This window comes from Streptococcus fryi (assembly GCF_053206505.1).
The window spans coordinates 1-43,122 of record NZ_JBRUGW010000017.1 but is presented as its reverse complement, the minus strand read 5'-3'; the positions used below and the strand labels follow the sequence as shown (position 1 = coordinate 43,122).

At 38.2% G+C, this 43,122-nt stretch carries 53 protein-coding genes; 21 read left to right on the top strand and 32 right to left on the bottom strand.

Annotation, left to right across the window (positions count from 1 at the left end; translation table 11 throughout):
* The 7 genes from ACVRZH_RS05945 to ACVRZH_RS05915 all read right to left on the bottom strand — a co-directional run.
* Window positions 1–588: UPF0236 family transposase-like protein (locus tag ACVRZH_RS05945; RefSeq protein WP_447454389.1), on the bottom strand; the 588-nt coding region annotated here is incomplete at its 3' end.
* A gap of 170 nt (window positions 589–758) precedes the next feature.
* Window positions 759–1,211, bottom strand: coding sequence for an ASCH domain-containing protein (locus ACVRZH_RS05940; RefSeq protein WP_447454388.1), 453 nt, complete (start codon window positions 1,209–1,211; stop codon window positions 759–761).
* Window positions 1,208–2,176: a Gfo/Idh/MocA family protein gene (locus tag ACVRZH_RS05935; RefSeq protein WP_447454387.1), complete on the bottom strand. Its 969-nt coding sequence runs from the start codon at window positions 2,174–2,176 to the stop codon at window positions 1,208–1,210. The genes ACVRZH_RS05940 and ACVRZH_RS05935 overlap by 4 nt, the downstream gene beginning before the upstream one ends.
* Before the next feature lie 2 nt (window positions 2,177–2,178).
* Window positions 2,179–2,424, bottom strand: coding sequence for a DUF3977 family protein (locus ACVRZH_RS05930; RefSeq protein ID WP_447454386.1), 246 nt, complete (start codon window positions 2,422–2,424; stop codon window positions 2,179–2,181).
* Complete coding sequence (locus ACVRZH_RS05925) at window positions 2,421–3,119, bottom strand: 3-oxoacyl-ACP reductase (protein WP_447454385.1); 699 nt, start codon at window positions 3,117–3,119, stop codon at window positions 2,421–2,423. Before ACVRZH_RS05925 ends, ACVRZH_RS05930 begins: the two co-directional genes overlap by 4 nt.
* Entirely contained in the window at window positions 3,112–3,348 is a 237-nt protein-coding gene (locus tag ACVRZH_RS05920) for a DUF2829 domain-containing protein (protein WP_447454384.1), read from the bottom strand. Before ACVRZH_RS05920 ends, ACVRZH_RS05925 begins: the two co-directional genes overlap by 8 nt.
* Window positions 3,345–3,563, bottom strand: a complete 219-nt coding sequence (locus tag ACVRZH_RS05915) for a hypothetical protein (RefSeq protein WP_447454383.1) — start codon at window positions 3,561–3,563, stop codon at window positions 3,345–3,347. The genes ACVRZH_RS05920 and ACVRZH_RS05915 overlap by 4 nt, the downstream gene beginning before the upstream one ends.
* Window positions 3,564–3,796: 233 nt before the next feature.
* Here ACVRZH_RS05915 and ACVRZH_RS05910 point away from each other — a divergent pair, with 233 nt between their 5' ends.
* The gene (locus ACVRZH_RS05910) at window positions 3,797–5,494 is read left to right on the top strand and encodes a M3 family oligoendopeptidase (RefSeq protein ID WP_447454382.1); all 1,698 of its coding nucleotides are present in this window, start codon (window positions 3,797–3,799) and stop codon (window positions 5,492–5,494) included.
* Window positions 5,495–5,608: 114 nt separating this feature from the next.
* Here the strand turns inward: ACVRZH_RS05910 and metG are convergent, their stop codons facing one another.
* The 4 genes from metG to ACVRZH_RS05890 all read right to left on the bottom strand — a co-directional run bounded on the left by metG (window position 5,609) and on the right by ACVRZH_RS05890 (window position 10,483).
* On the bottom strand, window positions 5,609–7,612 hold the full coding sequence (metG, locus tag ACVRZH_RS05905) for a methionine--tRNA ligase (protein ID WP_447454381.1): 2,004 nt from the start codon (window positions 7,610–7,612) through the stop codon (window positions 5,609–5,611).
* Between the two features lie 149 nt (window positions 7,613–7,761).
* Window positions 7,762–8,394, bottom strand: coding sequence for an SdpI family protein (locus tag ACVRZH_RS05900; protein WP_447454380.1), 633 nt, complete (start codon window positions 8,392–8,394; stop codon window positions 7,762–7,764).
* Window positions 8,384–8,662: an autorepressor SdpR family transcription factor gene (locus tag ACVRZH_RS05895; protein WP_447454379.1), complete on the bottom strand. Its 279-nt coding sequence runs from the start codon at window positions 8,660–8,662 to the stop codon at window positions 8,384–8,386. Before ACVRZH_RS05895 ends, ACVRZH_RS05900 begins: the two co-directional genes overlap by 11 nt.
* Before the next feature lie 171 nt (window positions 8,663–8,833).
* Window positions 8,834–10,483 (bottom strand): hypothetical protein, encoded by a 1,650-nt coding sequence (locus ACVRZH_RS05890; RefSeq protein ID WP_447454378.1) that lies wholly within the window; start codon window positions 10,481–10,483, stop codon window positions 8,834–8,836.
* A 165-nt stretch (window positions 10,484–10,648) separates the two neighbouring features.
* Here ACVRZH_RS05890 and ACVRZH_RS05885 point away from each other — a divergent pair, with 165 nt between their 5' ends.
* From ACVRZH_RS05885 to ACVRZH_RS05865, 5 genes are all read left to right on the top strand, one after another.
* Window positions 10,649–11,476 carry an exodeoxyribonuclease III gene (locus tag ACVRZH_RS05885; protein WP_447454377.1) on the top strand — a complete coding sequence of 276 codons (828 nt, stop codon included), beginning with the start codon at window positions 10,649–10,651 and terminating at the stop codon, window positions 11,474–11,476.
* A gap of 81 nt (window positions 11,477–11,557) precedes the next feature.
* Window positions 11,558–11,989, top strand: coding sequence for a GNAT family N-acetyltransferase (locus tag ACVRZH_RS05880; RefSeq protein ID WP_447454376.1), 432 nt, complete (start codon window positions 11,558–11,560; stop codon window positions 11,987–11,989).
* 7 nt (window positions 11,990–11,996) lie between these two features.
* Window positions 11,997–12,932, top strand: coding sequence for a DHH family phosphoesterase (locus tag ACVRZH_RS05875; protein ID WP_447454375.1), 936 nt, complete (start codon window positions 11,997–11,999; stop codon window positions 12,930–12,932).
* Window positions 12,929–13,891: an FAD:protein FMN transferase gene (locus tag ACVRZH_RS05870; protein WP_447454374.1), complete on the top strand. Its 963-nt coding sequence runs from the start codon at window positions 12,929–12,931 to the stop codon at window positions 13,889–13,891. Before ACVRZH_RS05875 ends, ACVRZH_RS05870 begins: the two co-directional genes overlap by 4 nt.
* A gap of 115 nt (window positions 13,892–14,006) precedes the next feature.
* Window positions 14,007–14,249, top strand: coding sequence for a type B 50S ribosomal protein L31 (locus ACVRZH_RS05865; RefSeq protein WP_447454373.1), 243 nt, complete (start codon window positions 14,007–14,009; stop codon window positions 14,247–14,249).
* A 101-nt stretch (window positions 14,250–14,350) separates the two neighbouring features.
* On the opposite strand, the gene ACVRZH_RS05860 is transcribed toward ACVRZH_RS05865, so the two are convergent.
* Together ACVRZH_RS05860 and ACVRZH_RS05855 are read right to left on the bottom strand one after the other, a co-directional pair.
* Window positions 14,351–15,493 (bottom strand): site-specific integrase, encoded by a 1,143-nt coding sequence (locus ACVRZH_RS05860; RefSeq protein WP_447454372.1) that lies wholly within the window; start codon window positions 15,491–15,493, stop codon window positions 14,351–14,353.
* A gap of 60 nt (window positions 15,494–15,553) precedes the next feature.
* Window positions 15,554–16,084, bottom strand: coding sequence for a helix-turn-helix domain-containing protein (locus tag ACVRZH_RS05855; protein ID WP_447454371.1), 531 nt, complete (start codon window positions 16,082–16,084; stop codon window positions 15,554–15,556).
* Window positions 16,085–16,255: 171 nt separating this feature from the next.
* Here ACVRZH_RS05855 and ACVRZH_RS05850 point away from each other — a divergent pair, with 171 nt between their 5' ends.
* The 13 genes from ACVRZH_RS05850 to ACVRZH_RS05790 all read left to right on the top strand — a co-directional run bounded on the left by ACVRZH_RS05850 (window position 16,256) and on the right by ACVRZH_RS05790 (window position 23,901).
* Entirely contained in the window at window positions 16,256–16,444 is a 189-nt protein-coding gene (locus ACVRZH_RS05850) for a transcriptional regulator (protein ID WP_447454370.1), read from the top strand.
* A gap of 14 nt (window positions 16,445–16,458) precedes the next feature.
* On the top strand, window positions 16,459–16,617 hold the full coding sequence (locus ACVRZH_RS05845) for a hypothetical protein (protein ID WP_447454369.1): 159 nt from the start codon (window positions 16,459–16,461) through the stop codon (window positions 16,615–16,617).
* 166 nt (window positions 16,618–16,783) lie between these two features.
* Entirely contained in the window at window positions 16,784–17,068 is a 285-nt protein-coding gene (locus ACVRZH_RS05840; protein ID WP_447454368.1) for a hypothetical protein, read from the top strand.
* Between the two features lie 24 nt (window positions 17,069–17,092).
* Complete coding sequence (locus ACVRZH_RS05835; RefSeq protein ID WP_447454367.1) at window positions 17,093–17,581, top strand: hypothetical protein; 489 nt, start codon at window positions 17,093–17,095, stop codon at window positions 17,579–17,581.
* Entirely contained in the window at window positions 17,574–17,981 is a 408-nt protein-coding gene (locus ACVRZH_RS05830) for a hypothetical protein (RefSeq protein ID WP_447454366.1), read from the top strand. The genes ACVRZH_RS05835 and ACVRZH_RS05830 overlap by 8 nt, the downstream gene beginning before the upstream one ends.
* 126 nt (window positions 17,982–18,107) lie before the next feature.
* Window positions 18,108–18,377 carry a hypothetical protein gene (locus ACVRZH_RS05825; protein WP_447454365.1) on the top strand — a complete coding sequence of 90 codons (270 nt, stop codon included), beginning with the start codon at window positions 18,108–18,110 and terminating at the stop codon, window positions 18,375–18,377.
* 340 nt (window positions 18,378–18,717) lie between these two features.
* Complete coding sequence (locus tag ACVRZH_RS05820) at window positions 18,718–18,921, top strand: hypothetical protein (RefSeq protein ID WP_447454364.1); 204 nt, start codon at window positions 18,718–18,720, stop codon at window positions 18,919–18,921.
* Window positions 18,914–19,108 (top strand): hypothetical protein, encoded by a 195-nt coding sequence (locus ACVRZH_RS05815; RefSeq protein WP_447454363.1) that lies wholly within the window; start codon window positions 18,914–18,916, stop codon window positions 19,106–19,108. The genes ACVRZH_RS05820 and ACVRZH_RS05815 overlap by 8 nt, the downstream gene beginning before the upstream one ends.
* Before the next feature lie 115 nt (window positions 19,109–19,223).
* Window positions 19,224–20,078: a primase alpha helix C-terminal domain-containing protein gene (locus ACVRZH_RS05810; protein ID WP_447454362.1), complete on the top strand. Its 855-nt coding sequence runs from the start codon at window positions 19,224–19,226 to the stop codon at window positions 20,076–20,078.
* Window positions 20,065–21,606 (top strand): DNA primase family protein, encoded by a 1,542-nt coding sequence (locus tag ACVRZH_RS05805; protein ID WP_447454361.1) that lies wholly within the window; start codon window positions 20,065–20,067, stop codon window positions 21,604–21,606. Before ACVRZH_RS05810 ends, ACVRZH_RS05805 begins: the two co-directional genes overlap by 14 nt.
* Before the next feature lie 306 nt (window positions 21,607–21,912).
* On the top strand, window positions 21,913–22,080 hold the full coding sequence (locus ACVRZH_RS05800) for a hypothetical protein (RefSeq protein ID WP_447454360.1): 168 nt from the start codon (window positions 21,913–21,915) through the stop codon (window positions 22,078–22,080).
* Window positions 22,077–22,619, top strand: a complete 543-nt coding sequence (locus ACVRZH_RS05795; RefSeq protein WP_447454359.1) for a site-specific integrase — start codon at window positions 22,077–22,079, stop codon at window positions 22,617–22,619. The genes ACVRZH_RS05800 and ACVRZH_RS05795 overlap by 4 nt, the downstream gene beginning before the upstream one ends.
* A gap of 613 nt (window positions 22,620–23,232) precedes the next feature.
* Window positions 23,233–23,901, top strand: a complete 669-nt coding sequence (locus ACVRZH_RS05790) for a Fic family protein (protein WP_447454358.1) — start codon at window positions 23,233–23,235, stop codon at window positions 23,899–23,901.
* 371 nt (window positions 23,902–24,272) lie between these two features.
* Here the strand turns inward: ACVRZH_RS05790 and lacD are convergent, their stop codons facing one another.
* Together lacD and ACVRZH_RS05780 are read right to left on the bottom strand one after the other, a co-directional pair.
* A complete protein-coding gene (lacD, locus tag ACVRZH_RS05785; RefSeq protein ID WP_447454357.1) occupies window positions 24,273–25,253 on the bottom strand; it encodes a tagatose-bisphosphate aldolase in 981 nt (326 codons plus the stop codon).
* Window positions 25,254–25,256: 3 nt separating this feature from the next.
* Complete coding sequence (locus tag ACVRZH_RS05780) at window positions 25,257–26,189, bottom strand: tagatose-6-phosphate kinase (RefSeq protein WP_447454356.1); 933 nt, start codon at window positions 26,187–26,189, stop codon at window positions 25,257–25,259.
* Window positions 26,190–26,451: 262 nt separating this feature from the next.
* Between ACVRZH_RS05780 and ACVRZH_RS05775 the strand changes: the two genes are divergently transcribed.
* Window positions 26,452–27,216, top strand: a complete 765-nt coding sequence (locus ACVRZH_RS05775; RefSeq protein ID WP_447454355.1) for a DeoR/GlpR family DNA-binding transcription regulator — start codon at window positions 26,452–26,454, stop codon at window positions 27,214–27,216.
* 462 nt (window positions 27,217–27,678) lie between these two features.
* Here the strand turns inward: ACVRZH_RS05775 and whiA are convergent, their stop codons facing one another.
* The 17 genes from whiA to ACVRZH_RS05690 form a co-directional block, all read right to left on the bottom strand.
* A complete protein-coding gene (gene whiA / locus ACVRZH_RS05770) occupies window positions 27,679–28,590 on the bottom strand; it encodes a DNA-binding protein WhiA (protein ID WP_447454354.1) in 912 nt (303 codons plus the stop codon).
* Window positions 28,587–29,564 (bottom strand): YvcK family protein, encoded by a 978-nt coding sequence (locus ACVRZH_RS05765; protein WP_447454353.1) that lies wholly within the window; start codon window positions 29,562–29,564, stop codon window positions 28,587–28,589. Before ACVRZH_RS05765 ends, whiA begins: the two co-directional genes overlap by 4 nt.
* Window positions 29,561–30,451 (bottom strand): RNase adapter RapZ, encoded by an 891-nt coding sequence (gene rapZ, locus ACVRZH_RS05760; RefSeq protein WP_447454352.1) that lies wholly within the window; start codon window positions 30,449–30,451, stop codon window positions 29,561–29,563. Before rapZ ends, ACVRZH_RS05765 begins: the two co-directional genes overlap by 4 nt.
* 154 nt (window positions 30,452–30,605) lie before the next feature.
* Entirely contained in the window at window positions 30,606–31,073 is a 468-nt protein-coding gene (gene smpB, locus ACVRZH_RS05755; RefSeq protein WP_447454351.1) for an SsrA-binding protein SmpB, read from the bottom strand.
* The gene (rnr, locus tag ACVRZH_RS05750; protein WP_447454350.1) at window positions 31,036–33,369 is read right to left on the bottom strand and encodes a ribonuclease R; all 2,334 of its coding nucleotides are present in this window, start codon (window positions 33,367–33,369) and stop codon (window positions 31,036–31,038) included. Before rnr ends, smpB begins: the two co-directional genes overlap by 38 nt.
* Window positions 33,370–33,628: 259 nt before the next feature.
* Window positions 33,629–33,865, bottom strand: coding sequence for a preprotein translocase subunit SecG (gene secG, locus ACVRZH_RS05745; protein ID WP_447454349.1), 237 nt, complete (start codon window positions 33,863–33,865; stop codon window positions 33,629–33,631).
* A 45-nt stretch (window positions 33,866–33,910) separates the two neighbouring features.
* Window positions 33,911–34,057 carry a 50S ribosomal protein L33 gene (gene rpmG, locus ACVRZH_RS05740; protein ID WP_447454348.1) on the bottom strand — a complete coding sequence of 49 codons (147 nt, stop codon included), beginning with the start codon at window positions 34,055–34,057 and terminating at the stop codon, window positions 33,911–33,913.
* A gap of 164 nt (window positions 34,058–34,221) precedes the next feature.
* A complete protein-coding gene (gene coaE, locus ACVRZH_RS05735; RefSeq protein WP_447454347.1) occupies window positions 34,222–34,809 on the bottom strand; it encodes a dephospho-CoA kinase in 588 nt (195 codons plus the stop codon).
* Window positions 34,806–35,630 (bottom strand): DNA-formamidopyrimidine glycosylase, encoded by an 825-nt coding sequence (gene mutM, locus ACVRZH_RS05730; RefSeq protein WP_447454346.1) that lies wholly within the window; start codon window positions 35,628–35,630, stop codon window positions 34,806–34,808. Before mutM ends, coaE begins: the two co-directional genes overlap by 4 nt.
* Window positions 35,631–35,753: 123 nt before the next feature.
* Complete coding sequence (locus tag ACVRZH_RS05725; RefSeq protein ID WP_447454345.1) at window positions 35,754–36,056, bottom strand: DUF4298 domain-containing protein; 303 nt, start codon at window positions 36,054–36,056, stop codon at window positions 35,754–35,756.
* 9 nt (window positions 36,057–36,065) lie between these two features.
* The gene (locus tag ACVRZH_RS05720) at window positions 36,066–36,521 is read right to left on the bottom strand and encodes an 8-oxo-dGTP diphosphatase (protein WP_447454344.1); all 456 of its coding nucleotides are present in this window, start codon (window positions 36,519–36,521) and stop codon (window positions 36,066–36,068) included.
* A gap of 350 nt (window positions 36,522–36,871) precedes the next feature.
* Complete coding sequence (locus ACVRZH_RS05715; protein WP_447454343.1) at window positions 36,872–37,582, bottom strand: ABC transporter ATP-binding protein; 711 nt, start codon at window positions 37,580–37,582, stop codon at window positions 36,872–36,874.
* Window positions 37,582–38,346 (bottom strand): ABC transporter ATP-binding protein, encoded by a 765-nt coding sequence (locus ACVRZH_RS05710; RefSeq protein WP_447454342.1) that lies wholly within the window; start codon window positions 38,344–38,346, stop codon window positions 37,582–37,584. Before ACVRZH_RS05710 ends, ACVRZH_RS05715 begins: the two co-directional genes overlap by 1 nt.
* Window positions 38,333–39,295: a branched-chain amino acid ABC transporter permease gene (locus ACVRZH_RS05705; protein ID WP_447454341.1), complete on the bottom strand. Its 963-nt coding sequence runs from the start codon at window positions 39,293–39,295 to the stop codon at window positions 38,333–38,335. Before ACVRZH_RS05705 ends, ACVRZH_RS05710 begins: the two co-directional genes overlap by 14 nt.
* A 2-nt stretch (window positions 39,296–39,297) precedes the next feature.
* Window positions 39,298–40,167 (bottom strand): branched-chain amino acid ABC transporter permease, encoded by an 870-nt coding sequence (locus tag ACVRZH_RS05700; protein ID WP_447454340.1) that lies wholly within the window; start codon window positions 40,165–40,167, stop codon window positions 39,298–39,300.
* Window positions 40,168–40,297: 130 nt separating this feature from the next.
* Window positions 40,298–41,485, bottom strand: a complete 1,188-nt coding sequence (locus ACVRZH_RS05695; protein ID WP_447454339.1) for an ABC transporter substrate-binding protein — start codon at window positions 41,483–41,485, stop codon at window positions 40,298–40,300.
* A 119-nt stretch (window positions 41,486–41,604) separates the two neighbouring features.
* A complete protein-coding gene (locus ACVRZH_RS05690; protein WP_447454338.1) occupies window positions 41,605–41,853 on the bottom strand; it encodes a DUF2129 domain-containing protein in 249 nt (82 codons plus the stop codon).
* Between the two features lie 167 nt (window positions 41,854–42,020).
* On the opposite strand from ACVRZH_RS05690, the gene ACVRZH_RS05685 reads away from it, so the two are divergent.
* Window positions 42,021–42,854 carry an alpha/beta hydrolase gene (locus tag ACVRZH_RS05685; RefSeq protein ID WP_447454337.1) on the top strand — a complete coding sequence of 278 codons (834 nt, stop codon included), beginning with the start codon at window positions 42,021–42,023 and terminating at the stop codon, window positions 42,852–42,854.
* The last annotated feature ends 268 nt before the right edge of the window (window positions 42,855–43,122 follow it).

Below are 43,122 nucleotides of genomic sequence, written 5' to 3'. Positions count from 1 at the left end.
ACCTTCGTGAATAAAGCCACGTTTGAACTCAAGGTGTTTATGCTTTTCTTGACAACCCACCCAGACACCATCTCCCTCTATGTAGAGGACTTTGGGTTTCTTCAAGGTCTGTAAACCTGATAACCTGCTCTGAGCTATCTGTTCAGCCACATCTTGCGTCATACGATGAACTGTCTGGTGGCTCACAGAAATAGCAGTCAAGAGTTCTAGGGTTTTACTTGCCTGACGAAAAGTCATACCCGTTGCCAACTCACTAATCTTCTCTTTGAAACCTGAACTAAAGTGCTCCCTAGGCGCCAAACCCAGAGCATTGTCTAAGGGCAAGAAACTCTTCTCACCTGACTTTCTTAGTCTACGGCGCTTGAAGACAACCGTCCCAAAGGTAAATGTCAGCTGACGTTCTTCCCGACGGTCTATTGCCCAACCTTCTGAAAGATAAGGTTGAATCAACTCTTTGTCTAAGGCTTCTAATCTATCACTTAGAATAGCACTTGTCATATCTCTCATAACAGCAGTTATGGCTTCTTCCATCTCGGATAAGTGTGTGCTAGACTTTAAAATCTCGGAAATCTTTGTTACAATAGTCATAGGTTCTATATCCTTCTAGGTAAATGTGGTGTTTGTCTTAGGATATAGGACTTTTTGCATTTGGTAAAGCATTTCCGAGATTTATTTTACACTAACAACAGATTTAAAATGACTTCAAAAAACAGTAAGCATTTCCTATCACGCTTACTGCTTTTTATATCAAATCTAATTTATACTGGCACATTAGTAGGATACACACATTCAAATTCTTCACAAACGACTAACATCTTTTCATTGAAAATTAAACCGATGTCCGACAAACACTTCTTAAAAAAGGCTTCATGAACCGTACGCCAATAGTCTAAGCTACGATCTCCCTCTCCTTCTTTGTAGGCATGTTCAGAAGTAATTTGATCAAAGGGTGTAGTGTAAACCTTGTTTGTTTTTATAATACAAACGGCATTTCCTTGACTATCTAAAACAACATCATAGCACCCTACGTCATACCAGTCTTCGCCAAAATGTTCATACAGGGGATAGGCACTTGACGTGGCTGTCTTTATCCCTTTTAACACCAAATCAGCCAATATATCTGTTTCTGCACCAAACTGGAAAGCACTGACTGTATCACCAATATCTGGATTAAGCTGTTTGTAAGCTTCCCACATGTCCTCTGCTGTCATCTCATCATCCCTTCTACTGCCAAATCCAGCACTGCCATTACATTACGACTATGCTTTAACAGTTCATCAGCCTGCTCAAGATCGTTTGTACGAATAATCACCTCAAAAGTGACAAATTCATCATACATACGATGCTGATTGCCATTGTTATTAAAGCGTTCAGATTGCTGACCGTTTTCTTGGAAATTAATCTCAGGAAGACTGTTAGTCGGTCCTAAAATAGAGATATTTCCCTTATTTCCTTGAATAACAGATGTGATGGGAGCACTAGAATCTTTGGAACCGATACAAACCGCCTTAAACGTCCCATAATCCAAGACCAATATCCCTGATGTATCAATCTGATTGTCCATATTTGGCAAATAGATAACCTCTAGAGGTTGACCAAACAAACCAACTATCAAGTGAATATTATAAATATTCAAATCACGCAAGGCGCCTCCACCCTTTTCAGGATCAAAAGCTGGTGCAATGTCGCCTCTTTTGAAGGCATCATAACGAGAAGAATATTGCGAATAATTACAATTCACAATCTTAATATCGCCCAACTTTGGAAGGAACTCCTTTATCAGATAATAGTTGGGTAAATGCTGGTTGGTGATCGCTTCTAAAAGAATAAGTCCCTTCTCGTGAGCAATCGCCATCAAGTCATCCAATTCGTGACCATTCATCGTAAAAGGTTTCTCACAAATAACGTGCTTACCTGCCAACAAGGCTTGCTTAGCGTAAGTATAGTGCAAATGGTTGGGGACGGCAACATAAACCGTATCAATGGCAGAACTATTCAAGACCTCATCATAAAGACTTGTCGCTGTTTTTATCCCATATCTATCAGCTAAAACCCTAGCTGTTTCCAAACTTCTGGGCGTTGATACAATAGCCTCTAGACTAATCCCATCAATCGTTTCCAAGACAGGCAATACTTCCTTGACAATCATACCTGTACCAATAAGTGCTAATTTCATGTTTACTCCTCTGAAGATACTATTCCAAAAATCAGTTTAAAACACCGTCTATCTTTATACTGACACTTAAGACCCGTCCGACTATCCATGATATAAACCTGATGTCCTAACCACATGCGCCAGTAAACAGATTGCAACCTAATCGGACCAACGACACCTTTTGTCTCCCACTCATGACCCGAATCATCTTCAAACTCCGTTCGGATAAACCAACGATTCCCAAAACCAATTTCAATATACTTCGTCATTTCAACGACCATCCTCCATCTATGGTGACGATTTGACCTTGCATGGCAGACATGCGACCTGAAGCTAGAAATAGGGTTGCTTCAGCTACCTCATCAGCTTCTAACCAACGTCCGATTGGAGTTTCACTTGCCACCCACTCCGCCATTCCGCCAGGCTCAAAATCAGCTTTTGTCATCCCCGTTTTAACAGCACCAGGGGCAATGCCAAAGACTTGCACACCATCTTTAGCATAATCAAGTGCCAGTTGCTTAGTAAACCCTGCAAGAGCATGTTTACTAGCCGTATAAGCAGAACCGCCACCACCAGCTAATTGAGAGGCAATGGAACACATGGTGATAATGATACCTGACTGTTTCTGAACCATTTTAGCTAAATAAGGACGAACCAGTCTCGTCACCGATAAAAAATTAGTGTCAAACACTTGCATAAACAGAGACTCATCCGTATCCAGATGAGACTGAAAATCATCTAATACTCCTGCTGTCAAACACAAGATATCAACGTCTGAACACCAATTCAACACTGTTGTCAAATCATCAGTCACATCCGCCTGCAAAAAATGAAAGTCCCCATCCAGCAATGGATTTTGGGACTTATCAATACCAAAAACACGATAACCTGATTGCAAAAACGCACGAGCTTGCGCCAATCCAATACCTGATGACACCCCCGTAATCAAAACCGACTTAGTCATCCACTTCAATCCAATCTGTCGCTAATACATCGCACGGTGTCGGACTCCACATCGAAAAACCTTCCCCATCACCTGTAACGTTAATCAAAAAGTATGGTGTAGCCTCCAGTTTTTGACCTCCAACCTCAATCGTATCAAAGAGTTGCACATAATTCTCAGCACCTCCCCAACCCGTACGAACATAACGTTTCTGAGCCTTTAAGCCAGGTAAAATTTCTTCAAATGTCATTTTTTCTCCCTCCATTTTTTAAAATATAGACGTAAAGTGATAACAAGATACAAGCCAATGGTGTAGCAAAGCATCATTATAAAAATGAAGAAACAAAGTCCACTAATCACTGATAATAGCTTATGAACAAGCGGAAATCGTCCCTCTGTGAAGTACAATCCTGCAAACATCCAAACACCAAACAAGAAGCTCAAATTGGCATATTTACGACGCATACCCCACCTCCATATTTTTTATATCATCATTATAACAAATAACAGTCAAAAAAGCGATTTCCCTAATGTCAAATATACCAAGGAAAGATTATCAGACAACCTTCTTACTTGAAAGAAGAGATAGCTCAACTTTTGACATGTGTCACAACAAAACTTCCTTTGCAATTCATCGCTAAAAATGCTATCATAATCATAAAATTGGCGATTGACGCTGAATGTTAGAAAGGGATGTTATGATTTTTTCAGAATACACATATACTCGTCCAAATTATGAAGCTATTAAAGATGAGCTCAAGCAATTAACACAGACACTTCAAGAAGCAACTTCGGCACAGGATACCATTGAAACAGTAAGACGTTTTAACGCGATTCAATCAACTATTGATACTCAATTAACTTTATGGAGTATTCGACATTCTATCGATATGACCGATGAGTTTTATAACGCTGAAACGGATTTTTGGAACCAACATAGTCCTCTATTCGAAGAATTAAAAACTGATTTTTGCCGTGTTCTACTCGATAGCCCTTATCGCAAAGAGCTTGGTGATATCCTACCTAATACTTTCTTTATGATGGCAGAAAACAAACTCAAAACATTTTCACCTGAAATTATCCCACTGCTCCAAAAAGAAAATGAGCTGGTTGATGCCTACAATAATCTGATTGCTTCTGCTAAAATTAACTTCCGCGATCAAGTCTATAACCTTTCTCAAATCGGTGTCTTTGGAGAAGATTTAGACGCCACTGTTCGTCAAACAGCTGCTGAAGCTCGTGACAAATTCTTCCTTGATAATGAGGAACAATTTGACCATATCTACGATCAACTGGTTAAGGTTAGACATGATATCGCTCAAACACTCGGTTTTGATAACTATGTTACGTTTGCTTATTATCATATGAACCGTTTTGATTACAACGCCGACATGGTAAAAACCTACCGCAAGGAAATCCACAAACATGTTGTCCCTGTTGTTCAAAAATTACGTGAGCGTCAAGCCAAACGAATCCAAGTAGATAAACTCAACTACTACGATTTACCTCTTGAATTCTTAGACGGCAATGCCAAACCTCAAGGAGATCCTGAATTCATCGTACAAACTGCTAAAACAATGTACCAAGACCTTTCACCAGAAACCGATGAATTTTTCAGCTTTATGTTAGAACACGACTTATTGGACCTTGTTGCTAAACCAGGTAAAGATTCCGGTGGCTATTGTACTTATATTGCTGATTTTAAGAGTCCATTTATTTTTTCTAACTTCAACGGAACTAGCGCTGACATTGATGTCTTGACCCATGAAGCTGGTCACGCTTTTCAAGTTTACAGATCACGTTGGATTGAAGCCCTTGATGTACTATGGCCGACCTATGAATCTTGTGAAATTCATTCAATGTCAATGGAATTCTTGACTTGGCCTTACATGGAAAGATTCTTCAAAGAACAGACAGATAAATATAAGTTTAGTCACTTAGCTGGAACATTACTCTTTTTACCGTACGGTGTTCTTGTTGACCACTTCCAACATGAAGTATACGAAAACCCATCAATGACACCAGATGAACGAAAAAAACTTTGGAAAAAATTAGAGGAACATTACTTACCAGACCGTGATTTCTCAAATTCCAAAGCACTTGATAAAGGGATTTTCTGGTTCCGTCAAGGGCATATTTTTGCTAGTCCTTTCTACTACATTGATTATACACTTGCTCAAGTTTGTGCCCTTCAGTTCTGGAAACGTAGTCAGGTTGACCATGATGATAATACTTGGGAAGACTACTTACGTATCTGTGATTTAGGTGGTACAAAATCCTTCCTTCAAATCGTGGAAGCTGCTAACTTACAGTCTCCATTTAAAGAGGGAGCTTTAGAAAGCACTATCAAGGCCGCCACTGATTACCTTGATAGTATTGATGATATGGCATTATAATCACTAAACAAGCTATTAACAAGCTATTCAAAAACCAAAGAGGATAAACATGACCTCTTTGGTTTTTTCTGTTATTAAGACATCACTATAATACGCATCATTTTACTGACACTATTAGCCAATTTGACTACCATTTGGTACTGATGCGTCAACTGTCAGCAAGGTTAGTTGACCATTATGCTCCGCAGATAAAATCATCCCTTGGCTTAATAAGCCCATCATTTTACGTGGTTTCAAATTGGCTACAATTTGTAATTTAAGTCCCACTAATTCTTCTGGATTTGGATAGTATTGTGCAATCCCTGAGAGAATTTGTCTGTCTTCACCATCCCCAGCATCCAAGCGGAATTGGAGTAATTTATCAGAACCGTCAACTTTTTTAGCTTCTTTGACTTCTGCTACACGAATTTCAACCTTGTCAAAATCGTCAAATTTGATAGCCGATTTCTCATTGGTTAAGGTTACAGCCGCAGGATCCCATTCTTTTTCCTCTTCAGCCACTGAAGCTCCACCCATTTGGGTCTTGATAAAAGTAATCTCTTCGTCCATCTCTAAACGTGGGAAAATCGGCGTCCCTTTTGATACAACCTTAATACCCATTGGGAATGAACCATACGCTAAGCTCTCTAAATCACTCACAAGATCTAAACCAAGCTGAGTCATGATAGCCGCTGACGTCTCCATCATAAATGGTTGAATCATGTGGGCAACAACACGGAGACTTTCTGCTAAATGACGCATAACAGAAGCCAACTCAGCAGTTTTCTCCTCAGTTTTAGCAAGCACCCAAGGCTCAGTCTCATCAATATACTTATTCGTACGAGCAATCACCTGCCAGATAGCTTCTAAGGCTCTAGGGTAATCCACCTTCTCCATATTGACATGATAATCACTGATTGCTTGTCTAGCCACTTCTTCAAGCTGACCATCAAAGGCTGTCACTTGCGTTTCTTCAGCAGATGGTACTTGCCCATCAAAGTATTTGTTAATCATCGCAACCGTACGGTTCAATAGATTGCCAAGGTCATTGGCCAATTCATAATTGATACGACCAACATAATCTTCTGGTGTGAAAACACCATCTGAGCCAACTGGCAAACTACGCATGAGGTAATAACGTAGCGAATCTAAGCCATAACGCTCAACTAACGGTTCTGGGTAAACCACATTTCCCTTAGACTTAGACATTTTGCCATCTTTCATGACAAACCAACCATGGGCAATCAAGCGCTCTGGTAGTTTCATATCAAGCATCATTAGCATGATTGGCCAGTAAATAGAGTGGAAACGCAAGATATCCTTACCAACCATATGGAAGACCGTGCCATTCCAGAAGGTATCAAAGTTGGCATGTTCCTCCTGAGCATAGCCCAAGGCAGTCGCATAGTTTAAGAGTGCATCAATCCAAACATAGACAACATGCTTAGGGTTAGAAGGTACTGGTACACCCCATGTAAAGGACGTACGACTAACCGCCAAATCTTCAAGACCTGGCTCGATAAAGTTTTTCAAAATCTCATTGAGACGACCTTCTGGTTGAATGAAATCTGGGTGAGCATCAAAAAAGGCAACTAATTGGTCTTGATACTTGCTAAGACGAAGGAAATAAGATTCTTCTGATACCCAAGCCACTTCATGACCTGATGGGGCAATCCCTCCGATAACCTTTCCTGCCTCATCTCTAAAGACTTCTGCTAATTGACTTTCTGTGAAAAATTCCTCGTCAGAAACAGAATACCAGCCAGAATACTCGCCCAAATAAATATCATCTTGAGACAATAATTTTTCAAATACTGCAGCTACCACTTCTTCATGATAATCATCTGTTGTACGGATAAATTTATCATATTGAATATCAAGAAGTTGCCATAACTCTTTAACCCCTTCTGCCATACCATCAACATAAGCTTGTGGTGTTAAACCAGCTTCAGCAGCCTTCTGTTCAATTTTTTGACCGTGTTCATCAAGACCAGTCAAATAAAATACCTCATGCCCCATCAAACGCTTATAGCGTGCTAGTACATCACATGCGATTGTCGTATAGGCAGATCCAATGTGTAATTTCCCAGAAGGGTAGTAAATCGGCGTTGTAATATAAAATGGTTTCTTTTCCGTCATTGTAATTCCTTTCAGCACAAATGAAATGCTATTAATAACAGTTTATTATACCATAAATAACACTCTTTTGGAACAGGATAGACCAAGCTCTTCGCTCTCTTTAGTCAAATCATCCATAACATTTCTTGACTTACATAGAAATAAACAGCTTACCGCTTTTTAGATAAGGCAAATGAATATAAAAAAGGCAATAAAATAGCTGGCACAATCATTAAAAAGACATAAAAATGTATTTCCTGAACTAATAGATTCATCAAGAACATAGCAAACCCAGTAAATACCCAAAGACGACCGGTAAAGCGATGGGTTTTTCGCCAATTTTCTTCATTATCAAGGGTCCAAGGCAATTTTATACCAACAGTATAATTTTGTTTGAGCTTTGGAAGATAATTGCCTATCGTTATAAAGATAATTGCTAACAAGCCCACAACAAGACGACTAGGGTTTGAAAGCCAGTTAAGAGCATAGCCATAAGTAATGACAGAAATAAGAATAGTCATTCCTGGAATAAGCAGATATAAAAGGGCTAGCATTTTGGGACTAATGTTTTCTTTTTTAGGGTCAAAACTCGTCATCAATAGGGTGAACCAATGCACCCCTAAAAAGATAAGTGGCATAACAAAAATGACAAACTGCTTACTTGAATAGCCATCAGGCTCTCCGTTTAGATTAAAATGAGTCGGAAGTTCTTCAGGCAGCTGCTTCCATAACAGTAAACCAATAAGCATTGGAAGAAAAATAACTACTGATGTGATAAGTCCTTTTTTACGATTAATAGTCATGGGATGTATCTCCTTTCAAGTCAGATAACCAAATCATCAATTCCTCTAAGACAGAGGTATTTAATTCATAATAAATAAAATTTTTTTCCTTTGTCTCACAAATCAAATCCGCCTTTTTCAAGATACTCAAATGATAAGAGACACTAGCCTGTGATATAACAAAGGATTTTGCAATATCGCCAGCTGATAGTCGGCCTTGCTTTAACATATTCAAAATCTCTCTCCTCACAGGATCTGATAAAGCCTTAAAGGTTTTCCCAAAAGTCATTGTTTCACCTACAATCTATTTAGATATATTTCTAAATAGATTGTAGTAAAGAAAATGCGTTTTGTCAATACCTATTTAGATTTTTTTCGAAATAGATAATTAAAAAATTGAGTCTCAAAAACCACTTTATCCCCCACTAGAGATAGAGTAGCTTGAAGACTCAACCTACTGTTAATTTTCTTTAACAATGATAAATTGTTTCAAATAGTTATGTTTAGACAGTTGTCCAGTGAATTGATCTCCAACAGATATAAACGGTAAATCATCTGTCGTATCTTCACTAGCTTTGACTTTATATATCTCACCATTTGATTGAATATAGTATACCGTCGAACCAGAAATCATCTGGCTAGCCAAAGCTTCAACTTTTCCTGAAACCATAGCCGATTTTTTATCAGCAGTACCAACATAATCCGATGACGGAATATAGTCGCCACCAGTTGCCTGCATAAGTAAGCTAGAGATATCATTAGCCACTAAAACCTGTTGATAATCTTCAGCATCTACTAGAGCATACGTCTTAACAAGACCTGCATCATCTTTCAGAGAGACAAGGTAGTAGGCCTTATCTTTTAATTTCACCAGTGTCGGAGCAGTTGCACGATAGCCTTTTTCTTGAACTTCTCCTTCTGCTGAGGCTTGGGCAGCTGTTTCGGTTGCAGAGGCCAATTTATAATTTGTAACCTCACGTGTTCTCATGTTAACCAATAAGAAACCAAGGTTAGAAGAATCAGCCGTTGCCGAAGTCAATCCGGTATACAGATAAATATCTGAACCAACAGCAAGGTAATTATAACTCTCTGTCGTTTCTTTCACGCCTGTTTGACTAAATAATGTGTTCCAAAAACCTTTCTGATAGGTATAATGATCATCTAATCGCGTTACCACATTATTCGCAGAATAAACACGATCCACCCATGTAGGTACTTCATCCAATTGATAATGTCTTGTTTTTCCTGTCACGGCATCAAGCACAACGACACCAACAGGGTCTTTCGACGATAAACCAAATTTCGGAAGGTACTCAGTAGCAATATAATAAGGATTTCCTTCATCATCAACCTCAAAAGATGGTTTCCCAAAAATAGTTGTTGGGTACTTTAAGCGGAGGTATCTCGCCGTATCATTTAAAAAATATTCTGAATCAGAGTAATGCATCGCCTTTTTAAGTTTGACCAATTCGGCTTTACCAGTTGTTTGGTTTACTTTAACATAATAGTCGATACCATCTCTGTGGTTTGTCAGCCATTTCCAGAAACTTTTATATTCTAGAGGTGAAACACGGAAAGGCTGTTTACCAATGGTTATCTGGCGGTAGTCATCGGATATGCCAAACTGAGATACCTTATCTATCGTACCTAGGTAAGTATCACCTATTTTTTCAGCCGAAGCACGATCCAAAAGTGCTAAACTCGAAATATCTGTTTCTTTAAAATCTTCTTTGAACGAGGCATCTGTAACGCTAATCACATTGGCATAATCTTTTGCCCTAAAAAGAGGTGAATTCATAAAACTCAATACAATCAGAAGAACAAAGCCAGATACAATAGCTAAGCCAGAAAGTTTATGGCGTTTGGTCAAACTTTTGACTTCGACCTTTTGTGTTTCAATAATCCGACGTCGTGCCGTATAAACCTGCTCAGTTCTAACACCGACACCATCTCCAATTAGCAATGAAATCAACCATGCCAAGAAAAGTGTCTGTAACACAAAAAACCAAAAACTATTGCTCCAAATAGAAAAAGGTGGCAATTTAAACCAGTAATAAACACCTACTTCAATAATCAATAATATCCAAAGTAACTTCTTAAGTCCTTTCATATTGATTTCCTCCTTTGTCACTCTTATTTTAACATATTATTAGCATTTTTAAAATGACTTTCCTTTGGGGTTTTCTTGCAATTTTGCTATAATAAATAAAGATGACGGTCGAGCTTAGCTATTACCGATTAACTCACATTCACATCTCTTAGTAAAGGAATTTTTATGAAACTTATCTCTTGGAATATTGACTCACTAAATGCAGCTCTAACGAGCGATTCGCCACGCGCAGCACTCTCGCGAGCTGTCATTGAAACACTCGTAGCTGAAGATGCTGATATTATTGCCATTCAAGAAACTAAACTCTCTGACAAAGGTCCTACTAAAAAACATCTCGACATCTTAGATACCTATTTCCCAAATCACCTAAATACCTGGCGATCTTCTGTCGAACCAGCTCGTAAAGGCTATGCTGGAACAATGTTTTTATACAAAAAAGATCTCAAACCAGTGATTACCTATCCAGAAATAGGAGCTCCAACAACAATGGACCAGGAAGGACGTATTATTACATTAGAGTTTGACAACTATTTTGTCACGCAAGTCTATACGCCAAACGCTGGAGATGGTTTAAAACGCCTAGCTGACCGTCAAATTTGGGATGCTAAGTACGCAGATTACCTCGCATCATTAGATGCTCAAAAACCTGTTTTGGCAACTGGTGATTATAATGTTGCCCACAAAGAAATCGACCTTGCCAACCCTGCAAGCAATCGTCAATCTCCTGGTTTTACAGACGAGGAAAGAGCAGGTTTCACACACCTCTTAGCACGTGGTTTCGTTGATACTTTCCGCTATCTTCACAATGATGTTACTGGTGCTTATACCTGGTGGGCACAACGTAGTCGTACTAGCAAAATTAATAATACCGGCTGGAGAATTGATTACTGGTTAACAAGCCAACGTATCATTGACAAGGTAGTCAAATCAGAAATGATTTCATCAGGAGAACGTCAGGATCACACACCAATTCTACTAGAAATCGAGCTTTAATTGATGAATTATAACAACCTTATCCCCGAATCCAATGCCAATAAATAGCCAGACTTTATAACGTAAAAATGGAGGAAGCTTATGTTTATAGTCAAATCTTTTCAAGATCTCAGCACATCAGAATTTTTTGAAATCGCTAAAAAGCGTGTTGCTGTCTTTGTTCTAGAACAAAATTGCCCTTACCAAGAAATTGATGACTTAGACCCTATCTCACTTCATATCTTCAAAACTGATGAATCTGGCAAAATATTAGCTTATTGCCGCTTAATCCCAACAGAAGAGACTATTAAGCTAGGTAGAGTGCTGGTTTCAAAAGAATATCGGCAAACAGGACTTGGAAGAGCATTAGTGTCACAGGCTTTGGCAACTTGCAAGAATAAATTTCCCGATAAGACTATTTTTGCACAAGCACAAACCTATCTTCAAGATTTTTACAGCTCATTTGGGTTTAAATCTATTTCAGAACCTTACCTTGAAGATAATATCCCTCACATTGATATGTTACTAGATTAGGAGCTCTATGACTGATTTTACAACTATTTTGAATACCATCAAGGAATACGACACCATTATTATCCACCGCCATATGAAGCCAGACCCTGACGCTCTCGGTAGCCAAGCGGGGTTACGTGCAGTACTAACCCACCATTTCCCCGAAAAATCAATCTATATCACAGGCTTCAACGAGCCAACTTTGACTTGGTTGGTTGAGATGGATACCGTATCTGATGACACCTTCAAAGAGGCCTTAGTCATCATTACAGATACAGCAAATACGGCACGGATTGATGACAAACGCTATCTTCATGCTGCCAAAGTCATCAAAATAGATCATCATCCCAACGATGAACCTTATGGTGATTTGGTTTACGTCGATACAACTGCCTCAAGCGCTAGTGAAATCATCACAGATTTCGCTTTCCAAAACAACCTGGAACTAACCAATGACGCCGCACGATTACTTTATGCAGGTATTGTCGGTGATACAGGGCGTTTTTTATACCCAGCAACAACCTCAAAAACCTTATATCTAGCCAGTAAACTCCGTGAGTATGCCTTTGATTTTTCTGCAATTACACGCCAAATGGAATCCTTCCCTTATAAAATCGCCAAGTTACAAAGCTATGTCTTTGAGCAGCTAGAGATTGATGAAACAGGTGCTGCACGTGTTGTCTTAGACCAAAAGCTATTAAAAGACTTAGACTTAACTGATGCTGAAACAAGCGCCATTATCTCTGCACCTGGTTTAATAGAAACTGTTGAAGCATGGGGAATTTTTGTCGAACAAACAGATGGGCACTATCGCGTGCGTTTAAGAAGTAAATCTGTAGTCATCAATGATATCGCTAAACGCCATAACGGAGGTGGTCATCCATTAGCTAGTGGTGCTAATTCTTATAGTGTCGAAGAAAATGATGATATCTTCCAAGAATTAAAGGATGCTCTAAACCGATGAGACTAACAACTAAACGTGTCCATTTAATGGGCACGTTTATTGAAATCAGCATCTATCACCACAGCCCGTCAACTGTATTTAACGATGTCGAAAAACAGCTTTTAAAAGATAATCATTGCTTTTCTGCTAACGATGATACTTCTGAACTTATGGCTATCAACAAAGCTGCTGGCATTCATGAAGTCAAAGTCTCTGACAATTTATTTAACCTTATTGCTATCGGCAAAGACTTATCACTCCAAGAGCATAGTCAATTAAATATTGCTATTGGTCCCTTGGTAAAATTGTGGAATATAGGGTTTCCAAACGCACATGTGCCGTCTAACGATGAGATTAGCAAGCTTTTAGCTTTAACAAGCCCTCATGATATTAAACTGGACAAAGACCAAAAAACGGTATTCCTAACCCAAAAAGGTATGTCGATAGATTTAGGAGCCTTAGCTAAAGGTTTCATCGCTGATCATCTTGTTTCCCTCTTAAAAGAAAACGAGGTTACATCAGGTGTCATTAATCTCGGAGGTAATGTAAGGACCTTTGGCCCTGCCCTGCATCATCCCGACCATCTTTGGCGGATCGGTATTCGCAATCCTAATGGGTTACCAAATGATAATGCCCTAATCTTAACCTTAAGAGATAAATCTGTGGTTACCTCAGGCATCTACGAACGCTATCTCAAGCATGACAATCAACACTATCATCATATCCTTGATAAAAAAACAGGCTATCCTATCAAAACCCCCATGCATAGCTTGTCAATAATCTCTGAAACATCATTGGTGGGCGACTGTTTGACTTCCATGTTATTTGGGCAAAACCATGACGTCTTGAAACAAAAAGTAACTGAAAATAAAAGCATTGATTTAGTCTCAATAGGGCATTCAAAACAAATAACTATGACAGACACCCTCTCTAAAAACGTGTATCAACTGCACCCATACTTCACAATTACAACTTTTTAACATAAGGCACCAAAAAACGAATAAAACGCTTGTCAAACATATTATTTTCTGATAAAATGTAATGGTTAATAACTATGACTCAAAAAGAGTTATGGCAGAAAGGATTTTTTTTAACATGAAAAAAGATATTCATCCAGAATACCGTCCAGTTGTCTTCCTTGACACAACTACAGGCTACCAATTCCTTAGTGGTTCAACAAAACCATCTAAAGAAACTGTAGAATTTGAAGGTGAAACTTACCCACTTATCCGTGTTGAAATTTCATCAGATTCACACCCATTCTATACAGGACGTCAAAAGTTCACTCAAGCAGATGGACGTGTGGACCGCTTCAACAAAAAATACGGTCTCAAATAAGAAACCATATTTATTACATAGAAATGTTGATATTAAAGCCTTTCCGAGTATCGTGAAGGCTTTTCTTTTTGAAATAGTAACGGAAAAAGTAACGGTTAGGACTAAATCCCCAAAAATTGGGCGAATTTTTCCGCCGTTTTTTCTTTTGTATTTTCGGTAACATGGGCGTAAATATTCATTGTGGTTTTTATATCTTCATGCCCTAATCTCTCTTGAACTTCCTTAATGCTTGCGCCTGCTTCAAATAATAATGAGCAATGCGTGTGACGGAAACCATGGGGAGTGATTTTAGGCAAGTCATACTTGGCTATAATACAACGCAGGTTATAATTGATAAAATCGAAACTATGCGCGTGACCTACTTCAGAAGGAAAAACCAAATCAGTTTCTTTTATTCTGATAGGGAAACTCAATTCTTTTCTAAACGTCCGCCACTCCTTCATGAGTTTTACAGTGAAGACATCTAGTGCTATTGTCCGCTTACTTCTCTTTGTTTTTGGTGTCTGGTAAACAATTTGGCTATTCTCCCCGTATGCTACTATCTGATTAACTGATAATTTAGCACTTTCAAGGTCTAAATCTTTCCACCTCAAGGCTAGGACTTCGCTCTTTCTCATACCAGTAAAGGCTAAAAGTCTAAATATAGCTTGTAGCTCCTTCTTGTCCTCCTTTGCGACACAATCAAGGAAGGTCAACAACTGGTCACGATTATAAAAATTCTCTTGTTTCGTTTCTTCTTCATCAACCGTAGCCGTTTTACGTGGTTTGATTATCTTTCTCATAGGGTTATCGTTGATATAACCCAAGCTGACGGCATAATCAAGTACCATTTTCACCATACTTATAAAGTTGGCATACTTTTTGTACTTCTTAAACCATACCAGGGCTTGTTTTTGACAAAATGGCAAGGTTATCTTATCGACATAACACGCGCCAAACACTGGTACTATATGTAAATCCGCTTGCGCCTTTTGTCTAGCGTAGGTACTTGGCTTAACAGTGTTTTTATAGTGAATTAACCATAAGTCATAGACTTCTTGAAAGGTTATCTTATCTGGCTTAGTAAAAAAGCCGTCATTTTCAACCTTTAATAATAATTGGCTTTCAGATATACGCGCTTCTTTTTGCGTTTTGAAGCCACTTTTTTTAACTCTTTTTTCTTTGCCCGTCATGGGGTCAACCCCAACATAAGCTATAAAATAATAACGGGTCTCACCATTCTTTAGGGTATAAGGTTTAATCATTGTTTTTACTCCTTCTCTTGGCTTGCCCCGCCTAATTGAAAGAATAAAGTAGTAAATAAATCAATCTCCTAATATTTTTTTGATTAACTTATATTGGCGCTCTATCACTTCATCTTGATAGATTTCTCGTGATAGCCTTAAATAATCTTTATCAGGCATGTAATACCGGTATAAAGAAAACAATGACTGATATTTTTTCTCATCTTCTTCCAGACGAGCATACTCATAATTCATATCTGATATAGAAGTTATTTGAGCAAATAAAGCTTCAATTTGTTTGTCAGTAAGTTTAAAATCTGACATCATTATATAATCTAAAAACCGTACAAAGTTAGTTTTTTCTATCATCTCCATAATATTATTATGGATAACCAATTCTTCATCAGATACTTCATCAACAGCAAACCCCAATAAATACCCAACAGAAACTCCAAAATAATTTGCTAAGAGTTTTGCTTTTTCTGGAGTTATAGCGTGTTTGCCCGTTTCCCAGTTAGATACCGTTAACTTTGTAACACCTATTCTTTTTGCTAATTCTTCTTGGGTTAGTTTTTCTTTGTACTCTTTTCTGAGAGTTTTCAATCTGTTCATGTAGGACTCCTCCTCCTATATTCTATCATAGGGTTTAAAAAAAATATAGTTGTAATATATTTTTTTTATTTTTCATTGAACTTACGTCTTGACTTATATAGTTTAACTATGTTATTATTGCAATGTAATCAACAATTATATAGTTGAACTATATAAAAAGGAGGTGAAGTAATGCTTATTACAGAGGATACTGCAAAGCAAGTCCGTATTAAGCGAGCAATTGAGCGCACAAACGCCAAAACACTTGCTAAAAAATTAGGGATATCGCACGTCACACTTGCCAAAGTTGAGCGAGGCGACTATGACGCTCCCAAGCGTATCTATGAAGCCGTGATAAATTGGCTCTTAGAAAGTGTCTGATAGAAAGGGAACTTATGACCGAGCATTCTAAACAAGCCTTGTCCCTCATAGAAAAAGAGTTACAAAAGCTGGAACGCGTTCAAAACTTCCTAGCAACTTATGAAAAAGGCTTAATCACCCCAGAAAGATTTGTCTATCTGGTGAATAATACAATGAAAGAGAGGACTACCTAATCACACTAATAACCACGATACTTAGCTTTCTAACTTGGGCATTTACAACCGACCAACCAAGATAGAAAAGTTACCAATAACCGACCAAATCCAATGATTAAAATGGCTTGCCCCGCCTAATTGAGAGAATAACACGCGCCATAGCGCGTGATAAAGGAGATTAAACATGATAAAAAACTATGTACGTAACACCTACATTATAGAGCGAAAAGCTGAGCTAATGGAAAACAGTAACATGAAAGACCTTGCTGAAAAGGTAGCCTCTTTAGAACTCGCCCTAATGGATATTGCTGATAGTGTATTGGATAAAGAATTCCCAGAAATGGCAGTCCTAACAGTTGGTGAAAGCCTACTAAATGTTGACCTGGTAGCCTTAGATTGTCTTGAAAGACTTGACCAAGGAAACCTTTTCGATAACCTATGGGCTTATCTTGACCAAAAAGAAAATTAACATCAAAAACAAGGAGAAATGAACATGACTACACAAACACACACAAGAAAACACGCCAAAGACTTCAAAAAATTCAAATCTTGGCTATCTGAACAAGTAAGCAATGCTGAAGCCATGACCTTAGAGAGCAACAAAGACCACTTACCCGAACTTCTGGAGAAAAATAGCCAAGCATGGGTTAAAATCCAAGCTATGTTAGATGATTTTACACTTCATTTTCAATCAAACGGCAAGCCCAGACACCTAAAAAAACACCACGGAAAAGTGGGGCAACGTCCCGACATGGTAGCCGTCATGGTTGACCTTTTCAATATTGATAAGCTCCTAAGCACATTTGAGGCACTACAAGACGAAGTTAAACCAAAATATCAACAAGCCTATTGTGAAACACGACTAGAGCTTGAAGAACTGACCTCAAGGCTCTTATCACACTGTATAGACTACATTACACCAAAAGAAAGCCATAAAATCGACCAAATCCAAGAACAGGAGGACATGACCAGCAATGACTAAGACACCATTCACGCAAGATATACTGTTACAGGTCTATGATGAAAACGGCTTGATTAGTTTTGACCTCTTACAAGAAAAACTAAGAGGTTGGCGGATTGACGACATCAAATCCCGACTTAATCAATGGCGGTTTAGACAAGTCATTGATTATACCATTACCAATGGTGAAATAGATGACTTCAAATTCCTAAAGAACAAACAGGAATTCTCACAGGAACTCACAGAAGGACGAAAATTAAAACTTGAAGAATATTTCAAGCAAGTAACCGCCACCGCTGAAATCATTAACAAAGCAACGGCAAGTGACACCAACCGCCTGAAGGCTATTCAGCTTCAGCAACAAGCCCTAAATGAAATACCTGACCATTATTTCAAAGAATTATACGAGGTTTACAGTTAAAAAGTCCCTCAAATTGGAAAAAACAAACACTATTAAACGACAATAAGAAAAACCATATAAAATACCACCCCTAATATAAACGCTCCCAGAAAGCGCGTGAGAGGGGTTAGAAAAGGAGAAAGAATTATGACTACTGCCACCGCTCTACTAGGTGAACAGGCAAGCGCTGAACTTGTAAAAGGTGTTATCGCACTAGCCCGAGAAATCGCCAAGGAAGAATTAGAAATACAAAATAAAAAGCCCTTGCGCCAACAAGAACTTATGGAGTTATATAGATTTGATTATAAATACATGAAATACCTGAAAGCCCACGGCTTGAAGTCAAGAAGACAAGGCAAATCCGTTTATTATGACGTCCGAGACGTTGAAGCAATCCTAGAAAGTCTGAAATCATGACATCAAAAAAGGCTTAGAAAACCGACCAAAGTTATAAGCCTTTCCAATGATTAAACATAACAAAACTTTTGTAGTTCTACAGGCTTTTTGTTATTGCTTTAATCATACCATAATCAACCTTTGTTGACAAGAGTTATATTAACGTTACGAAAAAAAAGAAATTTAGGACAGTACCGCCATTAACTATGATTAGTTAAACTGCCTAAATTGATCACACACTGGATAAAGCCAGATAAGTAAAAATAAAAATTGGTATAGTAAAAAACAGTCTCTTAACTTCACGGAAAAATGCTAGAAATCGCTACTACACAGAAAATATAACAATTATGGAGAAAACACAGTGGATGAAACTTATAACATTTTAATGGATTATAGCCAACTGATAAACAGTATAGACGACGTATTAAACGTCTTGAATGATGACACTAGCTATTCTACAAACGTTGTCAAATTAGCCATGGAAGCACTGATAAACGAACATTCAAAAATCAGTAACAACTACTATGAAAAGTATTTTAAATACAAGGAGGCTAACCATGATTGACGAAGGCTACATCACAGGAACACAATTTATTATTATAGCGATTTTATCAGCAGTTATAATCGCTATAATTTGGCACAGAATGGAAGATTGGGACATTCCAGAACCAAGACCGACACAAACACCTACGCCACCGTATATTGAGCGCTACGGGGCTTATATACAGGCTAGGGGAAAACGTTACAACTAGGAGGGTTTTTATGACAATAAAAGGCAATAATAAGCGTGTACTTAATCTAATTAGCGGGGATAGTGAGAACGCTCTTATCAATGCTGACTTATTCAAATACCAAAGGGGGTAAATCATGAGTATTTACGAGACAAGGGGCTTTAATAACGTTCTACACCTCTACACCGGAAAACTCTCACCATTTGACTATATCGCCAATTTCAAGCCCGTTTTAGTGCCATCTGGTGTTGATATTGAGCATTTCAAACGAACTACCGCCCCAAACTGTTTGAGCGGTCAAGTCATACCTTCATCTCACGGCACATACAAAAGAAATAATGATAGTTTGGTCTATCGTGATTTGATTTTCCTTGATTATGACAATCTGGAAACAAGCTCAGACCTTCCTAAAATCGTTTCTAAGGCACTTGACGGCTATTCCTATGTATTATACCCAACCATCAATCACACCCCTAAAAATCCACGTTTTAGGCTTGTTATTAAACCAAGTCAAATTATGGATATGACAACCTATAAAACCGTGGTCACTGAAATTGCTGAAAAAATTGGCTTGCCTTTTGATACATCAAGCCTTACCTGGTCACAACTTCAAGGACTACCTATCACGCGCCATGGAGAGAGAGACTATCAGAAGATTGTCAATTATGGGAAAGATTATCCCATCAGAACGGTTAAGCCTAATCAAAACAAGAGAGCATTTAAGCCAAACAATCAAAGAAAATCTATCACTATGAGGGTACTAGATACGCTCCTAAATGGCTATGGAAACGAAGGCGGTAGAAATGTTGCAGTTACTCAATTTGTAGGGCTACTCCTTAACAGATATGTAAATTGTGACGTTTCCACCGCTTACGAGTTGACCCAGATAGCAAACAATGTGACACCTAAACCGCTACCCCAAAAGGAATTAGATGCCATTTTTAGAAGTATTGTAAGGGCTGAAATAAGAAAAAGAGGTGAGAACTATTAATAAACAAGAACTTGAGACACTAAATGACAAGCTAACAATGGCGCGTGCTAATAATGAAAAACTAGAAACATTTATTGATTGGCAAAAATCAGTTAAATCCTACACCCAGAAAAGGGAGGAGGAACGCCTTAACAAATTAATGGCGGAAGGTTTAGACGACAAACAAGCCCAAGCAGAAATTAAAAAGCCTATTTCTCCCCTCATGGTCGCAACCTATATGGCTGATTTATTGACTGTTTGTAGGGTTGAAAGTGACGAAGGCACTAAGCCCGTTTACTTCTACCACCCAGACGAGGGAATTTATTTTAATGATAGAGAATTTTTGAAAGACTTTATAAGTGTCATAGAGCCACACCACAACGAAAAAAGGGCAAATGACTGTATCTATCACTTAACCCGACAAGCACCCACTAGAGGGACTGAAAATAGCCCAGATTTGATTATAGTTGGCAATGGTATCTATAACCGGAAAACCAAACAACTTGAACCATTTACTTCTAACAAAATCTTTACATCAAAAATTCAAACCAACTACAATGATAAAGCGACAAGCCCCAATATCAAGGGTTGGCAGTTTGAAACATGGTTAAAAGAATTATTTAATAATAACAATGATTTATATAATCTTTGTCTTCAACTAATCAATGCCGTTATCAGAGGTGAAAGCCTTGATAATATGTTTTGGTTTGTTGGAGAGGGAGGAACAGGAAAGGGAACATTACAAGAACTCCTAATCAATCTGATAGGGCGCAAGAATATAGCAAGTATCAAAATCACAGACCTAGACGGCAATAACCGCTTCACCCTTGCCCAAGCAATCGGAAAACAAGCCATTATTGGTGATGACGTACAAGCAGGGGCAGTTATCAAAGATACATCAAAGCTATTCAGTATATCAGGCGGTGATACTATCGCCGTGGAAAAGAAAGGGAAAGATGCCTATAGCACCTACTTAAAGACCGTTGTTATTCAATCTACCAATGCTTTACCGAAGATACGGGGAGATTATCACGCCATACGGCGTAGAATGGTCATATTGCCCTTTACCAAACACTTCAAAGGTAAACCTAACCGAGCCATTAAAAGTGATTATATCAAGCGTCCAGAGGTCTTAGAATACGTGTTAAAGTTAGTTATTGATTTAAAATACACAGAATTTATAAAACCTAAACAATCGATTGATATGTTGGACGATTACCAAGAAAGCATTGACCCAGTGCTTGCCTTTACCCAAGTGTTATTTAGTGACCTTCATTCAACCTTTATTCCTAATGATTGGGTCTGGTGGTATTTCAAGGGCTTCACTGAACATCATAACTTTAGGCATGAGTACAATAGCCAAAGTCTTCACAGTATCTTTTCAAATTACTTACCAGAAGATTGGGTCAAGCTACCTTATCCCGTGACATTACCAGTAGGCGCGTGCTTACCTAAAGGATTTAAGCCAAAAGATGACCAGCCGAGCTACTTGCCTATTTACATACCACCAAACAAACGGCAACAAAGAGGCTATAAAAAAAACAAATAATACTACACTACTACGCTTACTACCACACTTAAAGGGGATAAGTGTAGTAGATGAAAAATCAGTGGTGACAACACTTCACCTATAATTACTACACTTACTACACTTATATATATAAATAATAATAAAAAAGAATTATATTTCTTTAATCTTATTATTATATATAAAAAAAAAGACAAGTAGGAAATAGGCGTAGTAAGTGTAGTATTTTGGCGAAACCCCTTGGGGCGCAAGGGTTTTGGCTACTACTCTTTAACTTTACAAGAGTAGTACAAGTGTGGTAAGTGTAGGAGATTTGAGGTAAAAACTATGAAACAAACCAATGTAGATGAATTTACAAGGCGACAATCTGGCCCTTATAAAGGCGAAACAGAGTACCGAGCCAAATTTTATGAAGCGTTAGATGAAATGATTTTACTTAAAATTCTAACCAAACAACAAGCAGAATACAATCAAGAAAGGAGAGATATTACTTGAATATAGTTGAACCTATACGAGATAAAGATGACATACAAGCTATGAAAGATTATCTAAAAGAATGGAATGAGCGGAACTATATCCTATTCTTAGTTGGTATTAACACAGGATTTAGGATTGGTGATATATTGAAACTAAAAGTAAAAGACGTTCAAGGTTGGCATATTAAAGTTAGAGAACAAAAGACAGGTAAATATAAAAGTATCAAGATGACACGGACACTTAAGAACGAGTTAAGGGAGTACATCAAAGATAAACCACTACATCATTATCTCTTTCAGAGTAGAAACGGAACTAATAAACGACTTGACCGCCGTACAGTCTACTGGATTTTAAAGACCGCGGGGGAGGCTTTAGGGATTGAAAATATAGGCACTCACACCATGCGGAAAACATTTGGATACCATTACTACCAGAAATATAAGAACGTAGCAGACTTAATGACAATCTTTAATCATTCTAGCCCTGCTATCACTCTCATTTATATCGGGGTTAGACAAGATGATTTAGATAGTAAAATGAGTAGGTTTGATATTTAATTAGACATAACGAGGCAAACGCTAATAGTGAATAGACAAGAGGGGGCAACCCCTTTTGTTATAAGGTTTTTAGGTATGTAAGATAATTGGACAGAATATAAGATATGACTAATTAAAAATAAATGAAAAACTATACAAAAAACAACCTAAATAAGACCTAAACAATTCAAAAATACATACTAAAACATCAGTGTTTTAAAGGCTTTAACTCTCTTTTGGTTTTTTGTATAAATATAACGGCATTATAAAACGCTCTAATGACAGTCTTTCATGCCCCCCGGGGCTTTTAAAAAAGCCATTTTTTTTAAATCGGTGAACCGGTGGAGGGCTTTTCGACCAAAAAGATTGCTTTTTATATATAAGGGGGTGGGGGGATAAAGTAAAAAAACTTACCTAAACAATAAATTTTTTGTTTTAAAATATTATCAGTTACGGAGATGACAAAATGATTAGCACACATACCCCCACCAATATTGATTTATCAAATTTTAATAGGGTTTTTATTAAAAAGCGCTTTTATAGTGGTAACGATTATAAGTCAACCTTTAGAGAGGAGATACTTTAGTTTGTGGTTAACAAATTATGGTATAATGGCACTACGGAGGTTTTTCCAATGAATTACAAACAAGATTATTTAGATGATATCCTGGTAAGAATGGCTTATCATTCTAGCGGTATCGAAGGTAACACTATTTCACTTCCTGAAACAGTAAGCATTATCCTAGAAAGTAGCTTACCTTCTAGCCGTAAAAGTATCAGAGAATTCTACGAGATTGAAAACCATAAACAAGCATTCAGCTATCTACTTGACTTACTCACCAATGACAAAGAGTTAACACTAGGACAAGTCCAAGATATGCACGCGCTTTTAGTTGACCGCCTTCAGCATGACCGAGGACAATTTAAAAGCCAACAAAATGCTATTATAGGAGCAGAATTTAAGACCGCTACACCAGAAGAAACGCCAATTTTAATGCGCCAATGGGTAGACAACACCTCATACCGATTAGATACGTCAGAGACCATCAGAGAGACGTTAGAAGCCTTGGCTGATACTCATATCCAATTAGAGAGAATACACCCCTTTTCAGACGGTAACGGACGAACTGGAAGACTTGTCCTCATGTATCTAGCCATGAAGTATCTAAAAGCCCCTGTGATTATCTCAAAAGACATCAGAGCAGATTATATGGAGGCACTAGCTAATCAAGACGTTACTGGCTTGGCAAACATTCTGGAACAATCCCTATTAAGCGAACAGGAACGACTAACACACTTCTAGTAAAAAAGACTGGTTCTCCCAGTCTTTTAAAATATACAGAAAATGAATATTTTTTAGGCTTATTTATTCTCTCAACTAGACGGGGCAAGCCTAACAAATGTATCGGTTTTAGTAACGATTGATAGCAAGTATTGAAAGATATTGAAATACTTTAGTTAGTTTCCTACTATAAATATAGTGTACTTCTACAAGGTCAAATAGTAATGAAAATCCTAAAAATATTAAATACGGTCTCAAATAAGAAACAAAAAGCAGTCTTCAATAGAGACTGTTTTTTTAATTATAATAACTGAAATAGAGCTTGGGGAAAATTGCCCCAAGCTCTTAAAAATTACCCGTTATTTCAACCTTATTTAACCGATAGCTAGATTTTAACCTTTTTCAGTCCAAGGTGTTGCTGTCGTTTCAAGAACTTTATTCAACTCATCAATATTGCGGAATCCTTCTTCACGCAACCATTGACGTGCTGCATCCGGTCCTTCTTCAATATAAACCTTGACAGAACCTGCCCAAGTCGCACGACCACAAAGAACACCATTGAATTTTGCACCTGATTCAGCTGCAAAGACAAGAGTTTCTTGGAATAATTTGCTTGATACGCCAGCTGAAAGATAGATATATGGCAATGGTGAAGCTGCATCTTGATCACGGAAGTATTGAGCTGCTTCTTCTTTCGTGTAAACCACTTCTCCAGTTGAGAAACCTTCAACAAAGTTCATGTTAACAGGCACTTCAACTTTAAGAACATCAACATTGAAACGATCTTGAGCAAATACTTTCATTGCTTCAATAACCTTACGAGGTTTTACTTTAGCAAATTCAACACTTGAATTATCAGCAATCTTCTCATCATATGACAAGATTTCAAGGTAGAATGGAATATCCTCAGCCACACACTCTGAACCAATACGTTCAATGTAAGCTTGTTTTTGAAGGTTAGTGTACTCATCACTATCCACATCATAGTAGAGCAAGAATTTCACCGCATCAGCTCCTTGCTCTTTCAAGCGCTTAGCTGACCACTCAACCAGGCAGTCTGGCAAACGTGTTGTGGTGCTTGCATCGTAACCTGTTTTTTCATAAGCCAAAAGAAGGCCTGCTTTTTCATCTTTAACCTCAACGGCTGGTAAACCAAATTCTGGGTCTAACAAAATAGATGAAGCATACTTTGTTAACTCTTCTGATACAAGAGATTTCAACTCTTCCATCTGTGCAACAGTAGGTGCTTCTGTTTGGTGTTGTGCCATCATTTTACGTAAAGCACCACGTTGGTCAAATGCGAGAGCTGAGATAATGCCACGGTCATTTGATAATTGTTCCATTGAGCGACGTTTTTGTTCTGTAAGTACCATTTGTTATACCTCTTCTACTTTAATTTGTTGATATAAGTTGTCATAATTGGCCATATTGACATGACCAGTCATTTTTTCTTGAGCATTTAACATACCCAAAACCATAGCTTTTTTTAATAAAGAATAATCATCCTCATGATGTTTCAATGCTGAAGCAATACCAGCAACTGTGGAATCTCCAGAACCTACTGGATTAACCACATCTATTTTAGGAATTGTGACACGGTAATAGATATCACCATGTTTAGCAAAGGCTCCTTGACTACCAAGCGAAACAATAATCCACTCTATCCCTTCAAATAAGTCATCTTGTAATACCTCTTGAAGTTGTTTAATATCCTTATCAACTGTAATGCCTAATAATTGTGATAATTCTTCATTATTCGGCTTAATAACTGTTGGCTTAGCCTTTGACTTTAAAACAGCTTCTAAAGATTCACCTGAACAATCTAAGACAGTCGCCTTGTCTAATTGTTTAGCTAAATTCACCAAGGAAACATAATAATCCTTTGGAAGACCTGCCGGCAGACTCCCAGAGATGGCAACAACTTCTGTTTCTGCCAAAAGCTCCTTATAGTGTTCAATAAACCCTTGTGCCTCTATCTCCAGTAACGTAGGTCCTGACTCTAAGATCTCTGTCTGCTGTCCGTTATCATGCAAAATAGCAATGCAGTTCCGTGTTTCCCCAGCGATCTCAAAAAAGGCCTTTGTGACATTATCTGGAATGCGTGTCAGTAAAAACGCTCCCAGTGTCCCTCCAACACAGCCGCTAGCTATCACTCTCTCGCCTAGTTCAGAGAGCACCCTAGTGACATTCAATCCTTTTCCACCTGCAGTCTTAACAACATCTGTAACACGGTTTACCGTATCAAGATGCAAGCTATCCAGAGGATAAGAAATGTCTATTGAGGGGTTCATTGTGATTGTTAAAACCATTTTACCTCCTTTATTGACATTTTTTGACATCTATCAACATCTACAAACGCCATTTTTAAACTTAACCAATAAGATGGCGTTTCCATTTGATATATCATTTTGCTTTCACCATAACTATACTCTCTTTAAACTGAAATGTCAATAGTTTTATGTTTATTTTTGTTTGTTTTTTGTTGTTTTACTTTTATTTGTCTAAATAAATCAATTATGCTATGATAAGGGTATCATTTTATAAACGACTACTAGAATTAAGGAGAATAGCATGCTAAAACGCGAACGACTACAAATTATCTTAGATAAAGTCAATCGTCACGGTCTTGTCACTGTACATGATATTATTGCTGATTTAAGCGTTTCAGACATGACTGTTCGACGTGATTTAGATGAACTTGAGAAAGCTGGACAGTTGATTCGGGTTCATGGTGGTGCTCAAAGCATTCATCAAACGTGGAATTATGAGAAATCAAACTCTGAAAAACTGATGGAACAAATGGCAGAAAAAAAAGCCATTGCAAAGGCTACTCTACCCTTTATCAATGATGGCGAGACTATCTTTATAGGTCCAGGTACAACTATTGAGTGCTTGGCCCATGAATTACTTCACCGGAATTTAAGAATTGTCACAAACAGTTTACCCGTATTCAACATCCTCAAAGAAAGTAAAACCATTGATCTCATCTTAATTGGTGGAGAATACCGTGAAGTAACAGGTGCTTTTGTCGGTAGCTTAGCTCAACAAAACTTAACTAGCCTCAAGTTTTCAAAAGCATTTTCAGCCACCAACGCAGTCACAAAAGACAGTGTTGCAACTTATAGCGAAAGTGAAGGCTCTCTCCAACGCTTAGCCTTAGAAAATGCTCGAGAAAGTTACTTACTAGCAGACCATACCAAATTCAAAAGATTTGACTTTTATGACTTTTATGAAACTAGCAAGTTCAATGCTATTATTACAGATGAGTCTCTTGATGTGACAATCCGAGAATTATTTGAACCATTGGCCCCACTCATTATTGCAGAAATAGTATAATTCAAACAATTTACTAATTGTTTAAACGTCATTTTTATACATATAACCAAAAAGCTGAGCCTAGTTGCTCAGCTTTTTGTATCTTATCACTTTTATTCATTGCTAAGCGCAAAGCTTTTAAATTATCTCTTATAACTAACTATTAACCATTTTTTACGGATTAAAATGCCTAAAGGATTCAATAACGCTGTCTTTACACCGATTTAGCAGACAATATTTGAGCAGTCTTCTAAGATACAGTTTCTTCAAAATAACTATGCTCAACCTACTGCATTCTGACAAATTCAGACAACTCCAAAAGTTTCTTCTGTTGTACTGGCAGCTGTAATAGCCACTTGATATCAGCCATGAACTTATGTCAAATAAGTATTGTGTGACAGGATATCTTCTTCTCTGGACAATCGTTAATAAGTTCGTCGTTGATCATCTCTACTAGAACAATTATTTTTTATAGAAACAGCCTCAAATATCTTCGGCCATTTTATTCAATTTTCTTAACCTATGATTTACACCGCTCTTGGTCAAGGGCTGATCCATACTATCTGCAATTTGTTGGATAGAATAGTCGGGATGGGCAACACGGATTTGAGCCACCTGTCTAAGCTCAAGAGGTAATTCCTCAAGACCAATGGTATCCATGATTTTTATGATATTATTGATGGTTTTCATACTTGCTGATATTGTTCGCGCAATATTAGCTGTTTCAGCATTATTAGCCCTATTGATATCGTTTCTAGCCTCTCTAAGCACCTTGATTTCCTCAAATGCTTCCTTGGCCTGCATGGCATCAATGACTATCAGAAAATCCATGATGTCTTCTGCCTTTTGCAAATAGGTCACTGTCCCATTTTTACGGTCAATTACCTTGGCATCTAGCATAAATTTGTGCATGAGCTTAGCGAGATCCTCTGCATGATCTTGATAGACTGAAAATATTTCTAATTGGTATTTGCCAGAATCCGGCTCTCTAATACTACCAGTAGCTAAAAAGGCTCCGCGCAGATAAGAACGACCTGCCTCATCGTCTGACATAATCGTTTCACCAATCCCTGTTTCAATACCAAAAAAGGAATCAGCCAACTGTAAATCAGCTAAAATAGACTCAACCTCATGGTCAATATAGACGGTATAAACACGATTTTTCTTGAGGTTGGGTTTTTGGTGGTATTTCAATTCTGGCTTAACAGCGTAGCACTTTTCAAATAGAGCATAGATATGCCGAGCTATTTTAGCATTTTCAGTGTTAATGGACAGAGTTAATCCTGAATAAGATAGACCTAAGTTGCCAGATAATTTCATCAAGGCTGATAATTGGTACTGATCAGCCTGTTCTAAGCCGATGAGTTCTTCTTTGACAGTCACCGTAAAACTCATCTTTTATGGCCTCCCAGTAAATTCATCAATTCCTCAACAACTAATGTCCCATCATGAAATGCACCGCCTTTTTCCAACCGTAGAAAATCTGATGAAATAACACGTTTGACCTGTTGGGACAAGCCTTTAAAATCATGCTCAACTTGAACCAAATACTCATCAAATTGGTTGTTGTTCATATAATCTTGTGGTACTGGCTCTATATTAACCAACACTGTATCAATGGCATCTCGCCCTAGATGTCTGTTTAAGACAGCCACATGATCACTATCTGTAAAATGCTCTGTCTCGCCATACTGTGTCATGATATTGCAGACATAGGCAATTTCAGCCTTGGTTTTTAACAGGGCTTCTTTGATTTCTGGAATGACAAGATTTGGCAAAATAGAAGTAAACAAAGACCCCGGTCCTAAGACAATCATGTCACTCTGTAAAATACTATCCACAACCTTTCGACTAGCCTTTGGCTCCTCATCATTGTAGGAATTCGTGACATAGACATGGTCAATCATACCCTGATAATCAGCAATCTTGCTCTCACCCACCACTTCATGACCATCCTTAAAAACAGCATGAAGGGTCAAGGCTTCCTCACTAGCTGGATAAATTTTCCCTGTGATATGGAAAAATTTCGACAGGATTTGCATGGCATTATAGGTAGATCCTTGCATTTCCGATATACCTGCAATAATAATATTCCCCAAGGGGTGACCCGACAGAGCACCTTCATTAGCGTTAAAACGGTATTGAAAAATACGTTCGTAAAACTTAGGCATATCACTCATAGCTACTAAAACATTGCGTAAATCGCCAGGAGGCGTCAATTGCATGGCTGAACGAAGTTCGCCTGAACTACCACCATCATCAGCGACCGTAACAATAGCTGTAATATCAACATCTTTGTGGCGAAGGCTATCCAGAATAACGGGAATCCCAGTCCCTCCACCAATAACTGTTATCTTTGGTTTTCTCATGATCGATTGACTGTCTCCTTACGCTTAGTACGGTCACGATGGCTCTCATTAACAAGCCATTCGCTAGCCAAATCTTCTGACAGGCGGTGAGCAAATGCTGCACTCCTATGCTGACCTCCAGTACAACCAATAGCAATGGTCAATACCGACTTACCTTCCTTTTGATACCCCGGTAAAATGGGTTTCAAGAGCCCTATAAGGTGGTTGTAAAAATCCTCTGATTCTGGTTGAGACATCACGTAGTCATAAACAGGTTGATCAAGTCCTGTTAAATCTCTCAATTCTGGCAAGTAATAAGGATTGGGTAAAAATCTAACATCAAATACCAAATCAGCATCTAGGGGCAAACCATATTTAAATCCAAAACTCATCACCTCTATGCGAAAACTCACTTGATTCGTTTCAGATGAAAAATATTCAGAAATCGTTTGGCGAAGCTGACGTGGTGTTAATTCGCTGGTATCAACCACATGCTGACTCATACTCTTTAGAGGAGACAACAACTCTCTTTCCAAACGTATTCCGTCTAGGACACGGCCTGTCGTCGCCAAAGGATGACTTCTTCTGGTTTCTTTATAGCGTGACACCAGTTCAGTATCTGTCGAATCCAAAAAGAGAATTTTGAAATTCACGGTGTCATTGCTTTCCAAATCATCTAAAATGGTGCTTACTTCCGTAAAGAAACGGCGGCTACGCATGTCAACCACCATAGCCACTTTATCAGTATCACTGGTATGCGCCAATAATTCTAAAAATTTGGGTAAAAGGGTCGGTGGCATATTATCAATGGTAAAATAGCCTAAATCCTCAAAAGACTGAATAGCTACAGTTTTACCAGCACCACTCATGCCCGTCACGACCACTAATTGCATCTGCTTATCTGACATCACATTCCTCACTTTCCTAGTCATCTCATCAGTAACTACTATTATAGCATATTACACAGACATCAAATCTAAAATTCCCTCAGTTCTATACGATAAAAAGTCGGGTCGTTCATTCCCCGACTTCTGATGAGACTACTAAAAAGATTACTCACATTTACCTATTATTAAAACGTTTCATAACTTTCGCAATATCTCGTTCTTGATCACGTCGTTTGATTGCTTCGCGCTTATCATAGTCATGTTTCCCCTTAGCTAGACCAATCAATACCTTAGCGAAACCATCCTTGATATAGACTTTCAAGGGAACTAGGGTCATGCCTGTTCCTTTGATTTCATTTGCGAGATAGGTAATTTCACGTTTTTTGAGTAAGAGTTTACGCAAACGTGTCGGATCTTGATTCCAAATGTTGCCTTGCTCAAATGGGCTAATATGCACATTCACCAACCAAGCTTCGCCATTTTTAATCTGAGCATAGCCATCTTTTAGGGTGATACGAGCAGCACGGACACTTTTTATCTCTGTTCCTGTCAAGACAATACCAGCTTCATAAGTGTCCACTATCGTATAATCATGCCTCGCTTTCTTATTTTGAGCGACGACGTTTCCTTGTCCCTTTGCCATGTTTCGTTCCTTTCTTTGCAATATCCTTATAAAAAGCTTTTTTAGATGAGGACTTTTGGGTCTTTGACGATTTTCGCTTATCAGATTTTTCCTGTCGTGTCGGTCTTTCCTCATGACGTCTGTTTCTTCCTCGAGAGGATTTTTGTTGCCTCTCAACTACGTCTAATTCACTTGGTAGATAAGCAAAATCAATATCACCAGTCTCCTTGTCAGCTCGAGTTAATTGAACCTTAATCGCTTGGCCGACCTTAAAGACAACACCTGACTTCTCACCGTGTAGAGTCATCGTGCGTTCATTGTAATGGTAATACTCAGGCAACTCTGTCACATGAATAAGACCTTCAATGGTATTTGGCAATTCCACAAAGACACCAAATTTAACCACACTAGAGACAATGCCTTCAAAGACTTCTCCAACATGTTTCTCCATATATTCCGCTTTTTTCATCGCTTCAACCAAACGCTCTGCATCTACGGCGCGACGCTCCAGACTAGAGGATTGTGTGGCAATTTCGGGAATACGCTGCTCAAAGTGGCCGATCTTATCATCAGTGATATGACCATACTCTCTAATCAACCGATGGACAAGCAAGTCTGGGTAACGTCGAATCGGGCTGGTAAAGTGTGTATAGTATTCAGCAGCCAAGCCATAGTGACCATGATTATGCTCAGAATAACGGGCTTGTTGCATGGAACGAAGTAACATCATGGCTAACACATCACTGCCAGGTTGACCTTGGATACTTGCCATAACATCCTGGAGAGCTTCTTGCGAAATCTTGTTTGCAGTGCCACGAATCGTAAGACCAAACACACTCGCATAGTCAATAAACTTTTGTAATTTTTCAGCTTTCGGCTCTTCGTGGATACGATAGATAAATGGTAACTTGGCTTTTGCAAAATGCTCCGCAACGCACTCATTAGCCGCAAGCATAAAGGACTCAATCAAACGCTCTGCTATGCCACGTTCACGTACCTTGATATCAACTGGTAGTCCCTTATCATCAACAATAATTTTTGCCTCATGCGTATCAAAATTCAGACTACCACGATTTATTCGCATTTGTTCCAAAATCGTATGTAAACGAACCATCTGATCAATACTTGGCAACAAATCTTCATATTGACTTGACAAAGCTTGATCCCCTGCAATAATAGCATTGACATCACTGTAGGTCATCCGATGAGCTGTCTTAATAACAGATTGAGTGATTTGATAATTGACCACACGACCTTTGGGACTAATTTCCATAATCGCTGACTGGGTTAGACGGTCAACTCGGGGATTTAGAGAACAAATCCCATTCGATAAACGCTCTGGCAACATCGGTACAACACGGTCAGTCACGTAAACACTGGTACCTCGACGAAGAGCCTCCTTGTCCAGTTCAGAGCCTTCAGTCACATAGTAAGAGACATCCGCAATATGCACACCTAATTCAAAGTTACCATTGTCCAAGAGCTTGATATGTACGGCATCGTCCAAGTCCTTAGCATCAGCCCCGTCAATCGTAAATGTCAATTCTTGACGTAAATCAACACGCCCCATGTAATCCTTATCAAGCGGGGCTTCTGGAATAGCTTCTGCTTCTTCTAAAACCTTATCTGGAAAAGTTGACACAATGTCCATTGACTCCAAGACTTCCAAGACATCAATCCCAACCTCACCAGCATGCCCAATAATCTCACGGACAAAACCGACAAAATAATCCTGTTCTTTGGTCGGATACTGCTCAATATCAACCTTAATGATTTCGGTACCATCAAGAACAAGTCCATTTTGACGAACATAAATCTTCTGACTAATTTTTTGGTTTTTGCTCTTGATATGACCTGCATATTTAGGATGTCGATCATCTATCACAAACTGACCGACAACTGTTTTAAGGCTACGTTCGATAATGCTAACAACACGTGCTTCAGCAGCCGTTCCTTTTAATCGGTCAGCAACTTTGGTAATCGCAATCTCAACAATATCACCATCAATCGCTTGATTGACATCTTGACGCCCAACAAAAAGATCGTTTTCTGCATCATCAACGGTCACAAAACCAAAACCTGATTTATTCGCACGAAAAACACCTTGTAACGTTATTTCTTTTTTCTTCTCTTCTTGATCTCTAAGTGCAATCTCACCACTATCATCAAACCTGAGTTTTTTCTGTCCTTCTAAGCGAGCAATCATCTTAATCAAATCGCGAAAATCCGATGAAGCTGTTAAACCAAGTCGTTGCGCCACTGCATCAACTCTCGATTGCCCATACTCCTTTAAATCTGTTAAAATCTTGTTTTCCATATTTCCTTTTTTCTAAATCCATCAATCAGCTACATGTAGTTCAAACCTGTCGTTTTATATCAGTCATGAACATTCCATTAGCCAAATGATAAGATTAATAGACTAACTACCAAGGGAGGTACTTGGTTCCTAAAAAACAGGAGCAAGGTAACCAAAACACATAGACGCTTGATTCCCTCACTCCCAATTGCAATACTATTCTAACTCATCTCAAACTCAATAACTACTCATCATTAAAATAAGATGCAACAAGCATCATTTATTTACTTGACAAGATTGCTAAAGCCAAAGCCACTGCTAACCAAAAGAAAACTAGTACACCCGTAAAACGTTGCATAAAGGCTTCGAAACCACGTGGTTTTGAACGTTCAAAAAGCGCTTCAGATCCACTACTATCGAAAACATTACTACTTGGGTTTTTCTGTGGTTGCATAAAAATAGCAATAATTAAAATAGCTGATAAAACTAGCAATAGGGTTAGTAAAATACTATACATTGTCATTCCTCCACAATTGTCTCTGCCATTGTATCACAAAGTGACCTAACTTTCAACATGTAAGGTTACTTTTCGTTCTTTCGGACAATACTTTGTGACTTGAATTTTCTCAGGATGATTGGTTTTATTCTTACTGGTTAGATAGTTTTTACTTCCGCACTCACTACATTTTAGGTTAATTTTGACCCGCAACGATTTTCTCCTCACTCTACTTCGCAATCTTAGACACTACATTATACCATATTTTAAAGGCTTGATGAGATTATTTCAACATAAAGGTTTTTGGCGCAAAATGCCTGACAGCTATGTAGCCCACCACTAAAAAGGCTAACATAACCCCCATGATAATAGATAAACTAAAACTGAGCCAACAATTGATTCAATTGGCTAAAAGTCGCCGTCAAATCACCATTATTATCAATAACATGTGTCGCTAAGCGCAGCTTATCCTCCAAAGGCATCTGACTATTGATACGCTGAACAGCTTGGTCTTTAGTATAACGACCACGCGCCATCAAGCGCTCAATCTGAGTCGATGGACTAACGTATATCAACCAAGTCTCATCACACCAAGCCTCATACCCCAATTCAAATAGCAACGGAATATCCATAAATACCAAGTCGTGTCTGACGAGTAAGTCATCTTTTTGCCTAGCCAATTCTTTTCGAATAATGTCATTTTGCAAATCGCTAGATATCTCTCGATTGGTATCATTTGAAAAAATGAGCTCTGATAATTTGGGACGATCTAACTCTCCATTATCTAGTAAAATCGTTTGACCAAAAAAATCAACCAAGGCCTTGTAAAGTAAGCCTCCTTTTTTCTGTAAGTCATGCACCACTTGGTCTGAATCAATGACAGGATAACCTTTGTCTCTCAGCACCTGAACAACTGTTGATTTCCCAGAAGCAATGCCTCCTGTAATACCGATTACTTGTTTCATAAGCGTTGACATTTGGGACAAAAATGCGTCCCCCTCCCTCCTACTTTAATCTTGACAATTGGCGTAGCGCACCTCGAACATGGTTTATCTGTCTGACCATAGACTTCTAGGAAATCTTGCATGGTGCCTGCTTCTCCCAATGCGTTTTGGTAAGTCCTGATAGTTGAACCACGCTTGTCGACTGCCAACTGTAAAATACGAATTGTCTCGTCATGAAGTCGATTGATTTGAGCTGATTTTAAACGGCTTGACACTTGCATCGGATGCACTTTACTCGCCCAAAGCACCTCATCAACATAAATATTGCCAAGACCAACAACAAGCGTTTGCTCCAACAGATAAGGCTTTATGAGTTTTTTCGATGACAATAAGGCTTGTTTAAAAGGCGCCAATTTAAATGCCTCTACTACTGGCTCTGGGCCAAGTTTTTTAGACTGAAAGAAAGCCTCTTCCTGACCTTTGTCAACTAATTCCATCGTGCCAAATTTGCGAACATCCTGATAAACAAGCACAGTATCATCACTCAAAGAAATAAAGGCATGAAAATGCTTATTGTTTGGAACATCATCTTTTGAAAATGACAGGTACTTGCCCTCCATCCTCAAATGCGATACGATGATATGACTCTCTAATTCGAGGACTAGGTATTTTCCACGACGCCTAACAGCTTGAAAGGTTTGTCCTTGGGCAACATGTCTCAATTCCTCTGCACCTGTCACGACCATACGTGGATAAGAAAAAACAAGATTGGAAATCCGTTTACCAACCAACAACTTCTCTAAACCACGACGAACCGTTTCTACCTCAGGTAATTCTGGCATAAATTCTCCTTCATACAGACATTTCTATATGCTTTATTGTATCATAAAAGCCTGATGAGATTAAAGAAAAGAGTGAGACCATAAGACAACCCTCTACATTATCTGACGTCTCACTCTATTCAATTATCCTTCTTTAACAAGAAGCGTCCCCACCTCTAACAACCGAATGCCTAAACGGTGTTGATCTGCTAATAAATCATAGACAGCATCCTCACTCAAGACACCGCATTTTATGTGGTCAAAAGCACCAATTTGTGCTTTTTCAAAATCCGACATAAAAACCTCACTCGTATAATAATCTCTTAAGGTTAAGTAGGCCTTTTGATGTTCTTCGACTTTGGACAACAAAGCATCCAACTCTTCTAGCAAGGCACTATGCTCATCCAAAATACCTTCCATCACTTCAATACGTTTCACATCACTCATTAGCTTCTCCTACTTATTAATCTGATGCCATGTCTCATTTTCAAAATAAAGATAATCCTCAGATAATGTATCATTTTCAAATATCTCTAACATATCTAAAAACCCTTCAGCCAGTTGGTACTGTGTTAACATTGACCGTTCTACCCAAAAAACGTCACCTTCCCTACTTGAGGTTAAATCCCCAGAAAAAGTATCTGTTTTATAGAGAAAGACGATATAACGGTAGTCTCCCCGACGGTGTGTAAACTGTTTGACACCACACAATTTTAAGTTAGAAATAGTTAGTCCTGTCTCCTCATAAACTTCTCGGATAGTTGAGTCTACAAATGATTCCTTAGGCTCAACATGACCACCAGGAAAAGTCACTCCAGGCCAATCAGGATTTTTCCGATCTTGAACCAAAATCCGACTACCGTCATAAATCATGCACATATTAGTTAAAACCGTTGGCTCTATATTTGCCATACTGCACCCCACATTTCTATTTACTCTAGCTTTTAAAAACATGACTACTTTCAGAATAATAGTATTGCTACACTACTCTACTGATTAAAGTATAACACAACCAAATCGTTTCATGCCATATGCACATATGTAGCATGAGTAGTCAAAAAATAAAACAATTGAAGTTGACTAATGAATACTAGCCAAAACCATAAGCTGTAAGACCCTCATTCTGATCACAGATCATCTCTGATGAATAACAATAACAAATAAAAGGGAGCGGGGCGAAAATCGTGATTCCATAGAAATCGATTGGCTCTCCCCACTCCAATAAAATTGCTAGTTTGGAAACTCTTGCCCAAACATGTTCACTAACCTCCCAAATAGGCCTTTCTAACCTCATCTGAGGTAAGCAATTCCTGTCCTGTACCTGATAAGACTATATGGCCTGTTTCAAGAACATAACCTCTGTCTGCGATTGATAAGGCTTTGTTTGCATTTTGTTCAATTAAGAGAACTGTTGTCCCTTGTTTTTGAATATCTTGGATAATATCAAAAATTTCTTGGATAAAAATTGGTGCAAGTCCCATAGATGGTTCATCAAGCAACAACAATTTAGGCTGACTCATCAATGCCCTCCCCATAGCAAGCATCTGTTGCTCACCACCAGACAGTGTCGCTGCATCTTGATTTTTTCGCTCTTCTAAACGCGGAAAGCGTGAAAAGATTTTTTTCAAATTGGCCTGATTTTCTTCACGATTAGTTTTTAGAAATGCCCCCATTTCTAAATTTTCCATAACTGTTAAACCTGAAAAAACATGACGGCCTTCTGGAACCTGTGACAAACCACTAGCCACAATCTTTCTAGCTGGTACTTTTTGAATGTCATTTCCTAAGAAAGTAATACGGCCAGCACTAGGTTTTACTAATCCTGATATTGTTCTCAAAATAGACGTTTTCCCCGCTCCATTAGCACCGATGAGAGTTACAACTTCTCCTTCATTTACCTCAAAGGAAACATCTTTAACTGCCTCAATTACACCATATTGAACAGAGAGATTCTCAACCTTTAACATACTCATTAGATGTCACCTCCTAGATAAGCTTCAATGACACGTTTATTATTGCGAATGTCTTCAGGAGTTCCCTGAGCAATGAGACGGCCATATTCTAACACGTAGATACGCTCTGTGACTTCCATAACCAAGCTCATATCGTGCTCAATTAGGATAATCGTGATACCAAACTCATCTTTAATACGACGGATTAAGGCTGTTAATTCTGCTGTTTCTTGTGGGTTCATACCTGCAGCAGGCTCATCTAAAAAAAGAATTTTAGGATTTGTCGCTAAGGCACGAACAATCTCAAGTCGACGTTGCTGACCATAGGGTAAATTTTTAGATAAGGTATCTGCATCACCTTGTAAATCAAACATGCTCAATAATTCCATAGCCTTTGTTTTCAAAGCCTCTTCATTTTGATAAAATGTTGGCAATCTCAAAAAAGAAGCTAATAGATGAGCAGGTTTATTATTGCTCATTCCAATCAATACATTGTCTAAAACAGTCATATTTTTAAAGAGACGAATATTTTGAAAGGTACGTGATAAGCCTAAAGATGCAATTTTATCCGGAGACTTACCATTTAAAAGCCTATTATCAAGAGTGATTGTTCCCTCAGTTGGCTCATATACACCTGTCAAAAGGTTGAATAAAGTTGTTTTACCAGCACCATTTGGCCCAATCAAACCAACCAATTCACCCTCGTGAAGTTCCATACTCACATCACCTACAGCAGTCAAACCACCAAAGTTTTTTGTTAATCCTTTAACCTCAAGAAGTGCCATGCTTGCCCTCCTTCTTCTTATTCATCAACTGACTAAATAGCAATTCCTTCGTTCCCAATAAGCCACCTGGTCGGAAAACCATCACCAAGATTAGGGCAATTGAGTAAATAATCATTCGAAATTCTGAAACACCTTGTAAAAACATGTTTAAAACACCCAGTATAACTGCTGCAACAATTGTTCCAGTCATTGACCCTAAACCACCAAAAACAGCTATGATAAGGTAATCAATCGAACGCATAACTGTAAAATCTTTAGGAACAACTGTGCCAATATAACCAACATAAAGAGAACCAGCCAAAGCTGCCGTCATCGCAGCAATTACAAAAGTAATGACTTTGATTTTAGTTGTATTGACACCCATTGATTCAGCAGCAATGTCATCCTCTCTAACAGCAATTACTTGTCTGCCCATTGGACTTCTTAAAAAGTTCATAACCAGAACAACAACCAAAATAACAAAGACAAAAACAACAGGCCACGTTGTGTATTTTAAAATACCTGAAATCCCTGCCGGACCATTTGTCAAATCCTCGCCATTGATAATCAAGATACGAATGATCTCCGAAACACCGAGTGTTGCAATAGCCAAATAATCACCTTTTAGACGTAAGGTAGGAATACCAACAACTAGCGCTACCACAGCTGATATCAGCATACCTAGCAAGATAGAGAGGTAGAAACCATCGTAAGTCGGTAGATACTTGGTCAAAATAGCCGTAGCGTAGGCTCCGATAGCCATAAAACCTGCTTGACCAAGCGAAAACTGACCTGAGAACCCCAAAATCAAATTGGTACCAACTGCCATAATGATACTAATACCAATTCCCATCAAAATTTGGGTATGATAAATCCCTAAAACGCCCGTTGATGTCAGTGCCGATAATAAAGCAAAAATAAGGCTAATCATAGCAAGCCAAGCTAAAATAACTCTTGTATTTCTTTTCATGACTACACCTTCTCTTTCACATTTTTACCAAGGATACCTGCCGGACGAAGTAATAAAATCACAATCAAGACAGCATAAACAACTAAATCACGGTAGCTAGATAATCCAATCGAAACAGAGAATGTTTCTAACAAGCCAATCATAAAGCCACCAATAGCAGCACCCGGAATCAACCCAATTCCTCCTAGAACAGCAGCTACAAAGGCTTTTAGACCTGGTACCATACCCATTAGAGGATCAATCGAATTATAGTACAGACCGATTAACACACCTGCGGCTCCTGCCAACGCTGAACCTAAAGCAAAGGTAAAACTAATCGTCGCATTAACATTTATTCCCATTAGTTGTGCTGCATCACTATCTACAGATACTGCACGCATGGCTTTACCCATTTTAGTTTTCTTAACGATAAATTGCAGAGCAACCATCAAAAACAAGGACACTCCCAAAATCGTTAACTGAACGTTAGTAACACTGATAGGACCAAGATGATATTTCACCGTTTTTAAAACTTGTGGAAAAGCTCTAGTATCTGCCGATACTAAAAACACCATACCATTTTCTAATAAAAATGACACACCAATAGCAGTAATAAGGGCTGCAATCTTAGTTGAGTTCCGCAATGGTCGATAGGCCAAATACTCAATCAACATTCCTAAACAAGCTGTCAATAGCATTGTTAACAACAAAGCCACAAAAAAATTTAATTGAAAAGCACTAATAAGATAATAGCCAATGAAGGCCCCCATCATATAGAGATCTCCGTGGGCAAAGTTAATCAATCGAATAATACCATACACCATTGTATAGCCTAAAGCTAATAAGGCATAAACACTACCCAAAATCAACCCATTAACAAGTTGTTGTAGCATAAGCTCACCAAACTTTCTAATTCATTATTTAAATAAAAATCTTTCAATAGCCTAAGACAAAGAATAAGAGGAGGGCTTTTCTTGGAGAACTCTCCTTGCCCCTCCTCATATCCATCGCTATTCTCAAAACTTATTTTGTTTCAACTGCCGTTGCTGAAACTTCCTTACCATTTTGCAACTCAATCATAATAGCTGGCTTAACAGGATTATGCTTGTCATCCATAGTCATTGTTCCTGTCACACCTTCAAAATCTTTTAAAGTAGCCAAGTTTGTTGCAATCTCCTTAGATGACTTAGCACCTTTTGCCGCATCAGCAAACATGTAGACAGAATCATAAGCTAGAGCTGCGAACATATTTGGTTCTTCACCGTATTTTTTCTTATAATTGTCGACAAATTTAGCTGCCTTGTCTGATAAATCAACCTTTGTCGAATAACCAGAAACATAGTAGACGTTTGAAGCGTTCGCTGCACCGGCACTTTCAATAAATTGTTCATCATTAAAACCATCAGGTCCTAAGATTGGTTGATCGATACCAAGCTCACGTGCTTGTTTAGTAATCAAACCAGACGCTGTATAATAGCCTAAAAGGACAACAGCATCAAAGTCTTTACTTTTAACATTTGTCAACAGGGCTTGGAAATCTTTATCTTCTGATTGGAAAGATTCCTCTGTAACGATTTCACCAGCAAATTCTTTTTTGAATACTTCTGCGATTTTCTTAGAATAATCACTAGACTTATCGTATAACAAGGCAACTTTCTTAGCTTTTAAAGTATTTGTTGCATATTGTGATAAGACATTTCCTTGATAACTATCTTGGAAGGTTGCTCGGAACACAAACTCATTCACACTACCATCTTTTGAAAGGGTCAGTTCATCTAATGTTCCTGAAGGCGTAATCATTGGAACACCCGCCTCTGTTACGTTCGGAATAGCTGCCGAAGAGCCTGTCGAAGTCGCTGGACCGATAATGGTTGCTACCTTACTTTCAGTTGCAAGACTTGTAGCAACAGTAGCTGCTTCACTTGTTTCAGATTTATTATCTAAAGCAACTACTTCAATCGCTTTACCATCAACACCACCTGCTGCATTGATTTCTTCAACTGCAAGATCTGCTGCATTTTTCTCAGCTAAACCATAAGCAGCAACTGGCCCAGATAATTCTAAATTGTAGCCAAGTTTAATCGTTTTGACATCTGTTGCAGCTAAATCTACACCAGTAGTTTCCGTATTAGAACTTGGTGCTGCACCACAAGCCGCAAGCACCGAAGCGCTAAAGAATGCCAATGTACCTAATAATAACTTTTTCTTCATAAATCATCTCCATCATTTTCTAAAAAAGAGTATGATATAAGAATACAGAATTGTCAGAAAATTGTCAAGAGTTTGAATTGATTTTTTTTTGAAAAATATTAACGAATAACCATTTCTCCTTATCTGTACAGATTACCAACAAAATCTTGGTCAATATGATCAAGCTGTGATGGTTCTACTGCTTTGATAAATCGTTGCTGCTCCAAATGTTTCGTCACAGTTTTTACTTGTGAGTCATCTACATAAAGAATCGCATAACGCAACCGTTTTGAATGATAAAAAATATTGCCAAACTTAGACAGTTTACGAACATCTCGATTGTAGTAAAGATAGACTGTCAAACCAGTCTTTTTTTGTATGTCAAACATCTATTATCCTTTCTATCTTCTTAATTTATAAGAGTTACTCATAGCATTCATATAGTCCCCATTATACCACAATGATACTTGTTCTGAAACACTATAGCACTCTGTATCCCTTTACATCGCTCTTTATGATATAATTAATCATATATCTATTTAGCGAGGAGTTTGTTGTGAGAAAAACAAGATTAAACAATTACTACCTTAACATGGAAGAACATCATCTTCCTGTCCCTTATTATCATACACAGCGCCGTATCCGTGTTTTATTGCCAAAAGATTACCACAAAGAAGAGTGGGCAACCTATCCTGTCCTTTACATGCATGATGGGCAAAATATTTTTTATAGCAAAGAATCATTTTCTGGCTACTCTTGGAAAATTATACCAACTCTGAAAAATAATAAGCAACTCCCAAAAATGATTGTCATAGGTATCGATAACGCTGAAGAGAATCGATTAAATGAATACGCTCCTTGGATGACTGATGTTGGAACAACACCTGAAACAGCTAGCGTTGGTGGGGATGGCATGGCTTATGCTCAATGGGTTGTTAACACTGTTAAACCTTTTATAGATGATCATTATCGCACCAAAAAAGAACCAGAATACACACTGTTAGCTGGTTCTTCAATGGGAGGTATTATCACTGCTTATATGGGGGCTGCCTACCCCAATGTTTTTGGTCGATTAGGCGTTTTCTCACTAGCCTCTTGGTTTAGTGAAAGAGACTTTCTAAGGTTTTTAAAACATCATCCCCTATTGTCAGAAAGTAAAGTCTTTATTCAAGTGGGTACTAAAGAAGGTGACGAAGTTGATGAACAGTTTGCACCTAATATGAACCAAGCATATATCGACTGTGCTCTTCACTACTATCAATCACTCTTGTCAACAGGTACTCCTCTAGATCAAATCAGACTAAAAATTATGGCCAACGAAATTCATCACGAAAAACACTGGGCCGATCACTTTCTAGAGTTTTTAGAATTTTCCTTATTAGAACACTAAAACCTCATCTCTCAGACAAAAAATCACCACCATATTCAATTTAGTGACACAATTAGATAACAAATCTGACGTCCTGTCTTGCTTGTAAGTTTGGTGATTTTTGTCTTGTCCGAAAAATAAAGCTTCGTTTGACATCATTTTTGGCTCTATAATTTCTGTAGTGGGTAACTCCACCATAGAGATTATAGGGCCTTTTGAGTATCAAAAAGTCCCATATGACCTATAATGAAAAGCAAGCAAACCATCATTAGAAAGCCTCATATGGAAT

Coding starts and splice junctions, on each gene's coding strand:
- ACVRZH_RS05940 (WP_447454388.1), bottom strand. CDS start 1,211: ATGACAGCAGAGGACATGTGGGAAGCTTACAAACAGCTTAATCCAGAT.
- ACVRZH_RS05935 (WP_447454387.1), bottom strand. CDS start 2,176: ATGAAATTAGCACTTATTGGTACAGGTATGATTGTCAAGGAAGTATTG.
- ACVRZH_RS05930 (WP_447454386.1), bottom strand. CDS start 2,424: ATGACGAAGTATATTGAAATTGGTTTTGGGAATCGTTGGTTTATCCGA.
- ACVRZH_RS05925 (WP_447454385.1), bottom strand. CDS start 3,119: ATGACTAAGTCGGTTTTGATTACGGGGGTGTCATCAGGTATTGGATTG.
- ACVRZH_RS05920 (WP_447454384.1), bottom strand. CDS start 3,348: ATGACATTTGAAGAAATTTTACCTGGCTTAAAGGCTCAGAAACGTTAT.
- ACVRZH_RS05915 (WP_447454383.1), bottom strand. CDS start 3,563: ATGCGTCGTAAATATGCCAATTTGAGCTTCTTGTTTGGTGTTTGGATG.
- ACVRZH_RS05910 (WP_447454382.1), top strand. CDS start 3,797: ATGATTTTTTCAGAATACACATATACTCGTCCAAATTATGAAGCTATT.
- metG (WP_447454381.1), bottom strand. CDS start 7,612: ATGACGGAAAAGAAACCATTTTATATTACAACGCCGATTTACTACCCT.
- ACVRZH_RS05900 (WP_447454380.1), bottom strand. CDS start 8,394: ATGACTATTAATCGTAAAAAAGGACTTATCACATCAGTAGTTATTTTT.
- ACVRZH_RS05895 (WP_447454379.1), bottom strand. CDS start 8,662: ATGACTTTTGGGAAAACCTTTAAGGCTTTATCAGATCCTGTGAGGAGA.
- ACVRZH_RS05890 (WP_447454378.1), bottom strand. CDS start 10,483: ATGAAAGGACTTAAGAAGTTACTTTGGATATTATTGATTATTGAAGTA.
- ACVRZH_RS05885 (WP_447454377.1), top strand. CDS start 10,649: ATGAAACTTATCTCTTGGAATATTGACTCACTAAATGCAGCTCTAACG.
- ACVRZH_RS05880 (WP_447454376.1), top strand. CDS start 11,558: ATGTTTATAGTCAAATCTTTTCAAGATCTCAGCACATCAGAATTTTTT.
- ACVRZH_RS05875 (WP_447454375.1), top strand. CDS start 11,997: ATGACTGATTTTACAACTATTTTGAATACCATCAAGGAATACGACACC.
- ACVRZH_RS05870 (WP_447454374.1), top strand. CDS start 12,929: ATGAGACTAACAACTAAACGTGTCCATTTAATGGGCACGTTTATTGAA.
- ACVRZH_RS05865 (WP_447454373.1), top strand. CDS start 14,007: ATGAAAAAAGATATTCATCCAGAATACCGTCCAGTTGTCTTCCTTGAC.
- ACVRZH_RS05860 (WP_447454372.1), bottom strand. CDS start 15,493: ATGATTAAACCTTATACCCTAAAGAATGGTGAGACCCGTTATTATTTT.
- ACVRZH_RS05855 (WP_447454371.1), bottom strand. CDS start 16,084: ATGAACAGATTGAAAACTCTCAGAAAAGAGTACAAAGAAAAACTAACC.
- ACVRZH_RS05850 (WP_447454370.1), top strand. CDS start 16,256: ATGCTTATTACAGAGGATACTGCAAAGCAAGTCCGTATTAAGCGAGCA.
- ACVRZH_RS05845 (WP_447454369.1), top strand. CDS start 16,459: ATGACCGAGCATTCTAAACAAGCCTTGTCCCTCATAGAAAAAGAGTTA.
- ACVRZH_RS05840 (WP_447454368.1), top strand. CDS start 16,784: ATGATAAAAAACTATGTACGTAACACCTACATTATAGAGCGAAAAGCT.
- ACVRZH_RS05835 (WP_447454367.1), top strand. CDS start 17,093: ATGACTACACAAACACACACAAGAAAACACGCCAAAGACTTCAAAAAA.
- ACVRZH_RS05830 (WP_447454366.1), top strand. CDS start 17,574: ATGACTAAGACACCATTCACGCAAGATATACTGTTACAGGTCTATGAT.
- ACVRZH_RS05825 (WP_447454365.1), top strand. CDS start 18,108: ATGACTACTGCCACCGCTCTACTAGGTGAACAGGCAAGCGCTGAACTT.
- ACVRZH_RS05815 (WP_447454363.1), top strand. CDS start 18,914: ATGATTGACGAAGGCTACATCACAGGAACACAATTTATTATTATAGCG.
- ACVRZH_RS05810 (WP_447454362.1), top strand. CDS start 19,224: ATGAGTATTTACGAGACAAGGGGCTTTAATAACGTTCTACACCTCTAC.
- ACVRZH_RS05800 (WP_447454360.1), top strand. CDS start 21,913: ATGAAACAAACCAATGTAGATGAATTTACAAGGCGACAATCTGGCCCT.
- ACVRZH_RS05790 (WP_447454358.1), top strand. CDS start 23,233: ATGAATTACAAACAAGATTATTTAGATGATATCCTGGTAAGAATGGCT.
- lacD (WP_447454357.1), bottom strand. CDS start 25,253: ATGGTACTTACAGAACAAAAACGTCGCTCAATGGAACAATTATCAAAT.
- ACVRZH_RS05780 (WP_447454356.1), bottom strand. CDS start 26,189: ATGGTTTTAACAATCACAATGAACCCCTCAATAGACATTTCTTATCCT.
- ACVRZH_RS05775 (WP_447454355.1), top strand. CDS start 26,452: ATGCTAAAACGCGAACGACTACAAATTATCTTAGATAAAGTCAATCGT.
- whiA (WP_447454354.1), bottom strand. CDS start 28,590: ATGAGTTTTACGGTGACTGTCAAAGAAGAACTCATCGGCTTAGAACAG.
- ACVRZH_RS05765 (WP_447454353.1), bottom strand. CDS start 29,564: ATGAGAAAACCAAAGATAACAGTTATTGGTGGAGGGACTGGGATTCCC.
- rapZ (WP_447454352.1), bottom strand. CDS start 30,451: ATGTCAGATAAGCAGATGCAATTAGTGGTCGTGACGGGCATGAGTGGT.
- smpB (WP_447454351.1), bottom strand. CDS start 31,073: ATGGCAAAGGGACAAGGAAACGTCGTCGCTCAAAATAAGAAAGCGAGG.
- rnr (WP_447454350.1), bottom strand. CDS start 33,369: ATGGAAAACAAGATTTTAACAGATTTAAAGGAGTATGGGCAATCGAGA.
- secG (WP_447454349.1), bottom strand. CDS start 33,865: ATGTATAGTATTTTACTAACCCTATTGCTAGTTTTATCAGCTATTTTA.
- coaE (WP_447454347.1), bottom strand. CDS start 34,809: ATGAAACAAGTAATCGGTATTACAGGAGGCATTGCTTCTGGGAAATCA.
- mutM (WP_447454346.1), bottom strand. CDS start 35,630: ATGCCAGAATTACCTGAGGTAGAAACGGTTCGTCGTGGTTTAGAGAAG.
- ACVRZH_RS05725 (WP_447454345.1), bottom strand. CDS start 36,056: ATGAGTGATGTGAAACGTATTGAAGTGATGGAAGGTATTTTGGATGAG.
- ACVRZH_RS05720 (WP_447454344.1), bottom strand. CDS start 36,521: ATGGCAAATATAGAGCCAACGGTTTTAACTAATATGTGCATGATTTAT.
- ACVRZH_RS05715 (WP_447454343.1), bottom strand. CDS start 37,582: ATGAGTATGTTAAAGGTTGAGAATCTCTCTGTTCAATATGGTGTAATT.
- ACVRZH_RS05710 (WP_447454342.1), bottom strand. CDS start 38,346: ATGGCACTTCTTGAGGTTAAAGGATTAACAAAAAACTTTGGTGGTTTG.
- ACVRZH_RS05705 (WP_447454341.1), bottom strand. CDS start 39,295: ATGAAAAGAAATACAAGAGTTATTTTAGCTTGGCTTGCTATGATTAGC.
- ACVRZH_RS05700 (WP_447454340.1), bottom strand. CDS start 40,167: ATGCTACAACAACTTGTTAATGGGTTGATTTTGGGTAGTGTTTATGCC.
- ACVRZH_RS05695 (WP_447454339.1), bottom strand. CDS start 41,485: ATGAAGAAAAAGTTATTATTAGGTACATTGGCATTCTTTAGCGCTTCG.
- ACVRZH_RS05690 (WP_447454338.1), bottom strand. CDS start 41,853: ATGTTTGACATACAAAAAAAGACTGGTTTGACAGTCTATCTTTACTAC.